Source organism: Citrobacter sp. wls714, from assembly GCF_005281025.1.
In the GTDB taxonomy this organism is placed as follows: domain Bacteria; phylum Pseudomonadota; class Gammaproteobacteria; order Enterobacterales; family Enterobacteriaceae; genus Citrobacter; species Citrobacter werkmanii.
The window spans coordinates 173,015-230,327 of the sequence record NZ_SZWZ01000029.1; the positions used below are offsets into that span (position 1 = coordinate 173,015).

The 57,313-nt window shown below is 53.8% G+C and carries 55 protein-coding genes and 1 riboswitch (1 of these 56 only partly in view); of the genes, 26 read left to right on the plus strand and 29 right to left on the minus strand.

The window, feature by feature from the left end; translation table 11 throughout:
* The first annotated feature begins 41 nt into the window (after positions 1-41).
* Entirely contained in the window at positions 42-962 is a 921-nt protein-coding gene (gene ldtB / locus FDX11_RS06560; RefSeq protein ID WP_042310152.1) for a L,D-transpeptidase, read from the plus strand.
* 45 nt (positions 963-1,007) lie between these two features.
* Here the strand turns inward: ldtB and FDX11_RS06565 are convergent, their stop codons facing one another.
* Positions 1,008-2,117 carry an anion transporter gene (locus FDX11_RS06565; RefSeq protein WP_079224870.1) on the minus strand — a complete coding sequence of 370 codons (1,110 nt, stop codon included), beginning with the start codon at positions 2,115-2,117 and terminating at the stop codon, positions 1,008-1,010.
* Positions 2,114-2,587: a manganese-binding transcriptional regulator MntR gene (mntR, locus tag FDX11_RS06570; protein WP_042309579.1), complete on the minus strand. Its 474-nt coding sequence runs from the start codon at positions 2,585-2,587 to the stop codon at positions 2,114-2,116. The genes FDX11_RS06565 and mntR overlap by 4 nt, the downstream gene beginning before the upstream one ends.
* A gap of 186 nt (positions 2,588-2,773) precedes the next feature.
* On the opposite strand from mntR, the gene mntS reads away from it, so the two are divergent.
* Both mntS and FDX11_RS06580 read left to right on the plus strand, forming a co-directional pair.
* Entirely contained in the window at positions 2,774-2,902 is a 129-nt protein-coding gene (gene mntS, locus FDX11_RS06575; protein ID WP_042309581.1) for a manganase accumulation protein MntS, read from the plus strand.
* A gap of 277 nt (positions 2,903-3,179) precedes the next feature.
* Positions 3,180-4,766 (plus strand): phosphoethanolamine transferase, encoded by a 1,587-nt coding sequence (locus tag FDX11_RS06580; RefSeq protein WP_137397655.1) that lies wholly within the window; start codon positions 3,180-3,182, stop codon positions 4,764-4,766.
* A gap of 63 nt (positions 4,767-4,829) precedes the next feature.
* Here FDX11_RS06580 and ompX read toward each other — a convergent pair whose 3' ends face one another.
* A complete protein-coding gene (gene ompX, locus FDX11_RS06585; RefSeq protein WP_003035257.1) occupies positions 4,830-5,345 on the minus strand; it encodes an outer membrane protein OmpX in 516 nt (171 codons plus the stop codon).
* Positions 5,346-5,745: 400 nt separating this feature from the next.
* Here ompX and rhtA point away from each other — a divergent pair, with 400 nt between their 5' ends.
* From rhtA to ybiO, 6 genes are all read left to right on the plus strand, one after another.
* On the plus strand, positions 5,746-6,633 hold the full coding sequence (gene rhtA / locus FDX11_RS06590) for a threonine/homoserine exporter RhtA (protein WP_042309586.1): 888 nt from the start codon (positions 5,746-5,748) through the stop codon (positions 6,631-6,633).
* Positions 6,634-6,937: 304 nt separating this feature from the next.
* Entirely contained in the window at positions 6,938-7,441 is a 504-nt protein-coding gene (gene dps, locus FDX11_RS06595; protein WP_038639118.1) for a DNA starvation/stationary phase protection protein Dps, read from the plus strand.
* A 365-nt stretch (positions 7,442-7,806) separates the two neighbouring features.
* Positions 7,807-8,553 carry a glutamine ABC transporter substrate-binding protein GlnH gene (gene glnH, locus FDX11_RS06600; RefSeq protein WP_061381903.1) on the plus strand — a complete coding sequence of 249 codons (747 nt, stop codon included), beginning with the start codon at positions 7,807-7,809 and terminating at the stop codon, positions 8,551-8,553.
* 137 nt (positions 8,554-8,690) lie between these two features.
* Complete coding sequence (gene glnP, locus FDX11_RS06605) at positions 8,691-9,350, plus strand: glutamine ABC transporter permease GlnP (protein WP_006685364.1); 660 nt, start codon at positions 8,691-8,693, stop codon at positions 9,348-9,350.
* Positions 9,347-10,069: a glutamine ABC transporter ATP-binding protein GlnQ gene (gene glnQ / locus FDX11_RS06610; protein WP_042309588.1), complete on the plus strand. Its 723-nt coding sequence runs from the start codon at positions 9,347-9,349 to the stop codon at positions 10,067-10,069. Before glnP ends, glnQ begins: the two co-directional genes overlap by 4 nt.
* Before the next feature lie 117 nt (positions 10,070-10,186).
* Complete coding sequence (ybiO, locus tag FDX11_RS06615; RefSeq protein ID WP_079224874.1) at positions 10,187-12,424, plus strand: mechanosensitive channel protein; 2,238 nt, start codon at positions 10,187-10,189, stop codon at positions 12,422-12,424.
* Here the strand turns inward: ybiO and rlmF are convergent.
* Positions 12,421-13,347, minus strand: coding sequence for a 23S rRNA (adenine(1618)-N(6))-methyltransferase RlmF (gene rlmF, locus FDX11_RS06620; RefSeq protein ID WP_137397656.1), 927 nt, complete (start codon positions 13,345-13,347; stop codon positions 12,421-12,423). The genes ybiO and rlmF overlap by 4 nt on opposite strands.
* Positions 13,348-13,558: 211 nt before the next feature.
* On the opposite strand from rlmF, the gene mcbA reads away from it, so the two are divergent.
* The 3 genes from mcbA (at position 13,559) to ybiJ (ending at position 14,791) form a co-directional block, all read left to right on the plus strand.
* Positions 13,559-13,819, plus strand: a complete 261-nt coding sequence (mcbA, locus tag FDX11_RS06625; protein ID WP_006685368.1) for a DUF1471 family periplasmic protein McbA — start codon at positions 13,559-13,561, stop codon at positions 13,817-13,819.
* A 143-nt stretch (positions 13,820-13,962) separates the two neighbouring features.
* Positions 13,963-14,229 carry a DksA/TraR family C4-type zinc finger protein gene (locus tag FDX11_RS06630; protein WP_042309595.1) on the plus strand — a complete coding sequence of 89 codons (267 nt, stop codon included), beginning with the start codon at positions 13,963-13,965 and terminating at the stop codon, positions 14,227-14,229.
* 301 nt (positions 14,230-14,530) lie between these two features.
* The gene (gene ybiJ / locus FDX11_RS06635; protein WP_006685371.1) at positions 14,531-14,791 is read left to right on the plus strand and encodes a DUF1471 family protein YbiJ; all 261 of its coding nucleotides are present in this window, start codon (positions 14,531-14,533) and stop codon (positions 14,789-14,791) included.
* 97 nt (positions 14,792-14,888) lie between these two features.
* On the opposite strand, the gene FDX11_RS06640 is transcribed toward ybiJ, so the two are convergent.
* The 5 genes from FDX11_RS06640 to FDX11_RS06660 all read right to left on the minus strand — a co-directional run bounded on the left by FDX11_RS06640 (position 14,889) and on the right by FDX11_RS06660 (position 22,257).
* Entirely contained in the window at positions 14,889-15,974 is a 1,086-nt protein-coding gene (locus FDX11_RS06640; protein WP_079224880.1) for a malate/lactate/ureidoglycolate dehydrogenase, read from the minus strand.
* 160 nt (positions 15,975-16,134) lie between these two features.
* A complete protein-coding gene (ybiB, locus tag FDX11_RS06645) occupies positions 16,135-17,103 on the minus strand; it encodes a DNA-binding protein YbiB (protein ID WP_137397657.1) in 969 nt (322 codons plus the stop codon).
* A 28-nt stretch (positions 17,104-17,131) separates the two neighbouring features.
* A complete protein-coding gene (dinG, locus tag FDX11_RS06650; protein ID WP_137366219.1) occupies positions 17,132-19,282 on the minus strand; it encodes an ATP-dependent DNA helicase DinG in 2,151 nt (716 codons plus the stop codon).
* A gap of 167 nt (positions 19,283-19,449) precedes the next feature.
* Positions 19,450-20,871, minus strand: coding sequence for a DASS family sodium-coupled anion symporter (locus tag FDX11_RS06655; RefSeq protein ID WP_137397658.1), 1,422 nt, complete (start codon positions 20,869-20,871; stop codon positions 19,450-19,452).
* A 33-nt stretch (positions 20,872-20,904) separates the two neighbouring features.
* Positions 20,905-22,257 carry an adenylosuccinate lyase family protein gene (locus FDX11_RS06660; RefSeq protein WP_061381908.1) on the minus strand — a complete coding sequence of 451 codons (1,353 nt, stop codon included), beginning with the start codon at positions 22,255-22,257 and terminating at the stop codon, positions 20,905-20,907.
* 202 nt (positions 22,258-22,459) lie between these two features.
* Between FDX11_RS06660 and FDX11_RS06665 the strand changes: the two genes are divergently transcribed.
* Positions 22,460-23,194: a GntR family transcriptional regulator gene (locus FDX11_RS06665; RefSeq protein WP_003831553.1), complete on the plus strand. Its 735-nt coding sequence runs from the start codon at positions 22,460-22,462 to the stop codon at positions 23,192-23,194.
* Between the two features lie 68 nt (positions 23,195-23,262).
* On the opposite strand, the gene rhlE is transcribed toward FDX11_RS06665, so the two are convergent.
* Positions 23,263-24,609, minus strand: coding sequence for an ATP-dependent RNA helicase RhlE (rhlE, locus tag FDX11_RS06670; RefSeq protein WP_137350178.1), 1,347 nt, complete (start codon positions 24,607-24,609; stop codon positions 23,263-23,265).
* A 221-nt stretch (positions 24,610-24,830) separates the two neighbouring features.
* Here rhlE and cecR point away from each other — a divergent pair, with 221 nt between their 5' ends.
* The 5 genes from cecR to FDX11_RS06695 are packed head-to-tail and all read left to right on the plus strand — an operon-like array spanning position 24,831 to position 30,472.
* A complete protein-coding gene (cecR, locus tag FDX11_RS06675) occupies positions 24,831-25,508 on the plus strand; it encodes a transcriptional regulator CecR (RefSeq protein ID WP_137397659.1) in 678 nt (225 codons plus the stop codon).
* Entirely contained in the window at positions 25,505-26,500 is a 996-nt protein-coding gene (gene hlyD / locus FDX11_RS06680; RefSeq protein WP_137397660.1) for a secretion protein HlyD, read from the plus strand. Before cecR ends, hlyD begins: the two co-directional genes overlap by 4 nt.
* The gene (locus FDX11_RS06685) at positions 26,493-28,229 is read left to right on the plus strand and encodes an ATP-binding cassette domain-containing protein (RefSeq protein ID WP_137397661.1); all 1,737 of its coding nucleotides are present in this window, start codon (positions 26,493-26,495) and stop codon (positions 28,227-28,229) included. Before hlyD ends, FDX11_RS06685 begins: the two co-directional genes overlap by 8 nt.
* Positions 28,222-29,355: an ABC transporter permease gene (locus FDX11_RS06690; protein ID WP_137366212.1), complete on the plus strand. Its 1,134-nt coding sequence runs from the start codon at positions 28,222-28,224 to the stop codon at positions 29,353-29,355. The genes FDX11_RS06685 and FDX11_RS06690 overlap by 8 nt, the downstream gene beginning before the upstream one ends.
* Positions 29,356-29,365: 10 nt before the next feature.
* Positions 29,366-30,472, plus strand: coding sequence for an ABC transporter permease (locus FDX11_RS06695; protein ID WP_003831543.1), 1,107 nt, complete (start codon positions 29,366-29,368; stop codon positions 30,470-30,472).
* On the opposite strand, the gene FDX11_RS06700 is transcribed toward FDX11_RS06695, so the two are convergent.
* On the minus strand, positions 30,434-30,844 hold the full coding sequence (locus FDX11_RS06700) for a YbhQ family protein (protein ID WP_042309614.1): 411 nt from the start codon (positions 30,842-30,844) through the stop codon (positions 30,434-30,436). The two genes, FDX11_RS06695 and FDX11_RS06700, sit on opposite strands and share 39 nt — an antisense overlap.
* 132 nt (positions 30,845-30,976) lie before the next feature.
* On the opposite strand from FDX11_RS06700, the gene FDX11_RS06705 reads away from it, so the two are divergent.
* From FDX11_RS06705 to FDX11_RS06715, 3 genes are read left to right on the plus strand one after another with little or no spacing between them, the layout of a single operon-like run.
* Complete coding sequence (locus FDX11_RS06705; RefSeq protein WP_042309615.1) at positions 30,977-31,738, plus strand: endonuclease/exonuclease/phosphatase family protein; 762 nt, start codon at positions 30,977-30,979, stop codon at positions 31,736-31,738.
* On the plus strand, positions 31,735-32,976 hold the full coding sequence (gene clsB, locus FDX11_RS06710; protein ID WP_042309617.1) for a cardiolipin synthase ClsB: 1,242 nt from the start codon (positions 31,735-31,737) through the stop codon (positions 32,974-32,976). The genes FDX11_RS06705 and clsB overlap by 4 nt, the downstream gene beginning before the upstream one ends.
* Entirely contained in the window at positions 32,976-33,938 is a 963-nt protein-coding gene (locus tag FDX11_RS06715; RefSeq protein WP_047025514.1) for a YbhN family protein, read from the plus strand. Before clsB ends, FDX11_RS06715 begins: the two co-directional genes overlap by 1 nt.
* A 90-nt stretch (positions 33,939-34,028) precedes the next feature.
* On the opposite strand, the gene FDX11_RS06720 is transcribed toward FDX11_RS06715, so the two are convergent.
* The 6 genes from FDX11_RS06720 to moaA all read right to left on the minus strand — a co-directional run bounded on the left by FDX11_RS06720 (position 34,029) and on the right by moaA (position 37,475).
* The gene (locus FDX11_RS06720; protein WP_040230421.1) at positions 34,029-34,733 is read right to left on the minus strand and encodes a Bax inhibitor-1/YccA family protein; all 705 of its coding nucleotides are present in this window, start codon (positions 34,731-34,733) and stop codon (positions 34,029-34,031) included.
* Between the two features lie 41 nt (positions 34,734-34,774).
* Positions 34,775-35,227 carry a molybdopterin synthase catalytic subunit MoaE gene (gene moaE / locus FDX11_RS06725; protein WP_038639065.1) on the minus strand — a complete coding sequence of 151 codons (453 nt, stop codon included), beginning with the start codon at positions 35,225-35,227 and terminating at the stop codon, positions 34,775-34,777.
* Between the two features lies 1 nt (position 35,228).
* Positions 35,229-35,474, minus strand: a complete 246-nt coding sequence (gene moaD, locus FDX11_RS06730) for a molybdopterin synthase sulfur carrier subunit (RefSeq protein WP_038639062.1) — start codon at positions 35,472-35,474, stop codon at positions 35,229-35,231.
* Entirely contained in the window at positions 35,467-35,952 is a 486-nt protein-coding gene (gene moaC, locus FDX11_RS06735) for a cyclic pyranopterin monophosphate synthase MoaC (RefSeq protein WP_061381915.1), read from the minus strand. The genes moaD and moaC overlap by 8 nt, the downstream gene beginning before the upstream one ends.
* A 2-nt stretch (positions 35,953-35,954) precedes the next feature.
* Entirely contained in the window at positions 35,955-36,467 is a 513-nt protein-coding gene (gene moaB / locus FDX11_RS06740) for a molybdenum cofactor biosynthesis protein B (protein WP_042309623.1), read from the minus strand.
* Between the two features lie 18 nt (positions 36,468-36,485).
* Positions 36,486-37,475, minus strand: a complete 990-nt coding sequence (gene moaA / locus FDX11_RS06745; protein WP_061381916.1) for a GTP 3',8-cyclase MoaA — start codon at positions 37,473-37,475, stop codon at positions 36,486-36,488.
* A riboswitch (molybdenum cofactor riboswitch) is annotated at positions 37,463-37,608 on the minus strand. It overlaps the preceding gene by 13 nt.
* A gap of 289 nt (positions 37,609-37,897) precedes the next feature.
* On the opposite strand from moaA, the gene yvcK reads away from it, so the two are divergent.
* The gene (gene yvcK, locus FDX11_RS06750; RefSeq protein ID WP_042309625.1) at positions 37,898-38,806 is read left to right on the plus strand and encodes a uridine diphosphate-N-acetylglucosamine-binding protein YvcK; all 909 of its coding nucleotides are present in this window, start codon (positions 37,898-37,900) and stop codon (positions 38,804-38,806) included.
* A gap of 91 nt (positions 38,807-38,897) precedes the next feature.
* Here yvcK and uvrB read toward each other — a convergent pair whose 3' ends face one another.
* The 5 genes from uvrB to bioB all read right to left on the minus strand — a co-directional run bounded on the left by uvrB (position 38,898) and on the right by bioB (position 45,161).
* Complete coding sequence (uvrB, locus tag FDX11_RS06755; protein WP_137397662.1) at positions 38,898-40,919, minus strand: excinuclease ABC subunit UvrB; 2,022 nt, start codon at positions 40,917-40,919, stop codon at positions 38,898-38,900.
* A 617-nt stretch (positions 40,920-41,536) separates the two neighbouring features.
* On the minus strand, positions 41,537-42,235 hold the full coding sequence (bioD, locus tag FDX11_RS06765; RefSeq protein ID WP_137366209.1) for a dethiobiotin synthase: 699 nt from the start codon (positions 42,233-42,235) through the stop codon (positions 41,537-41,539).
* Positions 42,228-42,983 carry a malonyl-ACP O-methyltransferase BioC gene (bioC, locus tag FDX11_RS06770; RefSeq protein WP_042309631.1) on the minus strand — a complete coding sequence of 252 codons (756 nt, stop codon included), beginning with the start codon at positions 42,981-42,983 and terminating at the stop codon, positions 42,228-42,230. Before bioC ends, bioD begins: the two co-directional genes overlap by 8 nt.
* Complete coding sequence (bioF, locus tag FDX11_RS06775; RefSeq protein WP_042309632.1) at positions 42,967-44,124, minus strand: 8-amino-7-oxononanoate synthase; 1,158 nt, start codon at positions 44,122-44,124, stop codon at positions 42,967-42,969. The genes bioC and bioF overlap by 17 nt, the downstream gene beginning before the upstream one ends.
* Positions 44,121-45,161, minus strand: coding sequence for a biotin synthase BioB (bioB, locus tag FDX11_RS06780; protein WP_061381921.1), 1,041 nt, complete (start codon positions 45,159-45,161; stop codon positions 44,121-44,123). The genes bioF and bioB overlap by 4 nt, the downstream gene beginning before the upstream one ends.
* Before the next feature lie 76 nt (positions 45,162-45,237).
* On the opposite strand from bioB, the gene bioA reads away from it, so the two are divergent.
* Positions 45,238-46,527 carry an adenosylmethionine--8-amino-7-oxononanoate transaminase gene (gene bioA / locus FDX11_RS06785; protein ID WP_137397663.1) on the plus strand — a complete coding sequence of 430 codons (1,290 nt, stop codon included), beginning with the start codon at positions 45,238-45,240 and terminating at the stop codon, positions 46,525-46,527.
* A 57-nt stretch (positions 46,528-46,584) separates the two neighbouring features.
* Positions 46,585-47,061, plus strand: coding sequence for a kinase inhibitor (locus tag FDX11_RS06790; protein ID WP_137397664.1), 477 nt, complete (start codon positions 46,585-46,587; stop codon positions 47,059-47,061).
* A gap of 96 nt (positions 47,062-47,157) precedes the next feature.
* Here the strand turns inward: FDX11_RS06790 and hutH are convergent, their stop codons facing one another.
* From hutH to hutI, 5 genes are all read right to left on the minus strand, one after another.
* Positions 47,158-48,678 (minus strand): histidine ammonia-lyase, encoded by a 1,521-nt coding sequence (gene hutH / locus FDX11_RS06795; protein WP_079224922.1) that lies wholly within the window; start codon positions 48,676-48,678, stop codon positions 47,158-47,160.
* 1 nt (position 48,679) lies between these two features.
* The gene (gene hutU / locus FDX11_RS06800; RefSeq protein WP_137397665.1) at positions 48,680-50,365 is read right to left on the minus strand and encodes a urocanate hydratase; all 1,686 of its coding nucleotides are present in this window, start codon (positions 50,363-50,365) and stop codon (positions 48,680-48,682) included.
* Positions 50,366-50,502: 137 nt separating this feature from the next.
* Positions 50,503-51,222 carry a histidine utilization repressor gene (locus tag FDX11_RS06805; protein WP_061381925.1) on the minus strand — a complete coding sequence of 240 codons (720 nt, stop codon included), beginning with the start codon at positions 51,220-51,222 and terminating at the stop codon, positions 50,503-50,505.
* A gap of 86 nt (positions 51,223-51,308) precedes the next feature.
* Complete coding sequence (hutG, locus tag FDX11_RS06810; RefSeq protein WP_137397666.1) at positions 51,309-52,250, minus strand: formimidoylglutamase; 942 nt, start codon at positions 52,248-52,250, stop codon at positions 51,309-51,311.
* A complete protein-coding gene (gene hutI, locus FDX11_RS06815; RefSeq protein ID WP_137397667.1) occupies positions 52,247-53,470 on the minus strand; it encodes an imidazolonepropionase in 1,224 nt (407 codons plus the stop codon). The genes hutG and hutI overlap by 4 nt, the downstream gene beginning before the upstream one ends.
* Positions 53,471-53,694: 224 nt before the next feature.
* On the opposite strand from hutI, the gene FDX11_RS06820 reads away from it, so the two are divergent.
* Positions 53,695-54,978 carry a putative acyl-CoA thioester hydrolase gene (locus FDX11_RS06820; protein ID WP_061381947.1) on the plus strand — a complete coding sequence of 428 codons (1,284 nt, stop codon included), beginning with the start codon at positions 53,695-53,697 and terminating at the stop codon, positions 54,976-54,978.
* A gap of 82 nt (positions 54,979-55,060) precedes the next feature.
* On the opposite strand, the gene pgl is transcribed toward FDX11_RS06820, so the two are convergent.
* Positions 55,061-56,056 (minus strand): 6-phosphogluconolactonase, encoded by a 996-nt coding sequence (gene pgl, locus FDX11_RS06825; RefSeq protein WP_042309651.1) that lies wholly within the window; start codon positions 56,054-56,056, stop codon positions 55,061-55,063.
* Between the two features lie 165 nt (positions 56,057-56,221).
* Between pgl and FDX11_RS06830 the strand changes: the two genes are divergently transcribed.
* A complete protein-coding gene (locus FDX11_RS06830; protein WP_042309653.1) occupies positions 56,222-57,040 on the plus strand; it encodes a pyridoxal phosphatase in 819 nt (272 codons plus the stop codon).
* On the opposite strand, the gene modC is transcribed toward FDX11_RS06830, so the two are convergent.
* Positions 57,041-57,313: the 3' portion of a molybdenum ABC transporter ATP-binding protein ModC gene (gene modC, locus FDX11_RS06835; RefSeq protein WP_038638999.1), read on the minus strand. 786 nt of this gene lie beyond the right edge of the window; the window shows 273 of its 1,059 coding nt (coding positions 787-1,059); its start codon lies off the right edge, out of view; its stop codon occupies positions 57,041-57,043.

Sequence of the window (57,313 nt, forward strand, 5' to 3'; positions counted from 1 at the left end):
ACCCACTGGCCTGCCTGGCACTGAATCTCGCATACATGAAGATGAATATGAAATTGACAACGCTTTTCGCGGCGGCACTTGCGGTAGTTGGTTTTTGCAACACTGCCTCAGCCGTCACGTACCCGCTGCCTACCGATGGTAGCCGTTTGATTGGCCAAAACCAGGTCATCACCATTCCTGAAGGCAATACCCAACCGCTGGAGTATTTTGCGGCAGAATATCAGATGGGTCTGTCTAACATGCTGGAAGCCAACCCTGGCGTGGATACTTTCCTGCCGAAGGGCGGCACCGTACTGAACATTCCTCAGCAGTTGATCCTGCCGGATACCGTGCATGAAGGTATTGTTATCAACAGCGCTGAAATGCGTCTGTACTACTACCCTAAAGGCACCAACACCGTTATCGTTCTGCCGATCGGTATCGGTCAGTTAGGCAAAGACACGCCAATCAACTGGACCACCAAAGTAGAACGTAAGAAAGCGGGCCCAACCTGGACGCCAACGGCGAAAATGCATGCGGAATACCGCGCTGCGGGCGAACCGCTGCCAGCCGTGGTTCCGGCAGGCCCGGATAACCCGATGGGTCTGTACGCCCTGTATATCGGTCGTCTGTATGCTATTCACGGCACCAATGCTAACTTCGGCGTTGGCTTACGTGTCAGCCACGGTTGCGTCCGTCTGCGTAATGACGACATCAAATTCCTGTTTGAAAATGTGCCGGTCGGCACTCGCGTACAGTTTATCGATGAGCCGGTGAAAGCCACTACCGAACCAGACGGCAGCCGTTACATCGAGGTACACAACCCACTGTCCACCACTGAAGCACAGTTTGAAGGCGGGGAAATCGTACCGATTACGCTGAACAAGAGCATTACCAGCGTCACCGGTCAGTCTGACGTTGATCAGTCCGTCGTTGATCAGGCGGTACAGAACCGTTCTGGTATGCCGGTTCGTCTGAACTAATCTGCTATATATGCCCGATGGCGCTACGCTTATCGGGCATAATCCTCACATCACCTGCAGCAAACCATACCCTACCAGTCCCGCCCATATCAGCATCGGCAGCGAATACCAATGAAAACGCCACCAAATCCGTCGGTCGTTTGCCATGCGTAAAGCGATAAGATTTGCCAGCGATCCAGGCAGCAGCCCGAAGCCGCCCACATTAACTGCCCAGGCCAGCAACAGCGTCGGCGGAACGTAGTTCAGCAACAAAATTGTACTGGGCACATTACTGATAAACTGCGACAGGCCAATGGCCGTCAACCAAAGACCCGGCGCAGAGAGCGTGCCAATCTGGTGGGTTATCCCCTGCAATGCCGGTAGCTGCGTCAGCAAATGCACATCAATGAACATCGCCATAAACACCAGCAGCAGCGTCCAGTCCACGCTGAGGATGACGCGACGCGCCAGAACCATGAATCCCGCCGCCACAATCGCCAGGCCCCACAACTCTTGTTTTAACTCCAGCGCCGTCAGAAAGATGATATACAGCGCCAGACAGCTCCACACCAGGCGTGGTTGCCAGTCCGGCGCGCGCGTCCCGGTATGATAGTGCAATGCTTTGTTCGGGAAACTGAACCAGCACAGCACCACCAGCGTCAGCATCATGGCACCCGCGAGCGGCGCCATTTGCCAGGTAAACGCGGTAAATGACAACCCGGAGCGCCCCCACATCAGGATATTTTGCGGATTGCCTATTGGCGTAAGCAACGATCCAGCGTTTACCGCCAGCGCCTCAAAGATAATCAGACGATTTACCGGAATGGCGCACAATTTTTTCAGGGTGATGGTCAGCGGGACAACAATAAACAACGCAACATCGTTGGTCAGAAACGTCGACAGTAGCGCCGCCGCCAGCACCATAAATATCGCCAGTTGGCGTTCAGTGTGAAAGCGGCGGGTCATCTTGCGCCCTAACACATCGAAGTAACCGCTTAATTCAACGCCTTTGGTCAGTAACATCAGGCCGCTAAGGGTAATAATGGTGTGCCAGTCAATCGCTCCAGGCCAGGAGCGGGGCGTAAATGGCGTGAACACGCTCAGTACAACCCCGACGATGATTAACAGCTGGAAAAAACGATCGCGCTGCAAGGCGCGTAGTAAAGGAAAACTCATTCAGAGCCAGATCCTTGCTGTTGCGTAAAACGGCTAAAAGCCTCCAGCGTTTCCTTACTGACGTGGTGCTCCATTCCCTCAGCGTCACGGCGGGCAATTTCCGGGCTGATACCTAACATCAACAGGAAATTTTCCACAATCTGATGACGCTCCCGGCTCTCCTGGGCCAGGCGTTCGCCTTCTGCGGTTAAAAACACCCCGCGCCAGGGGATCATTTCAATCAACCCGACTGAAGCAAGGCGCTTCAACATTTTGGCAACCGTCGGCTGGGAAACCCCGAGTCGGGCAGCCATATCCACCTGGCGCGCTTCACCCACCTCAATAATGAGATCGGAAATCAGCTCTACGTAGTCATCAATCAGCTCGCGGCGATGCGCCTCCCGGACCTGACGAAATCCTTCAACGTGTTCTTCGACATTCACCAATTGCGTCACTTTTTTTGTTGTTGGCATACCTGCGCGACGACTCATTCTGCTTCCTCGTTACTGTGACGCGTTAACGGCATCTGATTAGAGAGCGCTCATTGTAAACCAGAGTTGCGTGGGCACAAAAAATTAACGTTTTAGCAATAGCTATATAATATAGCCTGTGCTATATCTGTATATAATAAAGACATCCCTCAAGGACCGATGGGATCGTGAAGTCAGGAGGTTTATATGAATGAATTTAAGAGGTGTATACGCGTGTTTAGCCACTCTCCCTTTAAAGTACGGTTGATGCTGATCTCTATGCTGTGTGACATGATCAACAGCAAACCAGAGCAGGATAAACCTTCAGGAAAATAATGCGGCGTCGCGGTACGCCGCTTCCTTTCCCTGCTGTCATCCGGGGTGCAGTAGTGGTTTTCGTCCCAATAACCCTTCTTTTTGTCAGTTTTGCCACCTCTCTCGCAAAACAATTTCCTTGTAGTAGTTGACCTTCTCTCATGCACACTCTATCTTTTCGCAGCCCTGCGTATATTGCGGCTCGCGGATGCGGACCCTATCCCTCTTCTCGCTCTCTCAGGCAGGCAATGACCCTTAACGCCAGGGTAAGCACATGGCGTTTTTGCATTAGTGGCGTATGAATTTAACCCTCAAAGATTCAATCATTGCTCGTAGCCGGGCCATTAGTCCGTGGACTGGCCTCTATTTCTTACAGTCTATGTTGATCAACCTGGCGTTGGGCTATCCGCTTAGCTTGCTCTACAGCGTTGCTTTCACCTGTATATTAATACTGCTGTGGCGCAGCGCCCCGCGCGCGCAGAAAGTGCTGATTGGCATTTGCTCACTTATTGCGGCAATGTACTTTCCGTTTGGTCAGGCTTATGGTTCGCCTAACTTCAATACGTTGCTGGCGCTGCACTCAACCAATATGGAAGAGTCCACCGAAATCCTGACCATCTTCCCCTGGTACAATTATCTGGTTGGGGTATTTATTTTTGCCCTCGGCGTTATCGCCGTACGCCGTAAAAAAGAAGCGCAAAAGCGCGGCTGGAATAAATACGACAGCCTGTGTTTGTTGTTTAGCGTCGTCGCGTTTTTTGTTACTCCGGTACAAAACCTGGCCTGGGGCGGCGTGTTCAAGCTTAAGGACACCGGTTATCCGGTTTTCCGCTTTGCCAAAGACGTGATCGTCAATAATAACGAAGTGCTTGATGAACAGGAGCGCATGGCGAAGCTGTCGAGTGTGAAAGATAGCTGGACGGTAACCGCCGTGAAACCAAAGTATCACACTTATGTCGTGGTCATTGGTGAAAGCGCCCGCCGCGACGCATTAGGTGCGTTTGGCGGTCACTGGGACAACACCCCGTTTGCCAGTTCCGTTAACGGCTATCTGTTCGCAGATTACATTGCCGCAAGCGGTTCAACGCAAAAATCGCTTGGCTTAACGCTTAATCGGGTTGTTGATAATAAACCCCAGTTCCAGGATAACTTTGTCACTCTGGCCAACCGCGCGGGATTCCAGACGTGGTGGTTTTCCAATCAGGGGCAGATTGGTGAATACGATACGGCTATCGCCAGTATCGCAAAACGAGCTGATGAAGTGCACTTCCTCAAAAACGGTGATTTCGAAGCGGATAAAAATACCCGTGACGAAGAACTGTTGAAGATGACTGCCCAGGTGCTGGCCACCGAGCGCACTCAGCCGCAGCTCATCGTGCTGCATTTAATGGGTTCACATCCGCAGGCCTGCGACCGTACGCAAGGAAAATACGAGACCTTCGTCCAGTCAAAGGAGACATCTTGCTATCTGTACACCATGACGCAGACGGATGACCTGCTGCGCCAGCTTTACGAGCAATTACGCAACAGCGGTACCAGCTTCTCGATGGTCTATTTCTCTGACCATGGTCTCGCCTTTAAAGAGCGGGGAAAAGAGGTGCAGTACCTGGCGCATGACGATCGGTTCCAGCAGAATTTCCAGGTGCCTTTTATGGTGCTGTCAAGCGATGATAAAGCCCATCGGGTGATAAAAGCCCGTCGCTCTGCGAATGATTTTCTTAGCTTTTTCTCTCAATGGACGGGGATCAGCGCGAAGGAAATTACCAACAGCTACCGTTTTATCTCAGAGAAAAAGGCCGGGCCAGTGTATATCACCAACTTCAAACTGCAGAAGGTGGATTACAACCATTTGGGTACCGATATCTTTGAGACCAAATCTCGTTAATCTCTAAATTACACGCAAAAAAAATCCGCCTCAAAAGGCGGATTTTTTATATCACCGAAGTGATTAGAAGCGGTAACCCACGCCAGCGATCCAGGTGCCGACGTCAACGCTACGAATACGGCTCTGCTCGTAGGAGAAGTCCAGAGCAACGTTTTCGATCGGGTTGAACTGCAGACCAGCACCGTAAGAGAAACCGTAGTCGCTGGTGGTGTGGTTGTCAGCCGGAGATGCTGCGTTCTGGAATTTACCGTAACCAACACCCACTACACCGTAGATGCTTGCCCAGTCGTTCAGACGGTAAGCCGGACCAGCAGTGATGCCGTAGTATTGGGTTTTGTTGTAGTCGCCAGAAGCATCGGTACGGTCTTTTTCAGTGTAAGTGAAGGAACCGATTACACCCAGCGGGTTGTTGTCCTGCTCGTAGCGATACTTCAGGTTGAAACCGTTCATTTTGTTCGCTGCGCCCTGAGCATCACTCTGAGCGTAACCACCAGTAACGGTAGAAGTAGCAGCTACAGCAGTACCTGCGGAGAAAGCCAGAACAGCGGCCAGTGCTGAAAGACATGCAATTTTTTTCATAACCACCTCAAATGTGCTTCAAGTAAATCCTAAGTTTTAAATATAACAAAAATTGATGGGAAACTCTTTGCGATTCGCGGTGTCTAACGGGCTCTTTCATGTAACAAAACATTTCAAAAACCAGCTATACCTTTCAATTTACACCACTTTTTTAAGTTAATGAGCCATTATTGCGCGCACAATACGACACATTCATCCAGATAATTCCTAATCACGCAGATTATTAATCCACCAATTTCGTACCATTGTACGGATCTGAAGAATTTTTTTTTCAACCAATACTCAACCAGTTGAGTGTATTTCCATTACACTCGCTGTTTTACTTTTCTATACATTTTGCCATCCGCGTCGCAACGCCGCGCAGATGAAGAGATGTAACCATCATTTGTCAGGAGAAAGGATGCCGGGGTCGTTACGTAAAGCGCCAGTTTGGTTACCTATTTTGGTTTTACTTATTGCTATGTCTTCCATTCAAAGCGGTGCATCACTGGCAAAATCGCTGTTCCCACTCGTCGGTGCACCTGGTGTTACCGCGCTGCGCCTCGCGCTGGGCACACTCATCCTTATCGCCTTCTTTAAACCCTGGCGTTTACGTTTTGCTAAAGAACAGCGCCTGCCGCTGCTGTTTTATGGTCTGTCTCTTGGCGGGATGAACTACCTCTTTTATCTGTCTATTCAGACCGTCCCGCTGGGAATTGCCGTGGCGCTGGAGTTTACCGGCCCGCTCGCAGTGGCGTTGTTTTCATCCCGACGCCCTGTAGATTTTATTTGGGTAGCCCTGGCCGTTCTTGGGCTTTGGTTCCTGTTACCGCTTGGCCAGGACGTTTCTCATGTTGATTTAACCGGCGCAGCGCTGGCGCTGGGAGCTGGCGCCTGTTGGGCCGTTTATATTCTCACCGGCCAGCGTGCCGGCGCAGAACACGGTCCGGCAACCGTAGCGGTCGGTTCATTAATCGCTGCGCTGATTTTTGTTCCCATTGGCGCGATTCAGGCCGGCGATGCCCTGTGGCACTGGTCAATACTGCCGTTGGGCCTGGCCGTGGCCGTACTCTCCACCGCGCTGCCCTACTCATTAGAGATGATCGCACTAACGCGACTGCCAACGCGTACTTTTGGTACGTTGATGAGCATGGAACCCGCGCTGGCTGCGGTTTCGGGAATGATCTTCCTTGGTGAAACGTTAACGCTTATCCAGACGCTGGCCCTGGGGGCTATTATTGCCGCATCAATGGGTTCTACACTCACTATTCGCAAAGAACCGCAAATTAAGCAAGTTGACGTGAATTAACCCCCTTAATATTCTGCATGGTTTGCATAATCATGCAGAATATCCACTTGTTAATCTGCGTGATAATTTTCTAATAAATATCTTGTACCCACCCACATATTTCTTTTAATTTTTTACATTAACATAAAAATAACATTTCGTTGCAATAAAATCATGTATGCATATGATTTTATTAATTATTTTATTTCCATTCATCTCTTCACTATTAAAGCAATAGGTAACACCGGAAAAATAAATCCAAAATTAGCGCTATACTTATTCCCGTTGAAGAGTTGGGACATAAATATCAAGAGGATATGAAAATATGAGTACCGCAAAACTGGTAAAAACAAAAGCATCCGCCCTCGTTTATACTCGCAACGATGTGACAGACAGCGAAAAGAAAGCCACGGTAGAACTGCTGAATCAGCAAGTGATCCAGTTCATCGACCTGTCGTTGATCACTAAACAGGCTCACTGGAACATGCGCGGCGCGAACTTTATTGCTGTCCATGAAATGCTGGATGGCTTCCGTACTGCCCTGACCGATCATCTCGATACCATGGCTGAGCGCGCCGTACAGTTAGGCGGTGTGGCACTGGGTACGACCCAGGTCATTAACAGCAAAACGCCACTGAAAAGCTATCCGCTGGATATCCATAGCGTGCAGGACCACTTAAAAGAACTGGCCGATCGTTATGCAGTGGTCGCCAACAGCGTACGTAAAGCCATTAGCGAAGCAAAAGACGAAGATACAGCGGATATCTTCACCGCTGCGTCACGCGATCTCGACAAATTCCTGTGGTTTATCGAAGCCAACATTGAATAACAGCAGACATAAGAATTACCTATAAAACCCTCGCTCCGGCGGGGGTTTTGCACATTTATGGTGCATAACATTGATCATTCGTCACTCCAAAGTAAATTAATTGTAATAATCACCTCACACAATCGTTAACGAAAGATTGTTTTATCAACAATTTTTACGCTAAATAGTCATACCGTTTGCACCGTGTCAGGTACGCACCAAATGGGTGCCCCAAAATAGTGCAGATTTTCCGCTTTGCCCAACTTATTGTGCAGAGAAAAGAAATACCTTCTTTTTAAAACAATGAGTTGCAAAAGTGGCACGATTTTTTCATTAAGCCATATGTTCTCGCAGGGGATCGCCCCGTGGATATAAAAGGAAATCCTATGAAGTCTGTATTAAAAGTTTCACTGGCTGCACTTACCCTGGCTTTTGCGGTGTCCTCCCATGCCGCAGATAAGAAACTGGTTGTCGCAACTGACACCGCGTTTGTACCGTTCGAATTCAAACAGGGTGACAAATACGTTGGATTTGATGTGGATCTGTGGGCTGCCGTCGCCAAAGAATTGAAGCTGGATTATGAACTGAAACCAATGGATTTCAGCGGCATCATCCCGGCTCTGCAAACCAAAAACGTCGACCTGGCACTGGCGGGTATCACCATCACCGACGAGCGTAAAAAAGCGATCGACTTCTCTGACGGCTACTACAAAAGCGGTCTGTTAGTGATGGTCAAAGCGAATAATAACGACGTTAAAAGCGTGAAAGACCTGGATGGTAAAGTTGTTGCTGTGAAGAGCGGCACCGGTTCCGTTGATTACGCGAAAGCTAATATCAAAACCAAAGACCTGCGTCAGTTCCCGAATATCGATAACGCCTATATGGAACTGGGCACCAACCGAGCAGACGCCGTGCTGCATGACACGCCAAACATTCTTTATTTCATCAAAACCGCGGGTAACGGCCAGTTCAAAGCCGTAGGTGACTCGCTGGAAGCTCAACAATACGGTATCGCCTTCCCGAAAGGCAGCGATGACCTGCGTGAGAAAGTGAACGGCGCGCTGAAAACGCTGAAAGAGAACGGCACCTATAACGAGATCTACAAAAAATGGTTCGGTACTGAACCTAAATAATAACTGGCAGTGATGCCCGGTGGCGCGATGCATACCGGGCCTTTCCCAGTATTTTTGAGACCTGTAAACCGGATAAGCACAGCGCATCTGGCAAAACGGGCATTTGAATCTTTACACCACGGTAACAGGAACGACATATGCAGTTTGACTGGAGTGCCATCTGGCCCGCCATCCCGCTTCTAATTGAAGGCGCCAAAATGACCTTATGGATCTCGATCCTTGGTCTGGCTGGCGGTCTGGTAATCGGGCTTGCAGCAGGGTTTGCACGTACTTTCGGCGGTTGGATAGCCAACCACGTAGCGCTGGTGTTTATCGAAGTCATTCGTGGCACACCAATCGTTGTGCAAGTGATGTTTATCTACTTCGCCCTGCCAATGGCGTTTAACGATTTACGTATTGACCCCTTTAGCGCCGCCGTTGTCACCATCATGATCAACTCCGGTGCCTATATTGCGGAAATCACCCGCGGTGCGGTGCTCTCAATCCATAAAGGATTCAGCGAAGCCGGACTGGCGCTTGGGCTTTCACGCACTGAGACCATCCGTCACGTTATTTTGCCTCTCGCACTTCGTCGTATGCTGCCGCCGCTGGGCAACCAGTGGATCATCAGCATTAAAGATACCTCGCTGTTTATCGTCATTGGCGTCGCTGAACTGACCCGTCAGGGGCAGGAAATCATTGCCGGTAACTTCCGCGCACTGGAAATCTGGAGCGCCGTTGCGGTGTTCTATCTGATCATTACCCTGGTGCTGAGCTTCATTCTGCGTCGTCTGGAAAGAAGGATGAAAATCCTGTGATTGAATTTAAAAACGTTTCTAAGCACTTTGGCCCTACCCAGGTGCTGCACAATATTGATCTGAACATTAAGCAGGGCGAAGTCGTGGTCATCATCGGGCCGTCCGGTTCCGGTAAATCTACTCTGCTGCGCTGCATTAACAAGCTGGAAGAGATAACCTCTGGCGATCTGATCGTCGACGGTCTGAAAGTAAACGATCCCAAGGTCGATGAGCGGTTAATTCGCCAGGAAGCCGGGATGGTATTTCAGCAGTTCTACCTGTTCCCCCACCTGACGGCGCTGGAAAACGTCATGTTTGGGCCGCAGCGCGTACGCGGGGCGAATAAAGAACAGGCAGAGAAGTTGGCGAAAGAATTACTGGCGAAGGTCGGCCTGGCCGAGCGTGCGCATCACTACCCTTCTGAACTGTCCGGTGGTCAACAACAGCGTGTGGCTATCGCCCGAGCACTGGCAGTGAAGCCGAAAATGATGCTGTTTGATGAACCAACCTCAGCGCTTGACCCTGAACTGCGCCACGAAGTTCTGAAAGTCATGCAGGATCTGGCGGAAGAAGGGATGACCATGGTGATTGTGACCCACGAGATCGGCTTTGCCGAAAAAGTGGCCTCACGTCTGATTTTCATTGATAAGGGACGTATTGCCGAAGACGGTAATCCGCAAGCCCTGATTGAAAATCCACCCAGCCAGCGTTTACAGGAATTCTTGCAGCACGTTTCCTGATGCGTTGACCTCCCTTCGCCCGAAGGGAGGTTTTCACCAGAATCCTCTCATTTCAATTCTCTTGCGCCCTGGCATCTATACTTATCCTTTTGAATTTATTTTCTCATGGGAGGAGTCATGCGCTGGATCCTGTTGGTCTTCTTTTGTCTGCTGAGCATACCGTCTCACGCGGTGACGATACCCGGCGTCACAACCTCGACTTCAGCCGACCCGCAAGCCACCCCCGCAAAAGAGCCTGATGTTGAGCAAAAGAAAGCCGCTTACGCCGCGCTGGCTGACGTACTGGACAATGAAGCATCGCGCCAGGAGTTGATCGGTCAATTGCGCAAAGTCGCGGCAACGCCTCCTCCCGAGCCCGTGCCTGTAATTGTCCCCCCCACGCTAACTGAAGAAAAAACGGTGTTGGAAAACGTGACAGATGTCAGTCGTCACTATAGTGAAGTTCTTTCCGACCGCTTTGCCCAGCTTTACCGCAACATCACCGACGCCCCGCATAAAACCTTTAACCCGCAAACCTTCACCAATGCCCTGACCCATTTTTTAATGCTGGCAGCGTCAGTGTTTGGGTTTTACTGGCTGATCCGCCTGTGCGCGCTGCCGCTGTATCGCAAAATGGGACAATGGGCGCGACGGAAAAACCGCGAACGCAGCAACTGGCTACAGCTTCCGGCAATGATCGTCGGCGCATTTATTATCGATTTATTACTGCTGGCGCTGACGTTGTTTATAGGGCAGATTCTGAGCGATCGAATGAACGCCGGGAGCCGCACCATCGCTTTCCAGCAAAGCCTGTTCCTCAATGCCTTTGCGTTGATTGAGTTCTTCAAGGCGATTTTACGTCTGATATTTTGCCCGACGGTAGCGGAGCTACGCCCGTTTAACATTCAGGATGACGGTGCGCGCTACTGGAATCGCCGTTTGAGTTCATTAAGCAGCCTGATTGGTTACGGACTGATTGTTGCTGTTCCTATTATCTCAAATCAGGTCAACGTGCAGGTCGGTGCGATGGCAAACGTCATCATCATGCTGTGTATCACGCTATGGGCGCTGTATCTTATTTTTAGAAATAAGAAAGAGATCACACAGCATTTGCTCAATCTGGCGGAAAGATCGTTAGCCTTTTTCAGCCTGTTTATTCGCGCCTTCGCGCTGGTATGGCATTGGCTGGCCAGCGCTTACTTCATTGTGCTGTTTTTCTTCTCGCTGTTTGACCCTGGCAACAGTCTGAAATTCATGATGGGCGCAACGTTACGCAGCCTGGTGATTATCGGCATTGCCGCCTTTGTTTCCGGCATGCTTTCGCGTTGGATAGCCAAAACGATTACCCTGTCGCCACATACCCAGCGCAGCTATCCGGAATTACAAAAACGGTTGAATGGCTGGCTGTCGACGGCGTTAAGCGTGGCCCGGATCCTTACGGTGTGCGTCGCGGTGATGCTACTGCTCAATGCCTGGGGATTGTTCGACTTCTGGAACTGGCTGCATTACGGCGCCGGAGAAAAAACGGTGGATATCCTGATTCGTATCGCGCTGATTCTTTTCTTCTCCGCCATTGGCTGGACGATCCTTGCCAGCCTGATTGAAAATCGTCTGGCTTCCGATATTCACGGTCGCCCGTTGCCCAGTGCCCGTACCCGTACGCTGTTAACGCTGTTCCGCAATGCGCTGGCGGTGATTATCAGCACCATCACCATCATGATTGTGCTGTCCGAAATTGGCGTCAATATCGCCCCCTTGCTGGCCGGGGCCGGGGCGCTGGGGCTGGCGATCTCTTTTGGCTCGCAAACGCTGGTAAAAGACATTATCACCGGGATCTTCATTCAGTTCGAAAATGGTATGAACACCGGGGATTTAGTCACTATCGGTCCACTCACCGGTACGGTTGAAAGGATGTCCATTCGTTCTGTGGGGGTGCGTCAGGATACCGGGGCGTACCATATCATTCCCTGGTCATCGATAACCACCTTCGCCAACTTTGTGCGTGGCATTGGCTCGGTCGTCGCCAATTACGATGTCGACCGTCATGAGGATGCGGATAAAGCCAATCAGGCGTTGAAAGACGCTGTCGCTGAGCTGATGGAAAAGGACGATATTCGCGGGCTTATTATCGGCGAGCCATCGTTTGCCGGGATCGTCGGGTTAACTAATACGGCTTTCACGCTACGGGTCTCATTTACGACCCTGCCGCTGAAACAGTGGACCGTACGTTTCGCGCTCGACAGCCAGGTGAAGAAACATTTCGATCTGGCCAACGTACGCGCCCCGGTACAGACGTATCAGGTCTTGCCTGCACCGGTGAATGGCCCTCCGTCGGCGGCAAGCGATCAACTGCCGCCAGGGGAGCCAACGCTTTAGCGTTTACGCGCCATAAAACGACGACGCTGATCGTTATCCATAAAGGTCCAGGCAATAAAGCGGCTCTGCTTTTGCCCCTGGGCCATCTCTTTTTTAACCACTTTCACCGCGCCCGCATCCGTTAATGCATGATACAGCGGAGGTAAATTCTCACCGCGCGAAACCAGCGTGGTAAACCACATCACCTGCCGACCAAAGGCCTGGCTTTCGGCGATCATTTTCTTGATGAACACCACTTCGCCGCCTTCACACCACAACTCCTGCTGCTGTCCGCCAAAGTTCAGCGCATCATCTTTGTCCTGACCCAGATTACGACGCTTACGTTCGCTTCCGGCACGCGCAGAGGCCGCAGAATCATGGAATGGCGGGTTACATACAGTGGCTTCATACTGCTCGTTTTTATGAATGATACCGTTGAAGATTGACGCAGCATCTTTTTGTCGGCGCAAACGAATTGCGCGAGTTAACCCCGGATTGGCGTTAACGATCGCCTGAGCGCTGTTAAACGCTTCGCTACTGGTTTCGCTACCGGTGAATCGCCAGCCGTATTCATGCACGCCAATCAGCGGATAAATACAATTGGCCCCTACTCCCACGTCCAGTACGCTCGCATTTGCCGGAATGGTTCCTGTCGTTTCACCTAACAGGTCGGCCAGATGGTGAATGTAGTCCGCACGACCAGGAACTGGCGGGCACAGAAAACCGTCTGGAATATCCCAGTTTTTCACCGCATAAAAATGCGCCAGCAGTGCTTTATTGAGCGCCTTCACTGCCTGCGGATTGGCGAAGTTAACGCTCTGCTCGCCGCCGGGCGTGAGGATGAGAAATTGCGTCAACTCGGGGGTAACCTGGCATAAAGTCGCAAGATCATAACGGCCATTGTGGCGGTTGCGTGGGTGTAATCCCGGTTTCTGGGGGGACATAGCATTCTCCTTTTAACAGCGGCGTAAGATACCCGCATAACGCCACGCGGTAAACACACTCATCAAGGAAATTTGATTCTTTATGCCTGTTTCACGCCGAATAAATCGTTCAAAAAATAGACGATTCATCATCGATTTTTTGCGGTAAATATCATCCGCAGGCGACCTAAACTTATCAGGCACCACCTGTTGTTTCTCAGAGGATATCACCATGAAGAAATGCCTCACATTACTTGCTGCTACCGTACTAACCGGTATGACGTTCGCGTCCTTTGCCGCACAGCCCAACACCAGCCCTGCAACCGGTCAGCTCCAGGCCTCCGGTACAGTATTCGCTACCGGAGCCTCTAACCTGAGCGATCTCGAAGACAAGCTGGCAGAGAAAGCAAAAGAGCAAGGCGCAAAAGGCTTTGTCGTTAACTCTGCGGGCGGTAAAAACCAGATGTACGGCAGCGCCACTATCTATAAGTAACCCACTTCACTCAGCCCAACTGCATTCGTCCCGAATGCAGTTTCCTGCACGAATGGTCCGAAATCTGATACCGCTGATGCGTGGTCGTTTTTCAGCCATCATATTCGCTATACTTATTCTGTAGACAATGACAGGAGGTACATATGGCATCCGGATGGGCAAATGACGACGCAGTTAACGAGCAGATCAACAATACTATTGAAGATGCTGTTGCCCGCGCCCGCGGTGAATTACCGACCGGGGAAAGTCTGTATGAATGCGAAGAATGCGGTAATCCTATCCCACAGGCCAGACGTGAGGCGGTTCCGGGCGTACGCTTATGCGTCGCCTGCCAGCAGGATAAAGATTCACATAAATTAGCATTTTCAGGATATAATCGCAGAGGTTCGAAAGACAGCCAGCTACGTTGACTCATCTTTACCAAAAGTTTCAGCGCAGACGATTTCCTTTACGAGCACGCTTTTTCGCATGCTGTGTAGCAAAATGTGCCGTTGCCGCTTTCTCTGTAAAGCGTAATGACAAGAACTGTAAATCCCTCTTTCGAATTTATTAATATTCAATAAGTTATTTGTCATTCAATTTTTTTGATTGATGCCGTCAATTCTATTCGATTTTCTCTCGCATAAAAAAACGTGATACTTCTCACATCGACGAAACAACGTCTTCTAAACAGAACACTGACTAACAGAACAAACCTGCGAGAGATTAATCATGAAAAATATCAAATTTGCCGTTGCCGCCATCGCCCTTTCTACCCTGTCATTTGGCGTTTTCGCTGCCGAGCCGGTTTCCTCCACTCAGGCACAAAGCATGAATAAAATTGGTGTCGTTTCTGCAGATGGCGCCACCACGCTGGATGGTCTGGAAGCAAAACTGGCTGAGAAAGCCGCCGCTGCCGGCGCAACGGGTTACAACATCACCTCCGCTGTCGGCAACGACAAAATGAGCGGCACCGCGGTTATCTATAAATAACCGAAAGATTACCTGTACGACCCAATGCTCCAACCCTCATTGACCCTGTTTGTTACCCTTTGTTTGCCCGTCCGCCACTGGACGGGCTTTTTTTTACCTACTGTTCCAACCGTTGACGAAACTCTCGTAACACGGTGTCGGACATCCCTATTTGCCGCGCCGCTTCGCAAATTGCCTGCCAGCTTCCGGCATCCAGCGGAATACCTTGTTCCAGCCGTTCCTCACGAGTATTCACCTCCCACTCCCCTGGCAACAGGATCGGAGCGTCATCGGCATGCGGGGACGCTTTTACCCACTCAGCAAATGCCGCGACCTGGTTATCGCAGTCCGGCGCGCCGAACAGTTCCGGGTTCATAATGATGGTAGTCATGCAGTTAATGATGGCGTCTGCGCTGGTCTGCAGGCTCTCCTCATGTGTGGTTTTACCACCAGAAAGCGCGCCGCCCATAATTTCGCACATCGCCGCCAGCGCATAACCCTTGTGTTGAGCGAAGGTCAGCAACGAACCCAGCGGAGAGACCTGCATCACAGCAGGATCGGTGGTCGGCGCTCCCTCGGCATCAATCAGACATCCCGGAGCCACAGGTTCCCCCTTATGCCATGCCACACGGGTTTTGCCAAAGGCGATGGCGCTGGTTGCATAGTCCAGCAACAGCGGGAAGGTATTTTTACGCGGAAAAACGACGCAGAAAGGGTTGGTGCCAAAACGGCTATCGCGACCGTGGAACGGTGCGACCATCGGGATACCCACCACATTCACAAAGTGTACTGAGACAAAACCCGCCGCCGCACATTGTTCCGCCCAGTAACCAATGCGTCCGATATGGTGCGAATTGTGTAACGCCACGGCGGCGATACCGTACTGGCGCGCTTTTTCAATCCCAAGCGTCATTGCCTCGTGCGCCGCCACCTGACCAAATGCGCAATCGCCATCAAGCGTAATCACCGCTCCCGCATCTTTTACCACTTTGGCATGACGGTTGATCTGCAGATGTCCCTGCGAGAAGGAGCGAATATAGCTTGGGATCATGCCGATACCGTGGGAGTCGTGCCCGGCGAGGTTAGAGGCAATCAGATGGTCGGCCACCAGCCGCGCTTCCTGCTCGTTACTCCCCATCTGGTGAAAAATGGCCTGAATGAAGGCGTGCAGCGTTGGCACATGGAAGCGATGTCCACTGTTCATTGTTATCTCCTGTTGTGTCGCGTGTTTGTTGTGTTTCTTATTTTTCAACAAACTATGCTGCGCCACGCCAGTCAGGAGGTCAATAAACGTGCAGAAATTTCACGTTGTTGCAAAGAATGAACCGACAGGCCTGGAAATGGCCTGTCGGGGAAACAAGAAATTAGAAGCTTTGCCCGACGCGAGCCAGACCTTCAGCCAGCGAGAAAGATTCGCCGGTTGCGACCAGGCAGCAGGCCATCTGTATTTTCAACGAAGCCGGAACAGGCTCGCTACCGGCCAGACAACGTTCTATCCAGCGCGCGGTAGTTTCCGGATCTTTTGCCACCGGCAGCGGTACCGGTTCGTCAGGCATCTCACTCTGGCGGTCGTGCAATACGCGCACGCCGGAGGAATCGATCAGGCTTATCTGCGGGCAGCGCTGCGGGTTGGCATACACTTCGCCTTCGGTGCCGTGCATCAACAGACCGCGACCACCGATGTCGCCAAAGAATTTCGCCACGCGCGATACGTATTCCGGATGCGACACGCTGGAAAGACGCAGCGCGGCATCTTCAGCAAACGGCGTGGCGAGTTTAGCCAGCGTATGCGCGCTGTTACGCACGCCCATTCTCCAGCGCATCGCCAGCTGTTTCTCCAGCGGAGGACACAGCGCGCTCACCGGGATAAACACCGGCTCATGACCATCGAGTTTTGCCTGTGCCTGTCCCGCATGCCGCGTTGGCGTAATGCCCATCAGTTCGAAAATGGTTTCTGTCAGCACGCGGGTTGGATCTTCACTGACGCCGTGCACCACTACCGGAAAGCCCAGCTTGTGCAGTAAAATTGCCAGCAACGGAGTCAGATTCGCCTGCTTGCGTGCGCCATTATAGCTGGGAATAACAATGGGCATGGGTTTAGCAACCGGCGGCGTCAGGCGAATGGTATGGTTCTGCATCGCTTCGTAAAAACCCAGCATCTCCGCTTCACCCTCGCCTTTAATACGTAGCGCAATCAGTACGCCACCCATCTCAAGCTCCGGTACGTCGCCGTTCAGCATATGGGTATACAGTCCGCGAGCAGTATCCTTATCCAGATCACGCGCGTGATTTTTCCCTCGCCCAATCTCTTTGATGATTTTGCGGTAATCCATCGATAACTCCTTGCTGTTGCTCACATCGTTAACGCCTGCGGCGGCGCGTGGGTTTCGCTTTTTCTTTTGGTTCTACTATAACGTCTGGTACAGCAGGTTGCTCTATCGGAAATATGGGTAACGCATTCAGTAAACGCTTACCGTAGTTTTTGGTCAATAAACGCTTGTCATAAATAACCACTTCCCCCCAGCAGCCATGGCTACGGATGAGTCGCCCGACCTGCTGGATTAAATTAAACGATGCCGCCGGTAAACTTTGCACTTCAAAAGGATAACGGTTCAGACTTTTCAGCCACTCACCCTCGGTGATCACTACCGGGCTATCGATTGGCGGAAAGGCGATTTTATGAATATGCACCTGAGTCAGCAGGTCGCCTTTCAAATCCAGACCTTCGGCAAAAGATTGCAGCCCCACCAGCACGCTACGCTCACCGTTTTGTACCCGTTTGCGGTGTAGTTCCACCAGACGATAGCGCGGCTGATCGCCCTGTACCAGCAACAGCAGACGTAGATCGGTGACGTGCTCAAGAAAACGCTGCATCGCCCGACCGCTGGCAAACAGCACCAGCATGCCCTGATGCTTTTTGCTTTCCAGTTGTTCGCGGAAATAGGCGGCCATTTCCGCGATATGCTGCTCTTCGTTCTCCATCAACGGTTCGTAGCGCATCTGCGGAATAACAATTTTGCCTTGCTCAACATGATTAAACGGAGAATCCAGTGCGACGAAGCGGTCACCGGCCTTTTCTTTCAGGCCGCTCATCTCCTGCAGACGCGAGAAGCTGTTGAGCGAGCGCAGCGTGGCGGAGGTAACGATAATATGTGGTACGCTGCGCCACAGCAGTCTTTCCAGTTGATCGCTCACGCGGATCCCCACGCAGTGGAACCAGACATGGATCTGCCCGTCACGCACTTCACGCGTCGCCCATTTACTCACCGGAGCGCCTGACGACTGCGCCAGCGAGGCCAGCCGCCACAGCTTGCTTTGCGCTTCGAACATACCCAGCGCCCGGTTCATCTGCAAAATAACCCGATGCAGACGCACAATATCGTGGGTGCCGGTTTTTTCGCTGAGATCGTTGAGGAACAGTTCCGCCAGACCGCGCAGCATTTCCGTGAGCTTCGCCAGGCGCTGACAAATCTCCATCACTTCCGCTGGCAATTCCCCCATCGCAAAACGGTGTTCTGCTTCCTGGGTGGCGGGCATATACAGATTAAGAATATTGTTGAGCGATGAAATCAGTTCATACAGTTCTTCGCAGTGGCCGTTCAGACGCTCGGCATTTGCCAACGGCGGCGTGGTTTTGGGGCGAAACTGCTCCAGGCAGGTTGCCACTAACTTACAAAACAGATCCAACTGTAGTCGATACCAAGGGGCGCTGATTTCCGCACTCATCTCCAGCGCATCGCGTGCAACGTCCGGCAAGTGGTGTCCTTCATCAAGCACCAGCAGCAGGTTTTTCGGCTCCGGCAAAACAGCTTCACTTTCCATAGCGGCCATCACCAGCGCATGGTTGGCAACCACCACTTCGGCTTCCTGAATCTCCCGGCGGGCGACAAAAAAAGGACATTCACGATAATAATGACAATTACGATTCAGACAGCTGGCCTTATCGGTGCTCAGGCGTTGCCAGAGTCCGTCATCAATAGCGATATCCGTGTGATCGCGCAGCCCGTCCCATTTATAGGTGTCGAGGTCGCCTTTCAGCCTGGCGCAGCGCTTTTGTTCTTCCTGGTTATTTGGCGTCAGATCGTCGTCGAGAAAAGCCAGCAGATCCTGCTGATTGGGTTCAGTACTGGCAAGCGCCGCTAAGTTACGCGGGCAGACATAGCGCCCACGACCGAACGCGGCGGTAAAACGCAGGTCAGGAATAATTTTGCGCAGTAACGGCAGGTCTTTGCTGTAGATCTGATCCTGCAAAGCGACGTTGGCGGTACTAACCACCAGCGTTTTTTGTTCTTCACGGGCAATGGCGATTCCCGGAATTAAATAGGAGAGGGTTTTCCCCACCCCAGTCGGCGCTTCAATCGCCAGATGCCGCCCTTCTTCCCCGGAGAGCGTTTTCGCGACGTCAGCAATCATCTGCCGCTGCGGTGCCCGGGGGATAAAGTCGGGGATCTGTTCCTGAAGCGCCTTGTACCAGGCGGCGATTTGCGCTTTCAGCGCAGCCGTAAGTGCCATGAGAAAACCTGAAATACTGTATAAACAGCCACTATTGTGGCACATTTCAGGCGCTGGATGTACCTTTTTCCCTCATTCTGGAAAGCGCTTCGCAGCGTTGACTTAAATTGCCGGGAACCCTATACGGCCTACAGTCAGGTACATTGCAGGCCGAATAAACGTGTCGGTTAATAGTATCCCAGCAGCTTCCACCACAGCATACCCACGGCAAAAATGATAATGACATTTGCCGTCACCACACAGAGGTTGATTTTGTAAAAGCGCGGGCGTTCAAAATAACCCTGGGCAAAATAGATAGGGCCAGGTCCACCACCGTATTCCGTATTGCCCCACATCAGATTACTGAAGATACCAAAGCAAATCGCGACCATCATCGGCGGTGCGCCCGCAGCGATCGCCGTTGCCGCAAAAGGGGCATACAGCGCAGCCACGTGGCCGGTGGCGGTCGCAAAGAGGTAATGGACGTAAATATAGAGGATCCCCAGCAAAATAAAGGACTCTATCGCGCCAAATCCCTGAATACCGCTGCCCAGTTTTATCGTCATCCATTTAATAAAGCCCAGATCGGCAAGCCCGGTTGCCAGGCTAATAATGACGCTAAACCAGATCACCGTGTCCCACGCTGCATGGTCATTGAGCAGGCTTTTCCAACTGACTGCGCCAGAGGCGAAAAGATAAGCAGCCAATCCCAGTCCAACCGAGGTTGCCGATAATCCCGTGATTAAGCTGGTGCCCCAGCCGACCAATGCCAACACGAAGCCAAACGCGACCTTTTTCTCATTACCGCTCATCGCACCGAGTTCACCGAGCGCCTGCTTGCCCATCGCTTTTGCCTCTGGCGTACGTTTAAGCTCAGGATCCAGCAACTTATAGACCAGAAGCGGCATCAAACAGAAACAGGCCATCGCAGGAACAACAGCGGAAACAAACCACCCGCCCCAGGTTATCTCAACGCCTAATGAGGATTTAGCCAGACTCGCCACCAGCGGATTTGCCGCCATCCCGGTGAGGAATATCGCCCCGGTAATGGGCGTAAACTGAAAGCACACCATGGTTAAAAAATCACCAATACGCTTGCCGGTTACTCCCGGAGCCGAGCCTAATACGTCATTGATTGAACGAGTGATAGGGAAAATAATCCCTCCAGAACGGGCTGTAACTGACGGCATTGCCGGAGCCATAATCAGATCGGATACCCCCAGCGAGTAGGCGATACCCAGGCTACTGCCGCCAAATAGCGATAACATTTTATACGCAATACGTTTCCCAAGCCCAGAGGTGAAAAACCCCAGAGAAAGAACATAGGCGCAGAAGATGAGCCATACTGTACCGGACGCAAACCCTGACAGCGCTTTCGCCTCTGGCAATGTCTTGGTAAAAATCACCACACAAAGCGCAATCAACATTACCGCCCCCGAAGGGAGCGGTTGGGTAAGAATAGCAGCAATGGTCGCGGCAAAAATAGCAAACATATGCCAGGCCTGAGGCGTCAGACCATCAGGTACGGGATAAAACCAAATCATCCCCCCAATCGCCAGCGGTATCAGGAACGCCAGAATGGATTTTCCCGCGACAGAATTCGTTGACATAAAAATATCCTTATTCCGTTAGCCCGAGAACCTTCATTTCTGCGACATATATTTGGCCAGCACCTGATCGACCATCGCGGGAGCCATTCCCAGGTAATTTGCCGGGTCGGTCAGTTTTTCAATCAATTGCGGATCCAGTCTTTCTGCAACGGATGGCATCGCATTCAGCACATCAGCCAATCGTCCACCTTGTTCGTTGACGATACGACAGGCGTCATACACCACGTCATGTGCATCCTGACGACCAATATACGGAGCCAACCCCATCATGACCGCTTCAGCCACAATCAATCCATTAGTCATGCCGAGGTTACGTTTCATCGCCTCTTCATCGACCACCAGCCCCGCCAGCATAAAATTGGCCTGATGCAATGCCCCCGCGCTGAGCACGAAACTTTCTGGGATAGCAATCCATTCGGCATGCCACGGCCCGGTTGCACGCTCCAGATCTTGCACCATCGCATCAAGCATCAACCCTGCCTGTTGGCGAACGCCTTTGGCACAGGCCAGCATCAGCTCGCTGGAAATAGGGTTGCGTTTCTGCGGCATGGTACTGCTGGCGCCACGCCCTTTAACAAACGGCTCATACAGTTCGCCAAACTCATTTGCTGCCAGCAGCATTACGTCGTAGGCAATCTTGCCCAGCGACCCGGTAATCACCGCTAACAGGTTCACCGCTTCGGCAAAACCATCACGCGCGACGTGCCAGGTGGATGTTGGGACATTTAGCCCAAGCTCTTCCATCATCGCTTTTTGTACCGCCAGCCCTTTATCCCCCAGCGATGCCAGCGTACCGGCCGCTCCCGCAAATTCGCCGACCAATACACGAGGACGCGCCTGGGAAAGACGTTCCGCGTGGCGTTCAAACATATCCAGCCAGATGGCCGCTTTGTAGCCGAATGTCACGGGCAAAGCCTGTTGTAAATGGGTTCTCCCGGCCATCGGCGTATCACGGTAGCGGCGTGAAAGATCGGCCAGCGTGGCGCGGAGTTTGTCCATATCGGACTCAATGAGCGCAAAAGCATCACGAATTTGCAGAACCACTGCGGTGTCCATAATGTCCTGAGTGGTGGCCCCCCAGTGCACATAACCGCCGGACTCGCCTGCCTGTTTAGAAATCTGGTGCACCAGCGGTAGGATCGGATAACCCACAATTTCGGTTTCATGGCGCAATAAATCAAAATCGAGCGTGTCAGCATTACATTTTTCTGCAATTTCCTGCGCCGCAGCCTCGGGTATCACACCACAGCGTGCCTGGGCTTTGGCTAATGCCACTTCCACTTCCACGTATTTGCGCACCAGCTCGCGATCGTCAAACACAGCGCGCATCGCCGGTGTGCCGAAAGAGTCCCTGAACAGAACAGAATCAAGTACATTCGAAGCCATAAATCCCCCTGGAAAATCTGATAATGATAAGATGCGTGTTTACGGCAGTTTGTTGGATATTCAAATGCCGCCACAATGTCCAGACATAAACAAATGTCCGTACATTTAAATGTACGGACATTTATAGTATTTATAAGAAATGTAGGGAATAGTCCGTACAAATTTTCGTGATAAAGATCACTAATATTTTGATGAAACTGCGATGAAAGAATCTCTGTACAAGCGAATAGCACGTGAACTGGCGCAGCAAATTGCGGTGGGAACCTTTGCCCCCGGTTCGCTGTTTCCTACGGAAATGGAACTGTGTGAAACATGGCAGGTCAGCCGCCACACCATGCGTGAGGCGTTAAGGGAATTAACAGAGCAAGGTCTGATATCACGGCGTAAAGGCGCGGGAACTCGCGTTTGCGAACCTAAGGCTAACGGCGTCAATCACCCGCTATCGCATCTTGAGGATCTGTTGCTGCTGGCCAAAAACAATCTGCGCGTCATCAAGAAAATCGATGAGATTGTGGCGGACATAGAGTTGTCCCAGATGATTGGCTGCCCGCCAGGTTCCCGTTGGCTGCACATTGCCAGCACTCGCGAAGATGCGCAAAACCCCGACGCGCCAATCTGCTGGACGGACAGCTATGCCAGCACGGATTACGCCAAACTGCGTACGTACATCCGTGACGACCCACACTCGTTAATCAGCGATTTGATCGAAACCCATTACGGTATTAAAAGCCATGAGGTGCATCAGACCATTACGGCTGTCGGCGTGCCCAAAAAGGTGGCAAAGATTCTCAATGTAGCACCTGATTCACCAGCAATGAGAATCGTGCGTCGTTATCTGGACAGGGACGGGAAAGTATTTGAGACGACGATTTCGATTCACCCGGCAGGACGATATACCTGCTCAATCGTGCTGAAATCGCAAAGTTCGGGGGAGTGATTGACCTATCCGGCCTACACAGTGTGTAGACCGGATAGCATGTTTATACTGCCATACAGCAAGGTGAATTACTGCGCTGCAGACGGTTTGCGCGGACGGCGCGGTGGACGAGGTTTATCACCTGCCGGTTTGCCTTCGCCATTACGCGGCTTCGCTTTTGGCGCTCCGCCATCCGAACGACGCGGCTGCTGTCCACGCCCTGCTCCGCCCTGCCCTCGACCACCGCCGCCGCCACGCTGCTGACGACCGTTCTGGATCGGCTCAGCTTTAATGGACGGGTCTGGCTCGTAGCCTGGCGTCGCAATACGCGGGATCTCTTTTTTCAGCAACTTCTCGATGTCACGCAACAGCTTGTGTTCATCGACGCACACCAGAGACAACGCTTCGCCAGTAGCGGCCGCACGACCGGTACGACCAATACGGTGCACGTAATCCTCCGGGACGTTTGGCAACTCGTAGTTCACCACGTGCGGCAGCTCTTCAATATCCAGCCCGCGCGCGGCAATATCGGTCGCCACCAGCACGCGAATATCACCGGATTTAAAATCGGCCAGCGCACGCGTACGCGCCCCCTGAGATTTGTTACCGTGGATCGCAGCGCTGCGGATGCCGTCTTTATTCAGTTGTTCCGCCAGATGGTTCGCACCGTGTTTGGTACGGGTAAACACCAGCACCTGCTGCCAGTTGCCCTGACCAATCATCTGCGACAACAGTTCACGTTTGCGTTTTTTATCCACGAAATGCACATGCTGAGTCACCTGCTCGGACGCGGTATTACGACGCGCCACTTCGATTTCCAGCGGGTTATGCAGCAGCTTTTCGGCCAGCGATTTAATATCGTCAGAGAACGTTGCCGAGAACAACAGGTTCTGGCGTTTTGCCGGCAGTTTGGCCAGAACGCGACGAATGTCATGAATAAAGCCCATATCCAGCATGCGGTCAGCTTCATCCAGCACCAGGATCTCAACCTGATCCAGTTTCACCGCATTCTGGTGTTCCAGATCGAGTAAACGACCAGGGGTGGCAATCAGCACATCTACACCGCCACGCAGCTTCATCATCTGCGGGTTAATGCTGACACCGCCGAAAACCACCAGCGAGCGAATATTGAGATACTTACTGTAATCACGAACGTTTTCGCCAATCTGGGCCGCCAGCTCACGAGTGGGCGTGAGGATCAGCGCACGAACCGGACGGCGGCTTTTACCATGCGGCTGATGGGTCACAAGGTGCTGCAACAACGGCAGGGTAAAGCCTGCTGTTTTCCCCGTACCGGTCTGGGCGCTGGCCATCAGATCGCGGCCTTCCAGCACGGCAGGGATCGCCTGCTGCTGAATAGGGGTAGGTTCACGGTAACCCTGCTCGGCAACGGCACGTAAAATATCAGGGTTCAAACCAAGGGAATCAAAAGACATAACAACTCCGAACCGCCCTGACCGTTACCGGTGTCGTTTTCAGGGAGATACACACAATAGAGATGACAAAAACCACAATGTCATGAAGGGGCGGAGTGTAGCAGTTTTTGTGATGTACCGCATAAATTATCCCTTCAACGGAAAATAACCTCGCAGACTGGACAAGGTTGCACATCAGTCATAATCTTAATCAATCGATTGATTAAGATCAGAGTCGTGCCATGAATACACCCACCATGACAACCAAAGGTGAACAGGCGAAAAATCAGCTCATCGCCGCCGCGCTGGCGCAGTTCGGCGAGTATGGTCTGCACGCCACAACGCGCGATATCGCCGCGCAGGCCGGGCAAAACATTGCGGCCATCACCTACTATTTTGGCTCAAAAGAGGATTTATACCTCGCCTGCGCCCAGTGGATTGCTGATTTTATTGGCTCACAGTTTCGCCCGCATGCAGAAGAAGCCGAACGTCTGTTTGCTCAGCCGGAGCCGGATCGTGGCGCGATGCGCGAACTTATCCTGCGCGCCTGTAAAAATATGATCATGCTGTTAACCCAGGACGACACCGTTAACCTGAGCAAATTTATCTCGCGCGAACAGCTTTCACCCACCGCGGCTTATCAACTGGTGCACGACCAGGTTATCAATCCGCTGCATACCCACCTGACGCGCCTGATTGCTGCCTATACTGGTCGCGATGCCAACGATACCCAAATGATTCTGCACACCCACGCCATACTCGGCGAAGTGCTGGCCTTTCGTCTGGGGAAAGAAACTATTCTGTTGCGGACGGGCTGGTCACAATTTGATGAGAATAAAACCGCGCTGATTGAGCAAACCGTTACCTGTCACATCGATCTTATTCTGCAAGGTTTAACGCAAAGGAGTCTGGAGTCATGAAAAAACCTGTCGTTCTCGGGCTGGTTATCGCGGCCCTCGTTGCCGTGATTGCCGGTGGAACGTGGTGGTATCAAAGTCGTCAAGATAACGCTCTGACGCTCTACGGCAACGTCGATATCCGAAGCGTCAATCTGAGTTTTCGCGTCGGCGGCAGGCTGGCCTCGCTGGCGGTTGACGAAGGCGACGCCATTACCGCCGGTCAGGTGCTGGGCGAACTGGACCACGCGCCGTATGAAAACGCATTAATGCAGGCAAAAGCCAATGTTGCCGCTGCGCAGGCGCAATACGATCTAATGCTGGCCGGTTATCGTGAAGAAGAGATTGCGCAAACCGCAGCGGCGGTCAAACAGGCGCAGGCCGCCTATGATTATGCGCAGAACTTTTACAATCGCCAGGTAGGACTGTGGAAAAGCCGCACCATCTCCGCTAACGATCTGGAAAACGCCCGTTCATCACGTGACCAGGCGCTGGCCTCACTGAAATCAGCCCAGGATAAACTCGCCCAGTATCGCAGCGGTAATCGTGTGCAGGATATTGAGCAGGCGAAAGCCACGCTCGAACAAGCACAAGCTGAGCTGGCGCAGGCTGAGCTGAATTTGCATGACACCACGCTGACCTCTCCGTCTGACGGCACGATCCTCACCCGGGCGGTTGAACCGGGTAGCATGCTGAACGAAGGAGGCACGGTACTGACGCTATCACTCACGCGTCCGGTCTGGGTTCGCGCCTACGTTGACGAACGAAATCTGAGCCAGGCGCAGCCAGGACGCGAAATTCTGCTCTACACCGATGGCCGCCCGGATAAGCCTTATCACGGTAAAATTGGCTTCGTATCGCCCACAGCCGAGTTTACCCCGAAAACGGTCGAGACCCCTGACCTGCGTACCGACCTGGTTTATCGTCTGCGCATTGTGGTGACCGACGCAGACGATGCGCTGCGCCAGGGGATGCCGGTAACAATAAAGTTTGGCGATGAGGCGCGGCATGACTGACGCCGTCATTACGCTGAATGGGCTGACGAAAAACTTTGCCGGAATAGAAAAACCGGCCGTCGCCCCGCTCGACTGTACCGTTCATGCCGGCTACGTGACCGGGCTTGTCGGGCCGGACGGCGCGGGCAAAACCACGCTGATGCGCATGCTGGCGGGTTTGTTAAAACCCGACGCCGGAAGTGCTGCGGTAATTGGTTTTGATCCCATCAAAGACGACAGCGCCCTGCATGCAGTGCTCGGTTATATGCCACAGAAATTTGGCCTGTACGAAGATTTAACGGTTATGGAGAACCTCAATCTCTATGCCGATTTGCGCAGCGTCACCGGCGACGTGCGAGAAAAAACCTTTGCCCGGTTACTGGAATTTACCTCACTGGGTCCGTTTACCGGACGACTGGCAGGCAAGCTTTCCGGAGGCATGAAACAGAAGCTCGGGCTTGCCTGTACGCTGGTCGGCGAACCCAAAGTGTTGCTGCTGGATGAGCCCGGCGTGGGCGTCGACCCGATATCCCGCCGCGAGTTGTGGCAAATGGTCCATGAACTGGCGGGCGACGGGATGCTGATCCTCTGGAGTACCTCCTATCTGGATGAAGCTGAGCAGTGTTGTGATGTGTTGCTGATGAACGAAGGCGAATTGCTGTATCAGGGCGATCCGACCCAGCTTACGCAGACGATGGCCGGACGCAGTTTTTTAATGAGCAGCCCGCAGGAAAATAACCGCCGACTGCTGCAACGCGTGTTAAAACTGCCGCAGGTCAGCGACGGGATGATTCAGGGGAAATCCGTCCGTTTGATCCTGAAAAAAGAGGCCACGGCCCAGCAGATTCAAGACGCGAACGGTATGCCGGAGATAATCATCAACGAAACCACTCCCCGTTTCGAGGATGCTTTTATCGATTTACTCGGCGGGGCCGGAACATCAGAGTCACCGCTGGGCGCCATCCTGCATACCGTGGAAGGCACGCCTGGCGAAACGGTGATCGAAGCCAAAGCGTTGACCAAAAAGTTTGGCGATTTTGCCGCTACCGACCATGTAGACTTTGCCGTGCAGCGCGGCGAGATTTTTGGCCTGTTAGGCCCCAATGGCGCCGGGAAATCCACCACCTTTAAAATGATGTGCGGTCTGCTGGTTCCTACCTCCGGCAAAGCGCTGGTGCTGGATATGGATCTCAAGGTTAGCTCCGGCAAAGCGCGTCAGCATCTGGGCTATATGGCGCAGAAATTCTCCCTGTACGGCAACCTGACGGTTGAACAGAATCTGCGTTTTTTCTCCGGCGTCTACGGCCTGCGCGGTCGAGCGCAGAAAGAGAAGATCGATCGCATGAGTGAGGCATTTGGCCTGAAAAGCATCGCCTCCCACGCTACCGACGAGCTACCGCTGGGCTTTAAACAACGTCTGGCGCTGGCCTGCTCGCTGATGCATGAGCCAGATATCCTGTTTCTCGATGAACCCACTTCCGGGGTTGATCCCCTTACCCGTCGAGAATTCTGGTTGCATATCAACAGTATGGTGGAAAAAGGCGTCACGGTGATGGTGACTACCCACTTTATGGATGAGGCGGAATATTGCGATCGCATCGGGCTGGTGTATCGCGGCAAACTGATCGCCAGCGGCACGCCGGACGACCTGAAAGCAAAGGCTGCCGATAGCGACACACCGGACCCAACCATGGAGCAGGCGTTTATTACGCTCATCAATGACTGGGATAAGGAGCATACGCATGAGTAACTCCGCGCTCTCATGGCGACGCGTACGCGCGCTGTGCGTAAAAGAGACGCGCCAGATCGTCCGCGATCCCAGCAGTTGGCTGATTGCGGTGGTGATCCCGTTGTTGCTGCTGTTTATCTTCGGCTACGGGATCAACCTCGACTCCAGCAAGCTGCGAGTGGGAGTTTTGCTCGAACAGCAGAGCGAAGAGGCGCTGGATTTCACCCACACCATGACCGGTTCGCCGTACATTGACGCCACCATCAGCGATAACCGTCAGGAATTGATTGAGAAAATGCAGGCCGGGCGCATTCGCGGGCTGGTGGTGATCCCGGTAGATTTTGCCCAACAAATGGCGCGACCCGGCGACACAGCCCCTATTCAGGTGATTACTGACGGCAGCGAACCGAATACCGCCAACTTTGTGCAGGGTTATGTCGAAGGTATCTGGCAGATTTGGCAGCAACAGCGGGCAGAGGATCGCGGGGAATCGTTCAAGCCGTTAATCGATGTGCAGACCCGCTACTGGTTTAACCCGGCGGCTATCAGCCAGCACTTTATTATTCCCGGGGCGGTAACCATCATCATGACGGTGATTGGCGCGATCCTCACCTCGTTAGTGGTGGCGCGTGAATGGGAGCGCGGCACCATGGAAGCTCTGTTGTCTACCGAAGTTACCCGCGTTGAGCTGCTGCTGTGCAAACTGATCCCCTATTACTTTTTAGGCATGCTGGCGATGCTGCTGTGTATGCTGGTGTCGGTGTTTATTCTTGGCGTGCCCTATCGCGGCTCGTTGTTAATCCTGTTTTTTATTACCAGCCTGTTCCTGCTCAGTACGCTCGGCATGGGCCTGCTTATCTCCACTATCACCCGTAATCAGTTTAACGCCGCGCAGGTTGCGCTGAACGCCGCTTTCCTGCCCTCGATTATGTTGTCGGGGTTTATCTTCCAGATAGACAGCATGCCGGCGATTATCCGCGCGGTGACTTACATTATTCCGGCGCGCTATTTCGTCAGCACCCTGCAAAGCCTTTTTTTGGCGGGCAACATTCCGGTGGTGCTGGTTATCAACGTGCTGTTTTTAATCGCTTCGGCGGTAATGTTTATTGGCCTGACGTGGCTGAAAACCAAACGTCGGCTGGATTAAGGGGACGGGCATGTTTCATCGTTTATGGACATTGATTCGCAAAGAGCTGCAATCGCTATTACGCGAACCACAGACGCGAGCCATTCTGATTCTACCGGTGCTGATTCAGGTCATTCTGTTCCCGTTCGCCGCGACGCTGGAAGTGACCAACGCCACTATCGCTATCTATAACGAAGACAATGGCAAACACTCGGTGGAGCTTACTCAGCGCTTCGCCCGCGCCAGCGCCTTTACGCATGTTCTGTTACTGAAAAGCCCGCAGGAGATCCAGCCGACCATCGACACGCAAAAAGCGCTGCTGCTGGTGCGCTTCCCGGCAAACTTTTCGCGGAATCTGGATACCTTCCAGCAAGCGCCCATGCAAATTATCCTCGATGGGCGTAACTCGAACAGCGCGCAAATTGCCGCCAATTACCTGCAGCAGATCGTGAAGGAGTACCAGCAGGAGCTGATGGACGGCAAGCCAAAACCGAACAACAGCGAACTGGTGGTACGTAACTGGTATAACCCGAATCTGGACTACAAATGGTTCGTGGTTCCGTCGCTGATCGCCATGATCACCACCATCGGCGTGATGATCGTCACCTCGCTGTCGGTGGCCCGCGAGCGCGAACAGGGCACGCTCGATCAACTGCTGGTCTCCCCGCTTACAACCTGGCAAATTTTCATCGGCAAGGCAGTACCCGCGCTGATTGTGGCCACTTTTCAGGCCACCATTGTGCTGGCGATCGGCATCTGGGCTTATCACATTCCGTTTGCCGGTTCACTGGGACTGTTCTATTTCACGATGGTGATTTACGGACTGTCGCTGGTCGGCTTTGGTCTGCTGATTTCATCGCTGTGCGCCACCCAGCAGCAGGCGTTTATCGGCGTATTTGTCTTTATGATGCCGGCGATATTGCTCTCAGGCTACGTCTCGCCGGTCGAAAATATGCCGGTATGGTTACAGAATCTGACGTGGATAAACCCGATCCGCCATTTTACGGACATCACGAAACAGATTTACCTGAAGGATGCGAGTCTGAAGATTGTCTGGGGAAGTTTGTGGCCGCTGTTGGTGATAGCGGCCACAACCGGCTCAGCGGCGTATGCGATGTTTCGCCGCAAGGTGATGTAGCTTTTTGTCTTTCGCCAACAGCGACACCACGGCGGGTCCGGCAAGGATCACCAGCCCCGCCAGGGCCAGCAAGACGTTGTTTTGCAGCACGCGCGACAGCAGCCACAGTACGATCATCGCGGCACCGAAATACCACGTCGTAGTGAGTTCTTCCAGCACATCCGCCACGTCGCGCCAGCGCTGTTCATGGTGACGTTGCAAGGCCAGCATTAATAAAACCGTTACGCCGTAAACGACGCATAATCCCAGGCCGACGTGCACCAGCGTGCCGCTCATCCAGCCCATTACCAGCAATGCCACTACCAGTAAATGCAACACAATCTGCCAGCAACTTAGACCCGTTGCGACACGAACACGTTGTTGCCACCTCATGGCTTTTCTCCTGAAGGATTTTCGACTAATTGTTCAGAGTACCGGACTTTACGGAAAATTCCGCAACACCGCATCTTTTTGTGACGACGACTACACTATTTTAATCAGGAAAGTGACGCCAACGGGAGAATCATGGCCAGACAAACAGAACGGTTTTCATTCAATGTGCTCACCATTAATACTCATAAAGGGTTTACCGCCTTCAATCGGCGTTTTATTTTGCCTGAGCTGCGGGAAGCCGTCAGAACGGTCGGGGCGGATATTGTGTGCCTGCAAGAGGTAATGGGCGCACACGAGGTGCATCCTCTGCATGTGGAAAACTGGCCGGACACCACGCACTACGAATTTCTGGCGGATACCATGTGGAGCGACTTCGCTTATGGACGTAACGCCGTGTATCCGCAGGGGCATCACGGTAACGCCGTGCTGTCGCGCTATCCTATTGAACATTATGAAAATCGCGATGTGTCGGTCGGCGCGAGTGAAAAACGCGGGGTCCTTTACTGCCGCATTGTGCCGCCGATGCTCTCCCACCCGGTTCACGTGATGTGTGTCCATCTCGGTTTGCGTGAAGCCCACCGTCAGGCCCAGCTCGCTATGCTGGCAGATTGGGTGAATGCCTTACCTGAGGGTGAGCCCGTTGTGGTCGCCGGAGATTTCAACGACTGGCGACAAAAAGCCAATCATCCGTTGAAAGCCAATGCCGACCTTGACGAGATTTTTACCCGCGCCCACGGTCGCCCGGCGCGGACGTTTCCGGTGCAGTTTCCCCTGCTACGTCTCGACAGGATCTATGTGAAAAATGCGAATGCCAGCACCCCAACGGCGCTGGCGCTGCGTCACTGGCGACATTTGTCCGATCATGCCCCTCTGAGTGCGGAGATTCATTTATGAAATTTGGCTGGCGTGAAGGCAATCAAATTCAACTACTGGAAAACGGCGATCAGTTCTACCCCGCCGTGTTTGACGCCATTGAACAGGCGCAACAAAAGATTATCCTCGAAACCTTCATCTGGTTTGAGGATGCGGTCGGAAAACAGCTGCATGCCGCGCTGCTGAGTGCAGCACGTCGCGGCGTCAAAGCCGAAGTACTGCTGGATGGCTATGGCTCGCCGGACCTCAGCGACAGCTTCGTTAATGAGCTAACCGCAGCTGGCATTGTTTTCCGCTACTACGATCCGCGCCCGCGTCTGTTCGGCATGCGCACTAATCTCTTTCGCCGTATGCATCGTAAAATTGTGGTCATTGATGACCGCGTTGCTTTCGTCGGCGGCATCAATTATTCCGCTGAACATATGTCTGATTACGGCCCTGAGGCCAAGCAGGATTACGCCGTACGCGTTGAAGGTCCCATCGTGGCCGACATCCTGACATTCGTACTGGAAAACCTGCCGGGCCAGAGCGCCGTACGCCGCTGGTGGCGACGTCATCATCGGGCAATCGAAAATCATCGGCCTGGCGAAGCGCAGGTGCTGTTTGTCTGGCGCGACAACGAAGAACATCGCGATGATATTGAACGCCATTATTTGAAAATGCTTACCCAGGCCAGACGGGAAGTGATCATTGCCAATGCCTACTTCTTTCCCGGTTATCGCTTTCTGCATGCCCTGCGTAAAGCGGCCCGACGCGGCGTTCGGGTAAAACTCATCGTGCAGGGTGAACCGGATATGCCGATTGTGAAAGTGGGTGCCCGCCTGCTGTACAACTATCTGGTAAAAGGCGGCGTCCATGTCTATGAATATCGCCGTAAACCTCTGCATGGCAAAGTCGCGCTAATGGACGATCACTGGGCGACGGTAGGCTCCAGCAATCTTGACCCGCTCAGCCTGTCGCTGAATCTGGAAGCGAATCTCATTATTCATGACCGTGCGTTTAACCAGACTCTGCGCGATAACCTGAACCCTATTATTGCGCAGGACTGCAAGCGGGTTGATGAATCCATGCTGCCCAAACGCACCTGGTGGAACCTGACTAAAAGCGTGCTGGCGTTCCACTTTTTACGCCATTTCCCGGCGCTGGTCGGCTGGCTACCCGCACATACACCACATCTGACCGAGGTAGAACCGCCCGCACAGCCTGCCATGGAAACGCAGGATCGCATTCAAACTGAGGATGTCGGAGGAAAATCCTGATGGCCAAAGCACATCCGCGCTGGCGGTTAGCGAAAAAAATACTCACGTGGCTATTTTTCATTGCCGTCATCGTGTTGCTGGTCATTTATGCCAGCAAGGTCAACTGGGAAGAGGTCTGGACGGTAATCCGGGATTACAATCGGACTGCCCTGCTCAGCGCCGTGGGGCTGGTGATCGTCAGTTATTTACTCTACGGCTGCTATGACCTGCTCGGCCGACATTACTGTGGGCACAAGCTGGCAAAACGCCAGGTCATGCTGGTGTCGTTTATCTGTTACGCCTTCAACCTGACGTTAAGCACCTGGGTGGGCGGTATTGGGATGCGTTACCGGCTCTACTCGCGCCTCGGGTTGCCGGGGAGCACTATTACGCGGATTTTTTCGCTGAGTATTACCACCAACTGGTTGGGCTATATTCTGCTGGGCGGTTTTATTTTTACCTTTGGTGTGGTCGAGCTGCCCGCGCATTGGTATATCGATGAAGGTACGCTGCGCATTTTAGGCATTGCGCTGCTACTGATTATTGTCGTTTATCTTTGGTTTTGCGCCTTCGCTAAACATCGCCACATCACCATCAGGGGCCAAAAGCTGGTGCTGCCCTCCTGGAAATTCGCCATCGCGCAAATGGCGATATCCAGTACCAACTGGATGGTGATGGGAGCCATTATCTGGCTGTTGCTGGGTCAGGATATCAACTATTTCTTCGTGCTGGGCGTGCTGCTGGTGAGCAGTATTGCCGGGGTTATCGTACATATTCCGGCGGGGATCGGTGTGCTGGAGGCGGTCTTTATGGCGTTGCTGGCGGGAGAAGATACTTCTCAAGGCAAGATTATCGCCGCCCTGCTTGCGTATCGCGTCCTCTATTATTTTATTCCGCTGCTACTGGCGCTTATTTGCTACCTGTTGCTGGAAAGTCGGGCGAAGAAGCTGCGGGCGAAAAACGAGAAGGCAATGGCGAAATGATTTGCCGGATGCGGCTTAACGCCTTATCCGGCCTACTTTCGATACACAACTGTAGGCCGGATAAACGCTGCGCCATCCGGCAACAGACAATTAACGACGATTGCCGAAGATACGCAGCAGCATCAGGAACAGGTTGATAAAGTCCAGATACAGCGTGAGTGCGCCAAGAATCGCGTATTTGCGCAGATTTGAACTGTCGCGCAGGTCGATCTGCTCACCGATGTTTTTCAGCTTCTGCGTGTCATAGGCGGTCAGACCGACAAACACAATCACCCCAATGTAGGTTACCGCCCACATCAACGCTTCGCTCTTCAGCCAAAAGTTAACCAGTGAAGCCAGCACAATACCGATTAGCGCCATAAACAGCATATTGCCGAAACCGCTGAGATCGCGCTTAGTGGTATAACCGTACAGGCTCATGATGCCAAACATCCCGCCGGTGACCACAAAGGTACTGGCGATAGACGAGTAGGTATAGACGATGAAGATGCTCGACAGCGTTAACCCGGTTAACGCCGAATAGAGCATAAACAGCGTGGTTGCCATACCGGCGCTGAGCTTTTGCACCATGCCGGACAAAACGAACACCAGCGCAAGCTGGGCGATAATCAGGCCAAAGAAGGTGATTTTACTGGAGAAGACAAACATCATTACCGCGGGCGTATTTGCCGCATACCAGGCGATAAACGCCGTCAGCAACAACCCGCAGGTCATCCAGCCATAAACCTGCGCCATATACGTTTGCAGACCGGAACGCGCCTGCACAATAGAATCGGATCGTGGGAATCGGTCCATGACAATCTCCTGAATCAGTATGAGCCTACAACAATTGTACTCTACCAGCGTTTTGCTGCTAGCTTATCGCTGTCACGAGCATCCACCCAACGTTCACCTTCCGGCGTGGCCTCGCGCTTCCAGAACGGTGCGCGGGTTTTCAGATAATCCATAATGAACTGCCCGGCATCAAACGCGCTACTACGATGCGCGCTGGTCACGCCAACAAAAACGATTTCATCGCCGGGCCACAGCGCGCCAATGCGATGGATCACCGTCACCCGTCCCAGCGGCCAGCGCGTACGCGCCTCGTCGACAATCTCCGCCAGCGCTTTTTCGGTCATGCCTGGATAGTGTTCCAGCGTTAATGCCTGCACACTGTCGCCGAGGTTGTGGTTACGCACTTTACCGGTGAAGGTCACTACGGCGCCGTCTTCATCACGCTCGGCAAGCCAGGGATACTCTTCCCCAACGCTGAACGGCGCATGCCCAACAACAATTCGCGTCTCAGCCATCTTAACCTCCGGTTACCGGTGGGAAGAAAGCCACTTCATCACCTGCATTAAGGGGATGGTCAAAACTGACCAGCGTCTGGTTCACCGCCGCCAGCAGCTTGCCGTCCTCCAGCGCCAGCGCCCAACGATCGCCTTGCGCCGCCAGATGCTGGCGCAGCGCTTCGACCGTTGGAAATTCAGCGGTGACCTCTAACGCATCCGTGTTGACCAGCTCACGGACCTGGGCAAAGAAAAGAACCTTAATCATGCGCATCCACCTTAAAATCGCCCGACTTACCACCACTTTTTGCCAGCAGGCGCACCGGACCAATCACCATGTCCTTTTGTACCGCTTTGCACATGTCGTAGATGGTCAACGCCGCCACGGAGGCCGCCGTTAACGCTTCCATTTCCACACCGGTTTTCCCGCTCAGGCGACACAGCGTCTCAATGCGTACACGATCGTGTTCCGGTTCGGCATGCAGGTTAACTTCGACCTTGCTCAGCATCAGCGGGTGACACAGCGGGATAAGATCCCAGGTCCGTTTGGCCGCCTGAATACCGGCAATGCGCGCCGTGGCGAAAACGTCGCCTTTATGGTGGCTACCATCGATAATCATCGCCAGCGTTTCGCTACGCATCGTCACGAATGCTTCAGCACGCGCCTCGCGTACCGTTTCTGCTTTACCAGAGACATCCACCATGTGGGCTTCGCCAGCGGCGTTAATATGAGTCAGTTGCGACATACTTATTTCTTCAAATGTGGGTGGAAATTACACGGACGCGTACGGGCATCAAGCTGCGGCGCAATGATATTTTCCCAGGCGGTACGACACGCTTTGGTCGAACCCGGCATGGCGAAAATCAGCGTTTTATTCGCGACCCCGGCAATTGCCCGGGATTGCAGCGTCGCGGTGCCGATCTCTTCAAACGAGAGCATACGGAATACTTCGCCAAAACCCTCAACTTCTCTGTCGAACAGCGGTTGCAGCGCTTCCGGCGCCTGGTCGCCTTCGGTCAGTCCGGTGCCGCCGGTAATGAGCACGACCTGCACATCGTCACTGGCAATCCAGGCGGAAACCTGGGCGCGGATGGCATAGCGGTTCTCTTTGACAATCGCCTTGTCAACAATCTGATGGCCCGCTTCCAGCGCCGAGTCACGCAGGTAGTGACCAGAGGTGTCATCCTCTTCGCCGCGACGGTTGGAAACAGTAAGAATAGCAATGCGTGTCGGGATAAATTCAGCGCTTACCTGACTCATGAAAACTCCTTTTAGCGATCAGCCGCCAATGTAAGATAAGTTTTGCGTAATACCGGTATTGTTCTGATGCAGGAAATGGGTCTGCTTTTTCTCCAGCAGCGCGGTTGAAATGCGTTCTTCCAGCGCGGATTGCTGAGCGTCATCTTCCAGCAAGTCACGCAGGCTTACGCCGCCTTCACCAAATAAACACAGATGAAGCTTGCCGACAGAGGAAACGCGCAGACGATTACAGGTGGCGCAAAAGTCTTTCTCATAAGGCATGATCAGACCAATTTCGCCAGCATAATCTGGATGACAGAAAACTTGAGCCGGACCGTCGCTGCGCAGGCGTTGCTGGTGGATCCAGCCGCGACGCAGAAGCTCATCGCGCAGTACTTGCCCTGAGATATGATGCTTACGGAAGAGAGAACTGCCCTCGCCCGTTTCCATCAGTTCAATAAAACGCAGTTGAATAGGACGGGGTTGGATCCACGCCAGGAAGGTGTCCAGTTGATGATGGTTTACATCGCGCATCAGCACAGTGTTGACCTTCACTTTTTCGAAACCGGCATCAAAGGCGGCGTCAATGCCCGCCATCACCTGCTGAAATTTGTCCTGCCCGGTAATGGCGTGAAACTGACGGGCATCGAGACTGTCGACGCTGACGTTGAGTGCCGTCAACCCGGCATCGCGCCAGGCCGCAGCATCGCGCGCCAGACGATAACCATTGGTCGTTACCGCAATCTGACGGATAGCGTCGTTTTCACGCACAGCGGCAATAATGTCAGTAAAATCGCGACGTAATGAGGGTTCGCCCCCTGTCAGGCGCACTTTTTCCGTCCCCAGGCTGGCGAACGCTCGGGTGACGCGGCGAATTTCATCAACGGTCAAAAAGCCGTTATTGGTGACTCCACCGGGCTTATAGCCATCCGGCAGGCAGTAGGTGCAACGAAAGTTACACACATCGGTAATCGACAAACGTAAGTAGTAAAACTTACGCGCGAAAGCATCGGTAAGTTGAGAGCCCATGTACACCTTTCCAAATACGGGAGACGCAGTCATTTCTTCCTGCGCCCTGGTGACAATCTCGTTCGAGCATTGCCACGGCCAAAGCACCGTATCATTTGACCCAGGTGCAGAGGCTAGAGTGTTTATACTCATCATACTTTGAGTACGTAGTGGTTATGCCGATACTAGCGTGTAAATGGCGATAATGCCAAGCACACTTACGCTGTATAAATATGTATATAGCGTCATGATCGTGCAATTTCGCTACAGAATAAGCAAAAACCACAGTTTTGCATTGATATACATCATCTTGCTGTCAGGTGCATGTCATCAGAAAGGGGTAGATCGCCGAAAATTAATTTCGGCAAATGCCAACTGGATAATTGCTGAAAACACGCTATTTACGGTACTGTAGCGCCGATCAATTGATATCAGGAAACTCTATGCGCACTCGCACGCTGGCAGATTTAGATCGCGTTGTCGCTCTCGGCGGAGGGCATGGATTAGGACGCGTTCTCTCCTCACTTTCCCCTTTAGGTTCACGACTGACGGGTATCGTAACCACCACCGATAATGGCGGCTCCACGGGGCGTATTCGTCGTTCTGAAGGCGGCATCGCCTGGGGTGACATGCGTAACTGCCTGAACCAGTTAATTACCCAACCCAGCGTTGCATCCGCTATGTTTGAATACCGTTTTGGCGGTAATGGCGAGCTTTCCGGACATAACCTCGGAAATTTAATGTTAAAGGCGCTCGATCACCTCAGCGTGCGGCCTCTGGAGGCCATTAATTTAATTCGCAACCTGCTGAAGGTGGATGCGCATTTAATTCCGATGTCAGAGCTGCCGGTGGACCTGATGGCTATTGATGATCAGGGGCATGAAGTCTATGGCGAAGTGAATATCGATCAGCTCACTATCCCTCCTCAGGAACTGATGCTGTCGCCAAAAGTCCCCACCACGCGAGAAGCGGTTGAGGCAATCGCCGAAGCGGATTTGATTCTGATAGGACCAGGCAGTTTTTATACCAGCCTGATGCCGATCCTGCTGCTCGACGAACTGGCGCAGGCATTACGGCGTACCCCCGCCAGGATGGTCTACATTGGCAACCTGGGTCGCGAATTAAGCCTGCCAGCAGCCAGCCTGACGCTTAACGATAAGCTGGCAATCATCGAACAGTACGTTGGCAAGAAAGTGATAGACGCGGTGGTTGTCGGCCCGAAAGTAGATGTTTCCGCCGTTACCGACCGCATTGTGATTCAGGAAGTGCTGGAAGCCAGCGATATTCCGTACCGTCATGACCGTCAGCTGCTGCACCGCGCTCTGGAGAAAGCGGTACAGGCATTAGGCTGAACGGACCTGCCTGATGCGCTGCGCTTATCAGGCCGACAAACGCAAGCACCCCGTAGGCCGGATAAGAGGATACCCCGCATCCGGCACAAGTTTACGATGCCGCAATAAATAACTCGCGCAGTTGATGCAGTTGATCGCGGATCGTCGCTGCCTCTTCAAATTCGAGATTCTGCGCATGCTGCATCATTTGCCCTTCCAGCTCGTGAATCTTCTGCTGCAAAGCTTTTGGCGTCATATCCAGTTCGACAACGTCAGACTTCGTACCCGCACGTGACTTCCCTTTGCCCTTCGCCTTGGTCTTCGCAATATTCTGACCCAGCGCCAGAATATCGACCACTTTCTTGTTCAGCCCCTGCGGCGTAATACCGTGCTCTTCGTTGTAACGCTGCTGCTTCTCGCGGCGACGTTCAGTTTCACCAATCGCCCTGGCCATCGAGGCGGTAATTTTATCGCCGTAGAGAATCGCCTTGCCGTTGATGTTACGCGCCGCGCGACCAATGGTCTGGATAAGTGAGCGTTCAGAGCGCAGGAACCCTTCTTTGTCTGCGTCCAGAATCGCCACCAGCGAGACCTCAGGCATGTCCAGGCCCTCGCGTAACAGGTTGATACCCACCAGCACGTCAAACTCGCCCAGGCGCAGGTCACGAATGATTTCCATACGTTCCACGGTATCGATGTCGGAGTGCAGATAGCGCACCCGCTCGCCGTGCTCTTCGAGGTATTCGGTGAGGTCTTCCGCCATGCGTTTGGTGAGCGTGGTGACCAGCACACGTTCGTTAATCGCCGCACGCGTGCGGATCTCCGACAGCAGATCGTCAACCTGCGTCGCCACCGGACGCACTTCTATCACCGGATCCAGCAGGCCGGTCGGTCGTACCACCTGATCAACCACGTCATCACCGGATTTCTCCAGCTCATAGTTCCCCGGCGTTGCCGAGACGTAGATGGCCTGCGGGGCCAGCGCCTCAAACTCTTCAAATTTAAGCGGACGGTTATCCAGCGCCGAGGGCAGACGGAATCCGTATTCGACCAGGGTCTCTTTACGCGCCCGGTCGCCACGGTACATGCCACCAATTTGCGGAATAGTGACGTGGGATTCATCTACCACCAGCAGACCATCGGCCGGCAGGTAATCAAACAGCGTCGGCGGCGGCTCGCCTGGACCGCGTCCGGACAGATAGCGGGAATAGTTTTCAATCCCCGAGCAATAACCCAGCTCGTTCATCATTTCCAGATCGAACTGTGTACGCTGGCTTAAGCGCTGCTCTTCCAGCAACTTGTTATTCGCCAGCAAATTTTTACGGCGGTCTGCCAGCTCGACTTTAATTTCTTCCATCGCCTGCACGATACGTTCGCGCGGCGTGACGTAGTGCGTTTTCGGATAGATGGTGTAGCGGGAAATGGTCGATTCAACCTGCCCGGTAAGCGGGTCAAACAGCGACAAACGCTCGACTTCCTCATCGAACAGTTCCACGCGCAGCGCAATGTCGTCGGATTCAGCCGGGAAAATGTCGATAACTTCACCGCGCACGCGGAAGGTCCCGCGCTGGAATGCCTGATCGTTACGGGTATATTGCAGCTCCGCCAGACGACGCAGGATCGCGCGCTGGTCGATAATCATCCCCACCGTAAGGTGCAGCATCATTTTCAGGTACAGGTCCGGGTCGCCCAAACCATAAATGGCGGAAACCGACGCCACCACAACGACGTCACGACGTTCCAGCAGCGCTTTGGTCGCCGACAGACGCATCTGCTCAATGTGTTCGTTGACCGATGCATCCTTCTCAATGAAGGTATCAGAACTCGGTACGTAAGCTTCCGGCTGATAATAGTCGTAGTAGGAGACAAAATATTCCACCGCGTTTTCCGGAAAGAACTCTTTCATCTCACCGTACAGCTGCGCAGCAAGCGTCTTGTTAGGCGCCAGCACCATGGTAGGACGCTGTAGGTCCGCAATTACATTCGCGATGGTGAATGTTTTCCCCGAGCCCGTCACCCCCAGCAGCGTCTGATGCGCCAGACCGTCCTCCAGACCGTCTTCCAGGCGACGTATCGCCTCAGGCTGATCGCCAGAGGGTTTAAAAGCGGAATTTAGTTTGAACGGTTTACTCATGAGCAGCTACCTGAAGCAATGGGCGGGCAGGTGTGTAATTTTACTCGCAGTAGTATATTTTGCCAGTAAAATATACTGGATGAAAAAACAGTAACGCGCCAGAATATTTCAGTTACACCCGTCAAATGGCCGTGGCTGCAGGCCAAAATTTGCCCCCAGACAAAATAAAACACCAGCAAAAATGTGTTATCCCCAAACCAATGCCTTTTTTAACATTTGTCAAGCCAGCCGATGAAAGTTTTATGGCAACACATGACACTTCTGCGACAGCCATTGATTTTATCTAACCACCTGTAATTTAATGATTATTATCTCAAGCCGTCTTTCGCATCAATTTAGTCGCAGGCCGCGTCTTCTCTCGCTTACATTGTGTTTTCTAACCCTAATACACAAGGTTATCCACAGGAATAGTGGATAACTGCCTCCAGCCCGTGTGGACTGTAGCCTGGCAAAAACGCACTGACTCTCTTTTCCGAGGGGATAAAAAAAAATTATCGCTATTTTTTGATATTTATCAGCTAACGAGGCGGTCAGTGAGAGCCGAGATCTTGCTCGCATTTTCACCATATTCTTGTCCGCGTACTGCAATAGCGACCAGCGTTATTTCCCGCCTCGATTCAACCGGCTGATGCCGTCAAAGACAAAATGCTGAGATCGAGATAACGTCCGGTCGATGCCTGCTCAGGATCTTCTGCCAGCCAGGGAATTTCCCCCAGCCCAGGTGCCGGAATCACGCGCTTCAGCGTCGCCATGTATTCCGCATGACGTTTGCCGGGCGGCGTCACATCATTGGCTACCCATCCGGCAAGCGTCAGTCCGGCCTGCTGCACCGCCTGTGCGGTCAGAATAGCGTGATTGATGCAGCCGAGCTTAACGCCAACCACCAGAATCACCGGCAACTGCTCCGTTTTGACCCAGTCGGAAAAACTCAGCGTTGGCGAAAGCGGCGTAAACCATCCCCCTGCCCCCTCCACCAGTACCCAGTCAGCCTGCGCTTCAAGCGTGCGTAACCCTGCAGACATCACGGAAGCCAGAATGGGACGACCTTCGTCGGCGCTGATGATATGCGGCGAGGTGGGTTCGGCGAAGGTGTAGGGATTGATCGCCGCATAGTCCGCCGCCACAACGCTATTGCGTTGTAATGCCAACGCATCGCTGTTTCGCAGGCCATCAGCTGTCATTTCACTGCCTGACGCCACCGGCTTGTAGCCGACGGTTCGCAACCCCAGCTGTCCCGCAGCCTGAAGCAACGCACAGCTGGCGATAGTTTTACCGACTTCGGTGTCCGTCCCGGTGACAAAATACGTTTTAGTCACGTTGAATTACTCCTAAAAAAAGATGGTAGGTCAGCGGGTATTTCCCCTGCTGACAGGGCCAGGCTAACTGTAGCTGGCGCAGCTGAGCGCGCGTTAGCACACGCTGCTCGCGTCCATCATGCAAATGCGTCGCGCCAATGCCTTTTAGCGAGCGCATGGCGCTCAGCGCATCATCAAACCACAGCGTGACGGCATGAGACTGGTATTCAACATCCCAGTCATACAGGGCGTTTTCCAGTTGTTCCACGGGCAAAAAACGGTTGGCATGCTCCCGATCGTCAACCGCCTGCCAGGCCTGACGAAGTTCCGGCATCGACCCCTGCGCCAGAGTACTAAACGCCACCGTCCCGCCAGGACGCACCACCCGGTAAAGCTCGCTTAACGCGCCGCGCAGGTCGCTACACCACTGTACGGCCAGATTACTCCAGGCCAGGTCAAAGCTCGCAGTTGCCTGCGGGATGGCTTCGATATCCGCCAGCAGATAGTGATGGGCGACATCGTGACGCTGCGCTTCAGCCAGCATTTGCGATGACAGATCCAGCGCGCAAACCTCGCTCCCCTGCTCACGCCAGTAGCGACTCATACGCCCCGGCCCACAGCCCGCATCCAATACCTGCGAGAATGTGCTGCCATCCAGTAGCGCCAGTAACGCATCGGCACTCTGACGCTGTAGCTCTGCGTGTTGCTCATAGTGAGTGGCAGCGCGGCCAAACGCGGCGGCAATCGCCTGTTTATTGACCTGCGCCATGCAACACCTCCAGTAGACGATCAATATCCTGCACCTCATGCGCCTGCGTCAGCGTCAGCCGTAATCTGGCCGTACCGGTGGGCACCGTCGGCGGGCGAATTGCCGTCACCCAGCATCCCTGTTGCCGTAGCGCATCCGCCAACTGCAAGGCTTTATGGTTATCGCCAACAATCAGCGGCTGAATAGCACTGGTAGAATTCGCCAGCGTTAAGCCCGCCGTATTCACCCCGGCGCGAAAACGCTGGATCAGCATCGCTAACTTTTCCCGGCGTTCATCGCCTTCACGGCTGCGGATCACCGCCAGCGCGGCACGCAGGGCCTGAGCCTGTGCCGGAGGCATACTGGTGCTGTAGATCAGATGGCGGGCAAACTGCAACAGATAGTCGGCCACGCTGTCAGAACACAGGATTGCCGCGCCGCTGACGCCAAATCCTTTGCCAAACGTCACCACTAACAGTTCGGGTTTGACCTGCTGTCGCCAGCAGGAGCCGCGCCCTTCTTCACCGGTTACGCCAACGCCGTGCGCATCGTCCACCAGCAGCCACGCACCGTGACGTTCCGCCACCGCGTGGATTTCAGCGAGCGGCGCGCTGTCGCCATCCATGCTGAATACGCCTTCAGTGACCACAAGCTGCTGCCCCGGACAGGGGACAGTCAGCAGACGATCCAGATGTTGCGGATCGTTATGGGTAAAGCGACGTAAAACAGCAGGGCTAAGGCTGGCGGCCTCCAACAGCGAGGCATGGCTAAGCCTGTCGGCGACAATGCGATCGTCTTTTTCCATCAATGCGGCTATCACCGCCTGATTAGCGGCAAAACCGGAGATAAATAACAACGCCCGCGAATAGCCCAGCCACTGCGCCAGCTCTTCTTCCAGCGCCTGGTGAGCCACGGAATAACCGCTGACATGACCCGATCCGCCGCTGCCGACGCCAAAACGTTCAGCTCCCTGCTGCCACGCGCAGATAATCTGCGGATGGTGGCTTAAGCCAAGGTAGTCGTTGCTGGAGAAATTCAGATACTGGCGGCCGTCGGTCTGCAACCAACGACCTGCGCCCTGGGTCACCGCATAGCGCCGACGCCACGCATCAGCGCAACGACGCGCCGTGAGCGCATCGTCAATTTTTTGCTGCCAGGTCATACGGTTGCCGCGTTGTAGTAATCGTCGGTATCCGGGGTACGCAGCGCCTGCTCCAGACGTTGTTGCTGTTCGTTATCCCCTGCCAGCACCGCCGTTTGCTGCGGGTTGAGACCCAGCTTGCGGAACAACAGCAAATCTTTATCTTCATTCGGGTTTGGCGTGGTCAGCAATTTGCAGCCGTAGAAAATCGAGTTAGCCCCGGCCATAAAGCACATCGCCTGGGTTTGCTCGTTCATCTGCTCGCGCCCGGCGGAAAGACGCACGTAAGAGGTTGGCATCATGATGCGCGCCACGGCGATGGTACGGATGAAATCAAACGCGTCGACGTCGTCGTTATCGGCAAGCGGCGTGCCCTTCACCTTCACCAGCATGTTGATCGGCACGCTTTCAGGCGGCGTCGGCAGATTGGCTAATTGCAGCAGCAGACCGGCGCGATCGGTGACCGTTTCGCCTAATCCGACAATACCGCCTGAGCAGACTTTAATCCCGGCTTCACGCACTTTATCCAGCGTATCCAGACGTTCCTGATAAGACCGGGTGGTGATGATATTGCCGTAAAATTCCGGCGAGGTGTCGAGGTTATGGTTGTAGTAATCCAGACCCGCATCGGCCAGGCGCTGGGCCTGAGTTTCGTTGAGCGTACCCAGCGTCATGCAAGCTTCCAGCCCCAACTCTTTCACGCCCTGAACCATCTGTTCCAGGTAAGGCATATCGCGCTCGTGCGGGTTCTTCCACGCCGCCCCCATGCAAAACCGCGTTGAACCAGCCTGCTTCGCCTTACGCGCCGAGTCCAGTACCTGTTCCACTTCCATCAAGCGTTCAGTTTCCAGACCCGTTTTATAGCGGGAACTTTGCGGGCAGTATTTGCAGTCTTCCGGGCAGGCGCCGGTCTTAATCGACAACAGCGTACTGACCTGTACCTGCCGCGGATCGAAGTGCTGACGATGAATCTGTTGCGCTTCAAACAGGAGATCAAGCAGTGGTTTTTCAAATAATTCGGTGACTTGCGACATTGTCCAGCGAGAAGAATGAGCCATATTGGTATACGTTTCGTTGTCAGTTTGGTGTAGACTCGTAAACTTAAATCTTTTTAATTTGGTTTACAAGTCGATTATGACAACGGACGATCTTGCATTTGACCAACGCCATATCTGGCACCCTTACACCTCCATGACCTCCCCGTTGCCGGTTTATCCGGTGGCGCGGGCCGAAGGTTGCGAACTGGTTTTAACCAGCGGTGAGCGGCTGATTGACGGCATGTCGTCCTGGTGGGCGGCGATCCACGGTTACAATCACCCGCAGTTGAACGCCGCAATGAAAACACAGATTGACGCTATGTCGCATGTGATGTTTGGCGGCATTACCCATGCCCCGGCCATCACGCTATGTCGCCAACTGGTGGACATGACGCCCGAAGCGCTGGAGTGCGTTTTTCTCGCGGATTCAGGTTCGGTCGCCGTAGAAGTCGCAATGAAAATGGCGCTGCAATACTGGCAGGCTAAAGGCGAATCCCGTCAGCGTTTCCTGACGTTTCGTAACGGCTATCACGGCGATACCTTCGGCGCGATGTCGGTCTGCGATCCCGACAACTCGATGCACAGTCTGTGGAAAGGGTATCTGCCGGAAAACCTGTTTGCACCTGCGCCGCAAAGCCGTATAGGCGGCGAGTGGGACGAACTGGACATGGTGCCTTTTGCCCGCCTGATGGCCGCGCATCGTCACGAGATTGCGGCGGTGATCCTCGAGCCAATTGTGCAGGGCGCTGGCGGCATGCGCATGTACCATCCTGAGTGGTTAAAGCGTATCCGTAAGATGTGCGACCGGGAAGGCATCCTGCTGATTGCTGATGAGATTGCCACCGGATTTGGCCGCACCGGCAAGCTGTTTGCCTGCGAGCACGCCGATATTACGCCGGATATTTTGTGCCTCGGCAAAGCGTTAACCGGCGGAACGATGACCCTTTCCGCGACCCTGACCACCCGCCTGGTCGCAGAAATCATCAGCAACGGCGAAGCGGGCTGCTTCATGCACGGCCCGACCTTTATGGGCAATCCGCTGGCTTGTGCCGTCGCCTCCGCCAGCCTTTCGCTTCTCAACACCGGCGAGTGGCGCTCGCAGGTCGCGGCCATTGAAGCACAGTTGCGTGCAGAACTCGCTCCGGCGGCGGACTCCTGTTGGGTCGCCGACGTACGCGTGCTCGGCGCAATCGGCGTGATAGAAACCACCCAGCCGGTAAATATGGCGGCATTACAGAAGTTCTTTGTTGAACAGGGCGTGTGGGTCCGACCGTTTGGCAAGCTGATCTATCTGATGCCACCGTACATTATTCAGCCCGAGCAGTTGCGCCGCCTGACTCAGGCCGTCAATGAAGCTGTGTGCCATGCAACATTTTTTAGCGATTAATCAGCGGTAAGCTCTACGGTTTCTGGCTACACTTTTTGGCTAACGAGAGGAGTCAGTATGAAACTAATCAGTAACGATCTGCGTGATGGGGAGAAGCTTGGGCATCGTCACATCTTTAACGGCATGGGATATGACGGGGATAATATTTCTCCGCATCTGGCATGGGATGATGTGCCCGCCGGGACTAAAAGCTTTGTCGTGACCTGTTACGATCCTGATGCGCCCACCGGCTCCGGCTGGTGGCACTGGGTAGTCGTAAATCTGCCTGCGGATACCCGCGTTCTCACGCAAGGCTTCGGCTCTGGGCTGGTTGCACTGCCGGACGGGGTGATTCAGACCCGTACGGATTTTGGTAAAGCCGGTTATGGCGGCGCAGCGCCGCCGAAGGGGGAAACTCATCGCTATATCTTTACGGTTCACGCACTGGATGTAGAGCGTATTGATGTCGATGAGGACGCCAGCGGCGCGATGGTTGGATTTAATGTTCACTTCCACTCGCTCGCCAGCGCCTCGATTACGGCGATGTTTAGTTAAGTGCTGTTGTGCCGGATGTCGGCTTCGCCTTCATCCGGCCTACAAAGCAGACCGTAGGCCTGATAAGACGCGTCAGCGTCGCCATCAGGCATTTCTCTACAGAAATTCAGGCAGCAATTTCAGCAACGTTCCTTGCGCTAACAGTTCAGTCGCACACTCAATATCCGGGGCGAAAAAGCGATCCTGCGTATAATGGGCAACCCGCTCGCGTAGCGCCTGGCGCGCTTGCTCGAGCAATGGACTTGAGGTTAACCCTTCGCGCAGGTCGATCCCCTGGCACGCCGCCAGCCACTCGACGGCAATCACGCCGCGCGTATTCGCCGCCATCTCCCACAGCCTGCGACCCGCCGCGGGAGCCATAGAGACATGATCCTCCTGATTGGCGGATGTCGGTAAGCTGTCTACGCTATGCGGATGCGCCAGCGCTTTGTTCTCGCTCGCCAGCGCGGCAGCTGTCACCTGAGCAATCATAAAGCCGGAGTTAACTCCGCCATTTTTCACTAGGAAAGGCGGCAGTTGCGACATGTGTTTATCCATCATTAACGCAATGCGTCGCTCCGATAACGACCCGATTTCCGCAATCGCCAGCGCCAGGTTATCCGCCGCCATCGCCACGGGTTCAGCATGGAAGTTGCCGCCGGAAATCACATCGCCCTCTTCGGCAAACACCAGCGGGTTGTCGGAAACCGCGTTAGCTTCCACCAGCAGAACATCCATCACCTGGCGCATTTGCGTCAGACATGCCCCCATCACCTGCGGCTGACAGCGCAGAGAATACGGGTCCTGCACTTTTTCACAGTTATGATGCGACTGCGAAAGCGCACTGGAATCCGTCAACACATGACGGTACAGCGCCGCGGCGTCAATCTGTCCGCGTTGTCCTCGCGCGGCATGAATCCGCGCGTCAAACGGACGACGGGAGCCCAAAACGGCTTCGGTGGTCAGCGCCCCGCACACCGTTGCGGACGCAAACAGCTCCTGAGCTTCAATTAGCCCACGCAGCGCAAAGGCCGTCGAAGCCTGGGTGCCGTTGAGCAGCGCCAGCCCTTCTTTCGCTTCCAGCGTTATCGGCTCCAGCCCGGCCTTTTTCAGCGCTTCGGTCGCCGGGAGCCATTCCCCCTGCCAGCGCGCCTTCCCTTCGCCCAGCAGCGTCAAAGACATATGCGCCAGCGGGGCCAGGTCACCCGATGCTCCTACGGAGCCTTTCGCCGGGATCAGCGGATACACCTCGGCATTCACCAGTGCAATCAGCGCTTCAATCACGCTCAGGCGAATACCGGAAAAACCGCGTGCCAGGCTGTTGATTTTCAGCACCATAATCAGACGCACCATCGCGTCGTCCAGCGCCTCGCCGACGCCAGCCGCATGGGAAAGCACCAACGAGCGCTGCAGATTCTGCAAATCTTCTGTGGCGATACGGGTCTGGGCCAGCAGGCCAAAACCGGTATTAATACCGTATGCTGTACGGCCTTCAGCGACAATGTTATTGACGCAGGCGACGCTTGCGTTAATGGCGTCAATCGCGCTGGCATCAAGGCTTAGTTGGACCGGTTGCTGCCAGATGTCGCGGAGCTGTGCAAAAGTCAGTTGGCCCGGCGTTAATGTCATGGTATTCATCTCAGCGTTTCCCCTGCGTCACAGCAACCATCGGCAAATTCAATCCTTCTTCGACAGCACATTCCACCGCAATATCATACCCGGCGTCAGCGTGGCGCATCACCCCGGTGGCCGGATCGTTATGCAATACCCGGGCAATACGCGCAGCGGCTTCATCAGTGCCATCACAAACAATGACCATCCCGGCATGCTGGGAGAAACCCATTCCCACTCCGCCACCGTGGTGCAATGACACCCACGTCGCACCGCTGGCGGTGTTCAGCAGCGCATTCAGCAGCGGCCAGTCGGATACGGCGTCTGACCCGTCGCGCATGGCTTCGGTTTCGCGGTTCGGACTGGCAACGGAGCCGGAGTCCAGATGGTCACGGCCAATAACAATTGGCGCGGACACTTCCCCCCTGCGCACCATTTCATTAAACGCCAGCCCCAGCTTTTGGCGCCATTCCAGGCCGACCCAGCAGATACGCGCCGGTAAGCCCTGGAAGTTAATCCGCTCACGCGCCATATCCAGCCAGTGATGTAGATGCTTATCGTCAGCCACGATCTCTTTCACTTTGGCATCGGTTTTATAAATATCCTGCGGATCGCCGGAAAGCGCCACCCAACGGAACGGGCCAATGCCACGACAGAACAGCGGTCGAATATACGCTGGCACAAAGCCGGGGAAATCAAAGGCATTTTCCACGCCCATCTCTTTGGCCATCTGGCGAATGTTATTGCCGTAATCAAACGTGGGTACGCCCATTTTGCTAAATGCCAGCATCGCTTCAACATGCGTTGCCATTGAGCGTTTCGCCGCCTGCACCGTACCCTGCGGATCGGACACCGCTTTCGCCTGATACTCTTCCCAGCTCCAGCCGGACGGCAGATAACCATGCAGCGGATCGTGGGCGCTGGTCTGGTCGGTCACCATATCCGGGTGCACACCACGTTTCACCAGCTCCGGCACAACGTCGGCGGCGTTCGCGCACAGCGCAATGGAAACCGCTTTACCCTCACGGGTGTACTTATCGATACGCGCCAGCGCATCGTCCAGCGATGTCGCCTGCTCGTCCACGTATCGGGTACGCAGACGAAAATCAATGCGGCTTTGCTGACATTCAATGTTCAGCGAGCATGCGCCCGCCAGCGTCGCGGCTAACGGCTGCGCCCCGCCCATCCCGCCCAGCCCGGCGGTTAGCACCCAGCGTCCGCTCAGGTTACCCTGATAATGCTGACGCCCGGCCTCAACAAAGGTTTCATACGTCCCCTGCACGATGCCCTGGCTACCAATGTAGATCCAGCTCCCGGCGGTCATCTGACCGTACATCGCCAGTCCTTTAGCATCCAGCTCGTTGAAGTGCTCCCAGGTTGCCCAGTGCGGAACCAGGTTAGAGTTAGCAATCAGTACACGCGGGGCGTTGTCATGGGTTTTGAACACACCGACCGGTTTACCCGACTGGACCAGCAGGGTCTCATCGCTCTCCAGTTGCGTCAGCGCATTAACGATGGCGTCGTAACATTCCCAGTCACGCGCGGCCCGGCCAATCCCGCCGTATACCACCAGCTCATGCGGATTTTCCGCCACGTCGGGATCCAGGTTGTTCATTAACATGCGCAGCGGGGCTTCGGTCAGCCAGCTTTTGGCCGTTAAGGTGGTGCCACGCGGGGCACGAATATCCTGCTGACGATATTTGCTATGGGACATGACAGAAAACTCCTCACGAACGTCGGATAGATAAGTAACATATACTTGTCTATACAAGCTGCCGCAAGGATGATTTTAACAATTAAGATACATTTTTATTATATTGCGTCAGCAATCACGGTTTTGGTATCCCGACATCAGGACATAAACCGTCCTTGCAGGCGATAGCGGGAACCCGGAAAAAGCAAACGGGCATGAGAGACAATGGATGACGCGGACCAGGTTTTGCGGCGGATCAGCAAGCAGGGATCGTGTTCTTTGATATTCAGCAACGCGCACTCTTCAGCACTGGCGCGTACCGCTTCGACAATGTGCTCACCTTCCGTTAAAGGGGCGATCAGCGACAGGTAAGCGTGCGGCGTGGTCTGGCTGTAATCCTGCGCCAGATACTCCGGTACAATCTCCGCATTCACACAGCGATCTTCAATTTGTACCGGCAAATCGTTCTCGTAGTGCACCATGATGGAGTGAAAAATGGGGGTGCCTTCTTTAACGTTTAACACCAAAGCCTGCTGCGCATTTGCCTGGGTTCTTTCCAGCGTCAGAACTTCACAACGGTGCTGATGCTGACGCGCGTTGATTTCATCCGCAATGCTGCGAATTTCAAACAGCGCAGACTGACCTTTTGGCTCGGCGACAAACGTCCCCACCCCCTGCAAACGTACCAGCAACCCCTCATCCGTTAACTCACGCAGTGCCCGATTGATGGTCATTCGGCTAAAACCATACTGTGCCACCAGCTCTGCCTCAGACGGGATACGATCGTGAGCTTGCCAGATGCCGCTGGCAATTTTTTCGCTGATCTCCTGTTTTACCTTTTCGTAAAAAGGGGCCGGAGCAGAACGGGATGGGAGCATGCGTGTGCCTTCCTTAAGCTGAAATGTGAATGGGTATAGTTTACAGACATTACCCGAACCTGATAAGCGTAACGCCCTCAGGCATGTCAGTGCCACCAGTGCGCAATTTGCCAGCCTAATCGCGCCGCAACGCGTGCCGCTCTGCCATCATCGTCAAAGCGTGGATTAAATTCAACCATATCCACCGCCTGCAGTTTACCGCTACGACAAAGGGGTTCAATCAGCCCCAACAGCGTCGCCAACGGTACGCCCAGCGCAGCGGGCGCTGACACTGCGGGCATTTCCCAAACCGGCAGCACGTCAAGGTCGATAGTCAGATAGATGACATCCACGCCAGAGGCAAACTGCGCCAGCTGGGCTTGTGCCGACTCACAGTGCAAATCTTCCACCACGGTGACACCGAGCCGCTGCGCTTCATCCCACAGCGCCTGGGTATTTGCCGCCCGACTGACGCCGATACAGGCATAGTGAAATCCGCGCTGCTGTTCATCGCAAAGGTGCGCCAGCTGGCGAAACGGCGTACCGGATGTGGCCTGATCGGCATGACGCAAATCGAGATGCGCGTCGAGATTGATGATGCCCACTTTTGCCTGCGGGAACGCATCCAGCACGCCAGCGCCATGCGCAAACGCGGTTTCGTGCCCTCCCCCCAGCACCAGGGTACGCATTTTCTCCTGCTGACAGCGCTGTACCGCCTTGCGTAGCGCCTGCTGCGCGCCCTCAAGATCGGGGGCCTGCGCCACAATATTGCCCAGATCCACCAGCCGCTGATGCCCGTCGTGACTGGCTAAATTCGCCAGCGCTTTACGTAGCGCGTCTGGCGCTCCGGCGGCTCCCGTACGCCCCTGATTACGTTTAACGCCTTCATCACAGGCAAAACCAAGCAGTGCTATCTGCTCAGAGTACATTTGCGGGGAAAACGCCGGACTCAGCGTAATGGTCTGAAACAGGCGCAGCGCAGTCGGTGACTCTGCGCTGTCATCTCGCCCCTGCCAGAGCGCAGGAGAAGCAGGTTGCCAGTTAGTCATGCAGCTTGTCCTTTGAATACACGTTGGTAGAGCGGATTACGCCCAGGCTCATAGAGGATCTCGACCGGGAGTTCGGCATCCCACACCACAAAATCAGCCACAAACCCGGCCTTCAATTGACCGTGAGAGGCATGACGTCCCAGCGCCCGGGCCGCATGACGGGTGACGCCTGCCCACGCTTCTTCCGGCGTTAGGCCAAACTGGACGCAAGCCATATTCATCGCCCAGTGCAGACTGATAAACGGACTGGTGCCAGGGTTGAAGTCGGTCGCCACCGCCATCGGCACCTGATATTGCCGTAACAGCTCTACCGGCGGACGCTGTTGCTCTTTGAGGAAATAGAAAGCGCCGGGCAACAACACCCCAACCGTACCGCTTTGGCTCATCGCCGCCACGCCCGCTTCATCAAGATATTCAATATGGTCGGCTGATAAACCGTGGTAGCGGCTCACCAGTTGGGCGCCACCGAGCAATGACAGTTGTTCAACATGCGCTTTGACCGGGATGCCCAGCGCCTGTGCGGCCTGAAACACCCGCTCACTCTGCGCCAGCGTAAAACCGACGCTTTCACAGAACAGATCGACGGTCTCGAACAGCCCTTGTTCCCACAACCGCGGCAAAATAGTCTCGCATACCAGCGTAATATAGCCGTCAGGATCGCCCCGGTATTCCGCCGGGGTAGCATGCGCGGCCAATAGCGTGGGGCTTATTTCAATCACATCTTCCGCCGCCAGCGCTGCCACCACACGTAATATTTTCTCTTCTGTCTGCAAATCCAGACCATAACCAGACTTTATTTCCAGTAGCGTAACGCCTTCTTTGATCAACCGCTCCATACGCTGATGCGCTATATGAAGAAGTTGTTCATCAGTGGCGCTGCGGGTCGCCGACACGGTGGCATTAATACCGCCCCCCTGGGCGCTTATCTGCTGGTAGGAAACACCGTTAAGCCGCTGCTCCCATTCACCTGCGCGATTCCCGCCAAAGACCAGGTGCGTATGGCAGTCGATCAGGCCAGGGGTAACCAGCCGGCCCTGCATATCAAAGGTATTGTCATGTGTGAGGTATAACGAAGACTCCGGCACAATAGCGCGAATCTTACCCTGGCGGACGATCAACGCATGTCCATCCACCAGCCCATACGGGTTATCACGTTCAGGATCCATGGTCGCCAGGCGAACATTGCGCCAGATAACATCATCAGGGAAGAATTGCTGCATTTGACTCACCACTTGTCATAGGTTGTATAGACATTTATTTTTGATTCTGCGGATGTTGTCAACCTGAAGGACCATAATTGTTATCTATTTGTGATATAAGGTCTCTCCACGCCGGGCATTACGGCGATAAAAAAGAACTTTTTACCTTTTAACCTTCCCGTTTCGCTCAACTTAGTATAAAAAAGCAGGCTTCAATGGATAACTTTCAAAGCCCGGAGCAACCTGTGAACATATCATCAGTTTCCCGTCTGGCGCTGGCAATGGCTTTTGGCGTGACGCTGACCGCCTGTAGCTCTACACCGCCCGATCAAATTCCTTCCGATCAGACCGCGCCAGGCACCGCTTCGCGCCCGATTCTGTCGGCCAATGAAGCGAAAAATTTCGTCGCCGCGCACTATTTTTCCGCACTGACGCCAAATACCGCGCCATGGAGCCCCTCTGCTATTACTTTACCCGCGCAGCCTGACTTTGTCGTTGGCCCGGCAGGCACCCAGGGCGTGACGCATACCAGCATTCAGGCTGCGGTTGATGCGGCAATCATCAAACGTACCAACAAACGTCAGTACATCGCGATCATGCCGGGTGAGTATCAGGGCACGGTCTATATTCCGGCAGCGACGGGTAGCCTGACGCTTTATGGTACTGGTGAAAAACCGCTGGATGTGAAAATTGGCCAGGCCATTGACGGTGATATGAGCACCGCTGACTGGCGTCGTACGGTGAACCCAGGCGGTAAATATATGCCGGGCAAACCTGCGTGGTATATGTTTGATAATTGCCAGAACAAGCGCGGCACGAATATTGGCGTGATGTGTTCGGCGGTCGTTTGGTCGCAAAATAACGGTCTGCAATTGCAGAACCTGACCATCGAAAACAACCTCGGTGATAGCGTTGATGCAGGTAACCATCCGGCCGTCGCCCTGCGTACCGATGGCGATAAAGTGCAGATCAACAAGGTCAACATCCTGGGCCGTCAGAATACCTTCTTCGTGACCAACAGCGGCGTACAAAACCGTCTGGAAAACGATCGTCAGCCGCGTACGCTGGTGACGAACAGCTACATTGAAGGCGATGTGGATATCGTGTCTGGTCGTGGCGCGGTGGTATTCGATAACACCGATTTCCGCGTTGTGAACTCCCGTACCCAGCAGGAAGCTTACGTGTTTGCACCGGCTACCCTGTCAAACATCTACTACGGTTTCCTGGCTATCAATAGCCGCTTCACGGCAAGTGGTGATGGCGTGGCGCAGTTGGGCCGCTCGCTGGATGTTGATTCTAACACCAATGGACAGGTGGTTATTCGCGACAGCGTGATTAACGAAGGCTTTAACATGGCGAAACCGTGGGCTGACAGCGTTATCTCAAAACATCCATTTACCGGTAATACCGGTGCGGAAGATGATAAAGGCGAAATCCAGCGCAACCTGAACGACACCAACTTCAACCGCATGTGGGAATACAACAACCGTGGTATTGGTAGCAAAGTGATTGCTGAACCTAAGCAGTAATCGCCATTCTCTGATGTAAACCCGGCAGACTCATGCTCTGCCGGGCAATGTGCCGGATACTCATCCGGCATTAGACGCAATATTAGTACGCGTTAACCACCACCCACATCGGGCCCTGGCCTACCGCGTAACGACCTTTCTCCGTCAGCAACCCTTGTTCGCCAGCGATCTCGTACACCGCGATGTGATGAGATTTTTGCCCGGCGGCGATCAGGTATTTACCGCTGTGGTCGATATTAAAACCGCGCGGTTGCGTTTCGGTCGGCTGGAAGCCTTCTTTCGTCAGCACACTTCCGTCTTCTGAGACGCTAAACACCGTAATCAGGCTGGCGGTACGATCGCAGGCATACAGATGACGACCATCCGGCGTAATATGAATATCTGCCGCCCAACGGGTATCGGAGAAATCAGTTGGCATCATATCCAGCGTCTGCACACATTCAATTTTTCCGTGCGGATCTTTCAGCTCCCAGACGTCAACAGAACTGTTCAGCTCATTCACGCAATAGGCGTATTGCTTATTCGGATGGAACACCATATGACGCGGACCCGCGCCTTCCACGGTGGTCACTTCTGCTGGCTCCTGGGCGACCAGATGACCATCATCACTGACGTCAAACAGACAGATACGATCCTGCTTCAACGCCGGGACCCACAGAATGCGGTTATCCGGAGAGATGTTGGCCGAGTGGCAGCCGTCAAGACCTTCAATCACATCCACCAGCCCCACCGGTAGACCATCTTCCAGACGCGTGACGCTCACGCTGCCCGCATTATAGGAGCCGACAAACACAAAACGCCCCTGATGATCGGTAGAAATATGCGTCGGGCTACCCGGCAGTGCAGACTCCGCAACGAAGGTCAGCGCACCGTCATCAGGCGCAATACGATATGCCAGAACACGAAACTCCGGGCGCACACCGACATAGAGATAGCGCTTATCCGGGCTGACGACCATCGGCTGTACCTGACCCGGCACATCAACCACCTGGGTCAGCGTCAAAGAACCATCGTGATTCAGGCTCCAGACATGAATTTGCTGACTCTCAGGACTGGCGGTATAAACGGTTTGTTTCATGAATACTCCTTTGCTTGTTGGCAGGTGGCTGCAATTGCCTGACACACGCCTAAGGTAGACGCTTTTAACGGTGAATGCTTAATTAAGACTCAGAATTTTGTCCGGCTCCCGTCTCGGTGTACCATTCCAGCAGACACAATTCTCAACCTTAATCTGGAAAAACCTATGACCGCACGCGTGATTGCCCTGGATTTAGACGGTACATTGCTGACTCCGAAAAAAACCTTGTTGCCATCCTCTCTTGAAGCGCTCTCACGCGCCAGAGAAGCAGGCTACCAACTTATCATTGTCACAGGTCGCCATCACGTTGCTATTCATCCTTTTTATCAGGCGCTGGCGCTGGATACACCTGCAATTTGCTGCAACGGCACTTACTTGTATGATTATCATGCAAAAAAGGTACTGGAATCCGATCCTCTTCCGGTTGACCAGGCATTGCAGCTGATCGAAATGCTGGATGAACATCAAATTCATGGACTGATGTATGTTGACGAGGCCATGCTGTATGAGCGTCCGACCGGGCATGTGGTGCGTACCGCTAACTGGGCGCAAACGCTGCCGCCGGAACAGCGCCCAACCTTCACCCAGGTTCCTTCGCTGGCGCAGGCCGCGCATGATGTCAACGCTGTGTGGAAATTTGCCCTGACCGACGAAGATATTCCAAAACTGCAGCAGTTTGGTAAAGACGTTGAACAACAGTTGGGGCTGGAGTGTGAATGGTCCTGGCACGATCAGGTCGACATTGCCCGTAAAGGTAACAGCAAAGGGCGACGTCTTACTCAGTGGATCGAAGCGCAGGGTGGGTCAATGGAAAATGTGATCGCCTTTGGCGACAACTTTAACGATATCAGCATGCTGGAAGCCGCAGGCACCGGCGTGGCGATGGGTAACGCTGATGACGCGGTCAAAGCCCGCGCCAACATCGTGATTGGTGACAATACCACCGACAGCATCGCGAAGTTTATCTACACCCACCTGCTGTAATCAGGCGGTGATCGACACGCTCTTAATTTGCGCGTACAGCCACAGGCCAGGTTTGATGCCAAGCTCATCCCTGGCCCACGGGCTGATCCTCGCCCACAGCGTTTTCCCGCCTACCTCAAGCTGCACTTCCACCTGGCCGTTATCGTCATAGCACTGGGCGACCTTCGCACGCAGTATGTTACGAATACTGGTCTGCTGGGGCGGCTGGAGTACCAGCGAAACATCAGACGCCTGAATGCGAATGCGCAGCACGGATTGCAGCGGCTGCTCAAG

What these genes read in the sequence shown, in the direction of transcription:
- FDX11_RS06705 (WP_042309615.1), top strand. Translation starts at nt 30,977, where the DNA reads ATGGCCAGACAAACAGAACGGTTTTCATTCAATGTGCTCACCATTAAT.
- FDX11_RS06715 (WP_047025514.1), top strand. Translation starts at nt 32,976, where the DNA reads ATGGCCAAAGCACATCCGCGCTGGCGGTTAGCGAAAAAAATACTCACG.
- rlmF (WP_137397656.1), bottom strand. Translation starts at nt 13,347, where the DNA reads ATGTCCCCCCAGAAACCGGGATTACACCCACGCAACCGCCACAATGGC.
- FDX11_RS06830 (WP_042309653.1), top strand. Translation starts at nt 56,222, where the DNA reads ATGACCGCACGCGTGATTGCCCTGGATTTAGACGGTACATTGCTGACT.
- moaC (WP_061381915.1), bottom strand. Translation starts at nt 35,952, where the DNA reads ATGTCGCAACTGACTCATATTAACGCCGCTGGCGAAGCCCACATGGTG.
- mntS (WP_042309581.1), top strand. Translation starts at nt 2,774, where the DNA reads ATGAATGAATTTAAGAGGTGTATACGCGTGTTTAGCCACTCTCCCTTT.
- FDX11_RS06790 (WP_137397664.1), top strand. Translation starts at nt 46,585, where the DNA reads ATGAAACTAATCAGTAACGATCTGCGTGATGGGGAGAAGCTTGGGCAT.
- moaD (WP_038639062.1), bottom strand. Translation starts at nt 35,474, where the DNA reads ATGATTAAGGTTCTTTTCTTTGCCCAGGTCCGTGAGCTGGTCAACACG.
- FDX11_RS06640 (WP_079224880.1), bottom strand. Translation starts at nt 15,974, where the DNA reads ATGAACAGTGGACATCGCTTCCATGTGCCAACGCTGCACGCCTTCATT.
- glnH (WP_061381903.1), top strand. Translation starts at nt 7,807, where the DNA reads ATGAAGTCTGTATTAAAAGTTTCACTGGCTGCACTTACCCTGGCTTTT.
- uvrB (WP_137397662.1), bottom strand. Translation starts at nt 40,919, where the DNA reads ATGAGTAAACCGTTCAAACTAAATTCCGCTTTTAAACCCTCTGGCGAT.
- hutI (WP_137397667.1), bottom strand. Translation starts at nt 53,470, where the DNA reads ATGCAGCAATTCTTCCCTGATGATGTTATCTGGCGCAATGTTCGCCTG.
- FDX11_RS06655 (WP_137397658.1), bottom strand. Translation starts at nt 20,871, where the DNA reads ATGTCAACGAATTCTGTCGCGGGAAAATCCATTCTGGCGTTCCTGATA.
- FDX11_RS06690 (WP_137366212.1), top strand. Translation starts at nt 28,222, where the DNA reads ATGAGTAACTCCGCGCTCTCATGGCGACGCGTACGCGCGCTGTGCGTA.
- cecR (WP_137397659.1), top strand. Translation starts at nt 24,831, where the DNA reads ATGAATACACCCACCATGACAACCAAAGGTGAACAGGCGAAAAATCAG.
- FDX11_RS06700 (WP_042309614.1), bottom strand. Translation starts at nt 30,844, where the DNA reads ATGAGGTGGCAACAACGTGTTCGTGTCGCAACGGGTCTAAGTTGCTGG.
- moaB (WP_042309623.1), bottom strand. Translation starts at nt 36,467, where the DNA reads ATGAGTCAGGTAAGCGCTGAATTTATCCCGACACGCATTGCTATTCTT.
- moaA (WP_061381916.1), bottom strand. Translation starts at nt 37,475, where the DNA reads ATGGGCTCTCAACTTACCGATGCTTTCGCGCGTAAGTTTTACTACTTA.
- pgl (WP_042309651.1), bottom strand. Translation starts at nt 56,056, where the DNA reads ATGAAACAAACCGTTTATACCGCCAGTCCTGAGAGTCAGCAAATTCAT.
- bioF (WP_042309632.1), bottom strand. Translation starts at nt 44,124, where the DNA reads ATGACCTGGCAGCAAAAAATTGACGATGCGCTCACGGCGCGTCGTTGC.
- FDX11_RS06805 (WP_061381925.1), bottom strand. Translation starts at nt 51,222, where the DNA reads ATGCTCCCATCCCGTTCTGCTCCGGCCCCTTTTTACGAAAAGGTAAAA.
- FDX11_RS06565 (WP_079224870.1), bottom strand. Translation starts at nt 2,117, where the DNA reads ATGAGTTTTCCTTTACTACGCGCCTTGCAGCGCGATCGTTTTTTCCAG.
- rhtA (WP_042309586.1), top strand. Translation starts at nt 5,746, where the DNA reads ATGCCGGGGTCGTTACGTAAAGCGCCAGTTTGGTTACCTATTTTGGTT.
- glnP (WP_006685364.1), top strand. Translation starts at nt 8,691, where the DNA reads ATGCAGTTTGACTGGAGTGCCATCTGGCCCGCCATCCCGCTTCTAATT.
- ompX (WP_003035257.1), bottom strand. Translation starts at nt 5,345, where the DNA reads ATGAAAAAAATTGCATGTCTTTCAGCACTGGCCGCTGTTCTGGCTTTC.
- dps (WP_038639118.1), top strand. Translation starts at nt 6,938, where the DNA reads ATGAGTACCGCAAAACTGGTAAAAACAAAAGCATCCGCCCTCGTTTAT.
- ybiO (WP_079224874.1), top strand. Translation starts at nt 10,187, where the DNA reads ATGCGCTGGATCCTGTTGGTCTTCTTTTGTCTGCTGAGCATACCGTCT.
- bioC (WP_042309631.1), bottom strand. Translation starts at nt 42,983, where the DNA reads ATGGCGCAGGTCAATAAACAGGCGATTGCCGCCGCGTTTGGCCGCGCT.
- hutG (WP_137397666.1), bottom strand. Translation starts at nt 52,250, where the DNA reads ATGACTAACTGGCAACCTGCTTCTCCTGCGCTCTGGCAGGGGCGAGAT.
- yvcK (WP_042309625.1), top strand. Translation starts at nt 37,898, where the DNA reads ATGCGCACTCGCACGCTGGCAGATTTAGATCGCGTTGTCGCTCTCGGC.
- dinG (WP_137366219.1), bottom strand. Translation starts at nt 19,282, where the DNA reads ATGGCACTTACGGCTGCGCTGAAAGCGCAAATCGCCGCCTGGTACAAG.
- ybiJ (WP_006685371.1), top strand. Translation starts at nt 14,531, where the DNA reads ATGAAAAATATCAAATTTGCCGTTGCCGCCATCGCCCTTTCTACCCTG.
- clsB (WP_042309617.1), top strand. Translation starts at nt 31,735, where the DNA reads ATGAAATTTGGCTGGCGTGAAGGCAATCAAATTCAACTACTGGAAAAC.
- FDX11_RS06720 (WP_040230421.1), bottom strand. Translation starts at nt 34,733, where the DNA reads ATGGACCGATTCCCACGATCCGATTCTATTGTGCAGGCGCGTTCCGGT.
- ybiB (WP_137397657.1), bottom strand. Translation starts at nt 17,103, where the DNA reads ATGGATTACCGCAAAATCATCAAAGAGATTGGGCGAGGGAAAAATCAC.
- FDX11_RS06630 (WP_042309595.1), top strand. Translation starts at nt 13,963, where the DNA reads ATGGCATCCGGATGGGCAAATGACGACGCAGTTAACGAGCAGATCAAC.
- mcbA (WP_006685368.1), top strand. Translation starts at nt 13,559, where the DNA reads ATGAAGAAATGCCTCACATTACTTGCTGCTACCGTACTAACCGGTATG.
- FDX11_RS06660 (WP_061381908.1), bottom strand. Translation starts at nt 22,257, where the DNA reads ATGGCTTCGAATGTACTTGATTCTGTTCTGTTCAGGGACTCTTTCGGC.
- moaE (WP_038639065.1), bottom strand. Translation starts at nt 35,227, where the DNA reads ATGGCTGAGACGCGAATTGTTGTTGGGCATGCGCCGTTCAGCGTTGGG.
- bioA (WP_137397663.1), top strand. Translation starts at nt 45,238, where the DNA reads ATGACAACGGACGATCTTGCATTTGACCAACGCCATATCTGGCACCCT.
- hlyD (WP_137397660.1), top strand. Translation starts at nt 25,505, where the DNA reads ATGAAAAAACCTGTCGTTCTCGGGCTGGTTATCGCGGCCCTCGTTGCC.
- hutH (WP_079224922.1), bottom strand. Translation starts at nt 48,678, where the DNA reads ATGAATACCATGACATTAACGCCGGGCCAACTGACTTTTGCACAGCTC.
- hutU (WP_137397665.1), bottom strand. Translation starts at nt 50,365, where the DNA reads ATGTCCCATAGCAAATATCGTCAGCAGGATATTCGTGCCCCGCGTGGC.
- ldtB (WP_042310152.1), top strand. Translation starts at nt 42, where the DNA reads ATGAATATGAAATTGACAACGCTTTTCGCGGCGGCACTTGCGGTAGTT.
- rhlE (WP_137350178.1), bottom strand. Translation starts at nt 24,609, where the DNA reads ATGTCTTTTGATTCCCTTGGTTTGAACCCTGATATTTTACGTGCCGTT.
- FDX11_RS06685 (WP_137397661.1), top strand. Translation starts at nt 26,493, where the DNA reads ATGACTGACGCCGTCATTACGCTGAATGGGCTGACGAAAAACTTTGCC.
- FDX11_RS06580 (WP_137397655.1), top strand. Translation starts at nt 3,180, where the DNA reads ATGAATTTAACCCTCAAAGATTCAATCATTGCTCGTAGCCGGGCCATT.
- FDX11_RS06695 (WP_003831543.1), top strand. Translation starts at nt 29,366, where the DNA reads ATGTTTCATCGTTTATGGACATTGATTCGCAAAGAGCTGCAATCGCTA.
- mntR (WP_042309579.1), bottom strand. Translation starts at nt 2,587, where the DNA reads ATGAGTCGTCGCGCAGGTATGCCAACAACAAAAAAAGTGACGCAATTG.
- bioB (WP_061381921.1), bottom strand. Translation starts at nt 45,161, where the DNA reads ATGGCTCATTCTTCTCGCTGGACAATGTCGCAAGTCACCGAATTATTT.
- FDX11_RS06665 (WP_003831553.1), top strand. Translation starts at nt 22,460, where the DNA reads ATGAAAGAATCTCTGTACAAGCGAATAGCACGTGAACTGGCGCAGCAA.